We start from the raw sequence: 56,274 nt of genomic DNA, 5'->3' as shown, positions 1-56,274 counted from the left end.
GGCACTGTTCGTCAGAATCGCCAGGACAAATGGTTCCGCCGCCGCGCCTCACGCACCATCAATCAATTAATTCAGCGCGTCACCGGCAAAGCGATGGGCGACTACGGCTGTATGTTACGCGCCTATCGTCGTCATATCGTTGATGCAATGCTTAATTGCCATGAACGCAGCACCTTTATCCCTATCCTCGCGAATACCTTTGCACGCCGTACCATTGAGCTTCCAGTTGCGCATGCAGAGCGAGAGCATGGTGATTCAAAGTACAGCTTTATGAAGCTGATTAACCTGATGTATGACCTGGTTACTTGCCTGACCACCACACCGTTGCGCCTGTTAAGCATTGTAGGCAGCCTGATTGCCCTGTCCGGTTTTGCTTTCTCGCTGGTGCTGATTGTGTTGCGTTTGTTATTTGGGGCTGACTGGGCCGGCGACGGGGTTTTTATGCTGTTTGCAGTGCTGTTTATTTTTATCGGCGCTCAGTTTATCGGTATGGGCTTACTCGGCGAATACATTGGCCGAATCTATAACGATGTACGCGCCCGTCCACGCTACTTCATTCAACGTGTTGTCCACCCGCACCAAAAAGCTTCTTCTGTACAGGAAATTGAACAATGAAAACGATCGTCTTTGCCTATCATGACATGGGCTGTGTAGGTATTAACGCACTGTTAGCCGCTGGCTTTGAAATCACAGCTATTTACACTCACGCCGATACAGTGGCCGAGAATCATTTTTTTGGTTCAGTGGCGCGTTTAGCTGCCGAGCAAGGCATACCTGTATATGCACCGGAAGATGCAAACCACCCGCTGTGGGTAGATCGCATTAAGCAGATGAATCCAGATTATATTTTCTCATTCTATTATCGCAATCTGCTGAGCGACGAAATTCTTAATAGCGCGCGATTTGGTGCTTTTAATCTGCACGGCTCACTGCTACCGAAATATCGTGGACGCGCACCACTCAACTGGGCGTTGGTGAATGGAGAAACCGAGACCGGCGTGACGCTGCATCGCATGATAAAACGTGCCGACGCAGGCGAGATTGTCTCGCAGATGCGTGTTGCAATTGATCAGCAGGACAATGCATTAACGTTACACCGCAAAATGCTGCGGTGCGCAGAAACGCTGCTTAATGACAGTTTACCTGCAATGAAACGCGGTGAGATTTCCACCACACCACAGGATGAAAGCCAGGCTTCAGTAGTAGGACGTCGTACGCCTGAAGATGGCCGCATCGAATGGGAGCAATCAGCGCAGTCAATTAATAATCTGGTGCGTGCTGTCACCGACCCATGGCCGGGTGCATTCGCTTTCGTAGGTTCAGTAAAATTTGTTGTTTGGCAGGCGCGCGTGCACAGCAATCCGCAACAGGCCAAACCGGGCACCGTTCTGTCCGTTGATCCTTTTATCATCGCATGCGGTGAAGGAGCCCTCGAAATCGTCACGGGCCAGATCGAAAACGGCGTATATATGAATGGCAGTCAGCTGGCACAAAGCCTGGGCATGGTACCGGGTGTGCTGCTTTACTCAAAGCCGGTATCAGCTGTGCAACGTCGTACCCGCGTGTTGATTCTTGGTGTGAATGGTTTCATTGGTAATCATCTTACCGAACGTCTGCTTCAGGATGACAATTTTGAAGTCTATGGTCTTGATATCGGTTCTGATGCTATTAGCCGTTTCCTTGATCAACCACGCTTCCACTTCGTTGAGGGCGATATCAGCATTCACTCTGAATGGCTCGAATATCACATCAAGAAATGCGATGTGATATTACCGCTGGTAGCAATTGCAACGCCGATTGAATATACCCGTAATCCATTGCGCGTGTTTGAGCTGGATTTTGAAGAAAACCTCAAAATCATACGTAACTGTGTGAAATATAAAAAACGTATTATTTTTCCATCAACTTCTGAAGTGTACGGCATGTGCACCGACAAACATTTTGATGAAGACCACTCTAATCTCGTGGTCGGCCCGATTAATAAACAGCGCTGGATCTATTCCGTGTCTAAACAGCTTCTGGACCGCGTGATCTGGGCTTACGGTGAAAAAGAAGGCTTACGTTTCACGCTGTTCCGTCCGTTCAACTGGATGGGACCGCGTCTTGATTCCCTGGATGCCGCACGTATCGGTAGCTCGCGCGCCATTACCCAGCTCATTCTCAACCTGGTGGAAGGTACGCCGATCAAGTTGATTGATGGAGGCGCGCAGAAACGTTGCTTTACTGATATCCAGGACGGTATTGAAGCGCTGTTCCGCATTATTGAGAACAAACATAATAACTGCGACGGTCAAATCGTTAATATTGGTAACCCTGAAAACGAAGCCAGTATTAAAGAACTGGCTGAACGCCTGCTTGCGAGCTTTGAGCGCCATCCGTTGCGAGATCGCTTTCCGCCTTTTGCTGGCTTCAGTGAAGTAGAGAGCAGTAGTTATTATGGCAAAGGCTATCAGGACGTAGAACATCGCAAGCCGTCCATTAAAAATGCCTTCCGCCTGCTAAATTGGGTGCCGACAGTGAAGATGGATACCACCATCGATAATACGCTGGATTTTTTCCTGCGCACCGTTGAGCAGCAGGATAAATCATGAAGAAAATTGGGTTGCGCGTAGATGTGGATACGTGGCGTGGAACCAGACATGGAGTAGCGGCGTTACTGGAGCAGTTTAGTCAGCATCAGATACAAGCCAGTTTCTTTTTTAGTGTCGGGCCCGACAACATGGGGCGTCATTTATGGCGTCTCATGAAGCCGCGCTTCTTATGGAAAATGCTGCGCTCACGCGCGGCATCACTCTATGGCTGGGATATTTTACTGGCAGGCACCGCCTGGCCCGGACGAAGAATCGGTAAGGGCCTTAGCGATATCATCAGAGCTACGGCAATAGAGCATGAAGTCGGGCTACACGCCTGGGATCATTTCGCCTGGCAGACCTGGGCGGGCGTCTGGTCAGAAAAAAAAATGTTGGAACAGATTGCACTGGGTAAAGAGGCTCTGGAACATCTTCTTGGGGAAGAGATTACTTGCTCAGCAGTGGCAGGATGGCGAGCAGATGAGCGTGTACTGGCAGCAAAAGAACAATTTAACTTCCGGTATAACAGTGATTGTCGCGGCACTGGACCGTTTTTACCACGGCTACCAGATGGCCGCCAGGGTACGGTACAGATTCCTGTCACGTTGCCGACCTGGGATGAAGTTGTAGGGCAGACTGTGAGCGCGGCCGGATTCAACGACTTTATCCTTGAAAAAATGCAGGCCGCAAACGGCTTACCGGTATACACCATCCATGCCGAAGTTGAAGGAATTATCGGCCTGCCTGCGTTCGCCGATTTATTAACGCGGGCAGAAAAGCTAGGCATTTGCTTCTGTCCATTAAGCGAGTTACTGCCAAACGATTTAAGCACCCTTCCTGAAGGAAACATCGTGCGCGGAAACATTCCGGGACGAGAGGGCTGGTTAGGCTGCCAGAGCTAATTTTAATAAGGAATTTTGGATGCGTATAGGTACCAGAACTACGCTTTTTTTTGCGCTTTTTGCGCTTTTTGCGCTTTATTATCTCATTCCCATTGAACTTCGTGCCTTGTGGCAGCCTGACGAAATTCGTTATGCGGAAATTAGTCGTGAAATGATTAGCAGTGGAAACTGGGCGGTTCCGCATTTTTTCGAGCTGCGTTATTTTGAAAAACCCATTCTGGGCTACTGGGTTAATAACATCGGTCAGTTGCTATTTGGTCATACTAACTTTGGCGTGCGTGCAGGATCGATCTTCTGCACTTTGTTAAGCGCTGCCCTGATCTACTGGCTTGGCAGAGAGATATTTGCCAGTCGGAGAATCGCGCTAACCGGCAGCGTGATTTTTCTGACTTCGTTGCTGGTATATGGCATCGGCACTTATGCGGTCCTTGATCCTATCCTGCTGCTGTGGCTGGTGCTGGCCATGTGCAGCTATTGGTTTGCAGCGCAGGCCATCAGTGTGCAGCAACGTTTATGTGGTTACCTGCTGCTTGGAGCAGCATGTGGCCTGGGTTTTATGACCAAAGGTTTCCTGGCGCTTGTAGTGCCGGTGCTGGCAATTATGCCCTGGGCAATCTGGCAGCGCCGATTTGGCGAACTACTGCGCTGGGGGCCCTTCACAATCGCGGTGGCAATCCTCTTGAGCGCGCCCTGGGCAATGGCGATTAACCGTCAGGAAGGGGATTTCTGGCACTATTTTTTCTGGGTAGAGCATATCCAGCGTTTTGCTGATCAGGATGCGCAGCACAAAGCGCCTTTTTGGTATTATTTCCCTGTATTGCTGGCCGGTTGCTTGCCATGGCTGGCACTGTTGCCAGGCGCACTGAAGTGCGCCTGGGACAAACGTGATCAGCAGGCGGGCGCAGTCTATCTGCTGAGCTGGGTACTGCTGCCATTGCTCTTTTTCAGCATCGCTAAAGGTAAATTACCAACCTATATTTTACCGTGTTTCGCACCGCTGGCCTTGCTGATGTCGCATTATGCACACAGCGGTAGTACAGAGGTAATAAAAGCTTTCAAAGCGAATGGCTGGATTAATATTCTTTTTGGTGTGGTTGCTAGTGTTGTATTGCTGATAGTTATTGCCCCCTGGGGACTGGTGCATCGAAAAATATACGCCAGTGGCGAAACGTTACGCGTAATATGCGGCGTTTTGGCATTTGGCTTCTGGGCCGTATCAGGCTGGCTTAGCCTCAGGCCGGGTAAATATCGTTGGCAATTGGCGGCACTTTGTCCACTCATGTTGGCGCTTTTAATCGGTTTTGCCATTCCCCAAAAAATCCGCGATTCGAAGCAACCACAGAGCTTTATCAGCGCAATACACGATCAACTCGCGCAAAGCCGTTATCTGTTAGCCGATAATCCTGGGATAGGCAGTGCTATAGCATGGGAATTACAACGTAGCGACATCACTTTTTATGATAATAAAGGGGAGATAAGGTATGGCCTTAGCTACCCCGATGCACAACAGCGCTATATCCCCAAAGAGGCACTTACTGACTGGTTGCGTACTCATCGTCGTCACGGGCCGGTTGCTCTGGTAATGATGCTTAATGCAAGTGAAGATGGTCTGAATGTGGATCTACCGACACCAGATAATATCTATCAGCAGGGGCGTCTGGTCTATTATGGATATAACTCGTTACCATGAATTTTATACTTATTTTTCTGGTTAGCTTCCTGAGCTGCGCTGCTCAGTTATGCCAAAAACAGGCAGCGCACATCGGTATAAAGCGCGATAAGAAAAGGTTCATGCTGTGGCTGGTATCAAGCATTCTCCTGCTCGGCATTGCAATGTTACTATGGCTGGCGGTACTGCGCGTGGTGCCAGTCAGCATCGCTTATCCGATGCTAAGCCTGAACTTTGTGCTGGTGGCTATTGCCGCGCGGTTAATCTGGCGCGAAACCTATACGTTACTGCAATGGATGGGCACATTTGCTATCGTCGTGGGCGTAGCGATGATGGGAAGTCATTTATGAAAGGGATTGTTCTTGCGCTTTTCAGTGTGCTGCTGGTTTCACTGGCACAACTGCTATTTCGCGCAGCGATGCAGGATATTCCATCTCTGATTGAGCTGCTAAATTTAGATACGCTGTCGCATCTTAAGCCGTTGCTATTGCTGTTCATCGGGCTGAGCGCTTATGCAATGTCAATGCTTTCCTGGATGATGGCGATGCGCTATCTACCACTTAATCGGCTCTATCCGTTACTCAGCCTGAGTTACATTCTGGTCTGGCTGGCAGCAATATTATTGCCATCATTTAACGAGCCCTTTCGGTGGAGCAGCTTTACTGGCGTATTGCTGATAGCTATTGGATTATTATGTGTATCACTACCCACAAAAAAATCAAGATAGCTATTGTGTCAGACATATTAAAGAAAGCGATTCACTTCGTGAAATCGTATTAACGATTAACAAAAATAAGGAAAAGGGCATCATTCAGATGCCCAGGAAAATTACACTCAGTTTTTCTTTGCATTACGCATAGAATAAATTTCAGGTTTGAACTCTTCAATATCATATTTAAGTGTAAGCAAACGCATGTGATTCAGTAATGGTACTGCATCATCCAGGTCATAAAGTGGTTTATTAGCAAGTATTTCAAACTCTACATTGGCATAATCAAAGAAAAATCCAGTCAGGGAAAACCCATTATTTAAATAAAACTTTTGCCGGGCAAGTCTTTGATCATAATTAGTAGCCTGAGGATCCTCACGTTCAATATCCAAAATTATTTTTTTATCAGGGTATTGCGACGCAATGAATTGAAGTAATTTGCCACCGTAGCCTTTTGAACGTTGTGACTTCCGTATTGCAATAAAGGCCAGATAAGCGTTCACCTCATTAAAGATTACCATATAAAATCCAATAAAATCACTCCCATCATAAACTGCAGACAAGCTAATGCCCTCTTCCTGAGCCATTAAAATCAACTTATCAAAAGGAACACGCTCATCGACAGGAAATGCCTCTTCATTAATCTCTCTAACAATACTTAAATCAGGGAAGTTATCATCGATTTTAACCGCGTAAATACTCATTTTTCACCTTTTAATATTTAGTTAATAAAAAATTACTCATAACACATTATTTTGTACGAATGCTAATTATAATAGTATGTGGAAGAAACAGATAAAATAACTTATAAGATTTTTTACATTGTGCAGAATGCATGATCATATTTGTAATTTTCGTTAATTACAAACAGAGCACTACTGACATATCTTTACTTGCGCTCAGGTTTTAACAAACTGGCATTTTGTGGTTTACACTGCCATGTAACCTGTATGGCAGTGTACCAAAGCAAAATTTAATTAATGCCATTTTAGCCACATTACATCATTAGCTGTATAAAACACTCTAAACTAATTTTAGTTGGGCAAGTTCTGTTTTGATGTAAGAGTAAAAAACTGGTGCTGCCACAACCCCCGCTATGCCCCATACAGTTTCCAGGACAACCATAGCAAGGATGATTTCCCACACGTTAACTTTTGAAGACTTTCCCAGGAAATTAGCATTAAAAAGGTATTCCAGCTTATGAATAATGATAAGAAAAAGAATACTTAACAGAGCCGCTTTCAATGATATTGATAAAGCAATAAAGGTAATAATGGTATTGGATATCAGGTTGCCAACTACCGGGAGCAAGCCCAAAAAGAAGGTGGCCAGAATAATGGTTTTTTTATAGGGGAGAGCAATGTCTACAACAGGTAAAACAAGGAAAAGAAATATGGTTGTAAAAAAAGTATTTAACAGGGAAATCTTGATCTGAGCATGGAAAAAATTCTTAAACGCCAGGTAAAAATTACTTACTCGATTTGATAGCTGTTGAGTTAAAGGTGCCTGGAAATACGGGGGTGAATCATGCTGCAAAAAAATCATTAAAGCGATAATTAAACCTATCACCACTGTTGCAGCAAGATGCAATGCATTTTTTCCTACCAGTGCAAAAGTAGAAATATGATACTTTATTAATTTAATTGCAGCATATTTAAACTCATCAAATGACTCAGGGATATCCATATCAGAGAAAAGATGAAATGTACTCCCGGCGCTTTTCAAAATTTCTGAAAAAGAGTTGATAAGTTCACTGCTGGATGGAAATCCCGATGAAAAAAAGTTTACCCCTTTAGTCAAAAGGTAAAAAAAACCAATACCTAACAGACAAAGTACAATTAAAACCGCCAGAAGCTTAGCCAGTGATTCAGGCAAAAATTTCTTTAGCTTTTTAGAACTATAGCTAAGCAGGCTGTAGATAAAAAAACTAAAAAAAACGCCAGCGAGCAGATGAAAATGCATTATAAACATCAGAGTTGCTGCTGACATAGCAAAACTTGCCAGTGTACAGGCTTGATTTTGAGGAAGAGACAATATCATTTTCATGTTTTAGGGGTTTTAAAAATTAACCTTATATATTCATATAAATCAGGAACAATACTCAGTAGTTCAATATGTTTGCAATATCTATCAAGGTCAAGCCAGTAAAAAATATTTAACGTAATTTCATATGTCTAATGTGCAGGTTGAGTGCACGGGCGTGCTCTCATACATAAATTAAACAAGCTGTTTTCGCAGGATTCCCCTTATAATCAATGATCTAACCACGGCTAACGTAAAAAACACTCATGATTATCTATCTTAAAAAACAGGCACCAATATTGTACTTGCAATAGAGTTTTATGCTGAATTTTATTATGATTAAGCTACCACAAAGTGCCGGTTATTATTGAGTATCCTGAAACACTCACCCAGTGCGTCTCTATTTTATCCAGAATGTTATGGTACCGTGTCGATTTTATTAATGACCGTCTGTAACGCTTCATAAAAAACTCGCTTTTTCCTGAAACATTAGCCGTCGGTTTAATAGCCTTGATAAATCAGCTAATCGCAGAGCTGCCTGCTCGTCGCCCCTCGAGCACAATGACTATATATTTGGCCTGCCGGCAGACGGAGGCAGCTCTGCTTTATCTCCTGACAAGGTTGTTATTTCCTCACTGGACGAAGAACTGGACGAAGATGAGATACGATAAAGATCAACAGGATAACGCCGACACTCATAATGACCCAGGCGGTAGCCAAAGAATCAGTATGATCCTGCACCACTCCCGCGATCAAAGGCATCAGAGCGGCCAGCAGATAGCCGCCGCCCTGCACGAAGGCCAGTAGACGTCCCGCTTCCGACGGAGTAGCGGCGTGGTCCAGCGTAACTGTTAACGAAAGTGGAAACAGTGCGCCAATACCTGCGCCAAGAAGTAACGTTGAAAGAATCGGCGTAGTGCCAGGCGCAACGATCAAACTGACCAGCCCGGCTAACAGTAACAGCAGAACCATAATCAGCAGCCCGCGCCGATCCGGGAAACGGTGGACAACCGCCGTTACCATAAAACCTGCCACAACTTCCGTCAGCGTTAATCCTGCCAGGATATAACCGCTGCTGCGGGCGCTCCAGCCAGCCTGAATATAAAGAGGCGGCAGCCAGGCCAGCACCAGCGTATAGGCACCGGTTCCGATGCCAAAAAAGAACATTAACAGCCATGCGCGTCCTGTCAGACGAACGTGATAGCCTTGCATCATCGGTAGCGCGGCGGAACGTCTGGTCTGCAGCGTCCAAACGCCCAGCGCCAGCAGCACCGGCAAGCCGGCAGCGGCAAAAGTGTTTGCCGTACCGATCGCGCTGGACATTGGCGCTGCGGTGGCTGCGGCGACGGCGGCACCGGCCATAATGCCGGTTGAAAATAACGACATTAACGTAGCGGAATACCTGGCATAATTCTGCTTAATCAGCGCAGGCAGTAATGACTGGACGATGCCGATGCCGCTGCCAGCCAGTAAGGCGGTGGCGATTAGCCATGATGAGGAGAGACTGAACTTTCTCAACAGGCAGGCCAATGCCAGCAGTGCCAGCCCGGCGGCGACGCCGCGCACGCTACCGGTTCGTCGTAACAGCTCGGGGCCGCCAAGCGCAGCCAGCCCCATCATGATAACGGGCAAAGTGGTGAGTAAACTAAACTGGATGCCCGATAGCCCGGATGCGCTATTTAGCTGGGAAAAAAGCGGCCCAACGGCGGAGAGGACAGGTCGCAGATTCAGCCCGACAAGAAAAGCGGTCAGAGCAAATATAACGGGAAGTGATAATGATTTTTTCATAGCGGGCCTCTCTACAGGGCTTAAGGGAAGGTGCCAACCCGGCAGAAAGCGCACCGGATATTTATCTTAACGTTAAGATAGATACCCAGATAATAAAAGCCGCGCCGCATTCATCGACAAATACTCTTTACTATCAGCAGGTGAGAAATGCAGGACCATATTGATTTTGTAATCAGGCAGTGGGAAGAAACAATGCCGGAGCTGGATACCTCTTCGATGAAGATTTTTGGCCGTATGCTCCGTCTGTTAAAGCATCTCAGCAAGGCTCGGGCCAACGCGCTGGAATCGTTCGGCTTCCGTGAAGGCGAATTTGACGTGCTGGCCACGCTCAGGCGAGCCGGGGAACCTTACCGCCTTACACCAACGCAGCTGTATAAATCATTGCTGGTGACCTCTGGTGCCATGACTAACCGGCTGAGCAGGCTGGAACAGGAGGGATTAATCGAGCGCATCGCCGATCCAGCCGATGGCAGAAGCATGCTGGTGGGCCTTACCCGGCATGGCGCAGACCAGATTGAGCAGGCGCTTTATGTACATACCGCCACGCAGCAGACGCTGCTTGCAACGCTAAACCCTGAGCAGCAAAAAGCACTGGAAACGCTGCTGCGGAAACTGCTGGTGGCATGTCCGGATGAGCAAAGCGATGTCGGACGGTAAAGAAGACACCAGCAGCAAGCGATGATCAGCGTAAACAGTGCCTGTTTTTATGACCGTTGAGGAAACAGCGATCTGTTTTTTACAGGTTATTCTGAAGGCGAAAACCGCTTTATCGTGCCATTGTTAACTATACTTTTAGATTGATAACCTTTATTTGGTGAGGGAAAGATGAAAAAAACAATCATGGCACTATCTGCACTGCTGCTGGCTTCTCCGGTTTTTGCGGCAACCACCCACGCTACGGATGACACCGTTGCTACCGCGCATGAAGGCGCGCATACCGCAAAAGAAAAGCTGCATCAGACGCAGCATCAGGGCGAAGAGATGAAGCTGAAGTCAGAGCATGCGGCAGAAGGGAAAAGCGATAACCTGAGCAGCAAAGCCAGCGAAGGTACGCAGAAAGCATGGGATAAAACCAAAGAAGGCACCGAAAAAGGCTGGAACGCTACCAAAGAAGGCACCGAGAAAGGCTGGAATAAGACCAAAGAAGGCGCCAGCGATCTGAAAAACAAAGTCAGCGAATAACGCCCTAATCCCTGTTAATAAAAGGCCGCCTTTGCGGCCTTTTGATTTTTAGGCTGCTGTCGATAAGTGTTTGCCAACAGCGATAACGCCGCGATGCTTTAACCCGTCTGCGCGTCAGGCTTACTTATGCAGCGCCAGCCCTTTTATCGCTTTATCTACCGCCTTTTTAGGGCCGCGTAGCGCCAGGCCAACCAGATCCAGGTTATCCGCATCCTCCGCCAGAAAAACCTCGCGGTTAGCATGATCATGCCCGGTGGAAAACATCGCATGTACATAGGGGATCAGCGTTAGCTCTTTTTCCAGCCCTTTACGATGGGCACTCTGCAGGCCGTTAAGATCGGCTTCAAAAATCAGCATCGGCTGGCCCAGCATATTGCCGTAGCGATTGCCGTGCGCATCAATATAGGGTTCACCCATCATCTCCGGCGCGGCAGACGCCACGCCGCTGGCAAGGAATGCCACCACGTTCAGGCGCTGCCATATCGCCAGATCGTGACGAACAATAAGTGCGACTTTGGTATCAAACATCAATCAGGCTCTCCGGTGATTAGCAACAGAAGCCATCATCAGAGAAGTGGTGCCCGCGCGTATAGAACGTTTGGGCTATGCAATGGCTTTTCGGTAAAGAATCGGCGTGGTGCCCGCGCATATAGAACGTTTGTGCACTGATGCTGATACTGGGCTGGAGTGATGCGGTAGGCGCGCCGGAACCAGCGGCCAAAGTGGCGTTGATCGGCAAAGCCTACCTGAGCTGCCACCTCTGCCGGATTGAATCCCTGCGTTAACAGCATGCGGGCGGTACCTAGCCGCACCAGATAAGCATGGGGTGACTGACCAAATGCCTTCTGAAACTGGCGCGTAGCCGTCATGCACCGCGCCCGGCTCAATCAGGATCACCCGACCGGGACGGCTGGTATGCAGCGTACGATGACAGTTAAAGCGCTGCAGTCCCGTTTGCGTCACGCCCACCAGCATCTCATCATGATCGTGCGGATCATAAGCATGACCATAGAAATGCGCATGTACGCTTTCGATGCTGGTTTCAGGCTCCCGCTGCAAATTTATCCAGTCGCTGTTTACGGATTTTGGCATTTTTCATTCCGCCAGGAGGATTAAATCGTCTGGCTGAGTGCCAGGCCCGATATTCACCTTATCCATTTTTCGCCAGCAGGAAATCTTTGTCAGGAAATTCAGCGGTGCCGCTGGCAGCAGGGAAAAAGCCAATCGGTTAATAAAAAATACCGGCAGGCTACTATGCAGCCTGCCGGTATTTTATTTAGTCTCTATCCTCGCGATTCTCGCTACGCGCTCTTCGGAGCACCAGGCGGTTCTGCGGAATTTTAACCATTTTTGCGTCAGTGTTGCCGGCGTCTTTTCGACGGAGCCCCGTCACTGACCGCGGGATGTGTCTGAATGCTTTTCTTGCCTCCCGGTAAGACATGACTTTTTCTTCATCAGTCTCGCTTTTGGCAAGCTGCTGTAATTTATCCATGATGGCGTGATTACTTAAAGCACTCTGGCTGTCCAGAATCGACATCACCGCTTCGCCAAGGGCTACATGCACATTCTTAAAATCGTCTTTATCCAAACTCTCTCCTGTGCTGATGTTAAAGGAAACCGGTTATTCAGGCGATACGGAATAACCGGGTGCGCTTTTCAGACGCCAGCTGTTCCTTACGGCAACAACTACGTCAGAATCAGGAGAGTTTTACTGCAGCTATACATAGCGTGAAAACAGATTATTGATACAAAAAAACAGACTGGAGAGCGCACTTAAGTCGGAACATTACTCTCGCCCCAGCACCAGAGCCAACAGCCCATGATAGTGCATTTCCATTTCCTTGCTGGATACGCCATCCAGTTTCGTTAGCAGCCTGGCGCAAATCGCTTTGCGATTAACACTCTGTCCCGCTCTTAAAATATCAGCGACGATCTGTCCCAGCGTTTCCTGCTGAGTAGGGATATCCATATCTGCCATTTCAAAACGCGGAGCAAGTGCCTTGTTGATTTCAGGTGTCCATCGTTGCTGCGGCATCATTGGCGCCTCATGGTCAGATTATAAAATAAGCTAGCGTTGATGCAGGCTAAACTATACAAAAAAACAAAAGCTGTACAGGTATTTTTTGCTGAATGTATTACGGATCGTTCTTGATCCGAAACAGAAGAAGAGATACATGCGCATCTGCCCGGGAGGAAGGAATAGCAAAACGGCCTGTTTGCGCAGGCCATTGTTGCCTTAGTACTGGAACAGACTGAAGGTGCTGCTGTAATAACTGACCATCCAACCTACGTAGACCAACCACACCAACAACAATCCACCTAAGCCCATTTTCATTGTCATAATATTTCCTCACGCTTGCTAAGGTTTTTAACATCCTCTGCGCCATAATTTGGCAGAGTAAGAAAAGACTGAACTTGCGGCAGATCAATTAAACCTGTTTCATGATGAAAATGGATAAGCTGCGGCGATCAATTTTGCGTTACTCCCACTGTTTATCACGCATTTTCCTGAAAATTCACGGCCAGCCCGGTAAAGTAAACACTTAAAATCAATTGGTTATCTATTCCGGACTAATGATTATTACATCAATTCTGTTGACGCCCATGCCTTTACCGTTTCTATTCAGAAGGTAAGCCAGCTGCCTTGTCGCGGCGAAAGCTGCCCGTCGTTCGTTACCTGGTCGCGCCTGGCAAACGATCATGAGTCCGTTTTTGTTAAATAACCAAAATGAGGATTGTTATGAGCACTTTCAGAACCCAGGATGGCACCCGGATCTATTACAAAGACTGGGGTACAGGTAAGCCGGTACTGTTCAGTCACGGTTGGCCGCTGGATGCGGATATGTGGGATAGCCAGCTCAATTTTCTTGCCGAACGCGGCTATCGCGTTATTGCCTTTGACCGTCGGGGCTTTGGCCGCTCGGATCAACCGTGGCAGGGCTACGATTACGATACCTTTGCCTCTGATATTAACGATTTAATTACCAGCCTCGATCTGCAAGAGGTAACGCTGGTTGGTTTCTCAATGGGCGGCGGCGATGTGGCGCGTTATATCAGCCGTTACGGCACTTCACGCGTAGCGGGACTGGTGCTTCTGGGCGCGGTTACGCCAATTTTTGGGAAAGCGGAGGATTATCCGCAGGGCGTTGATCTAAGTCTTTTCAGCGAAATTCGTGGCGCATTGCTTAAAGATCGTGCCCAGTTCATTAGCGAGTTCTCCCCAACTTTCTATGGTATTAATGCCGGACAAACGGTTTCAGACGGCGTGCTGACACAGACATTGAATATTGCGCTGCTGGCATCGCTGAAAGGCACGCTGGACTGCGTAACCGCCTTCTCAGAAACGGATTTCCGGCCAGATATGGCGAAAATTGATGTGCCAACACTGGTGATCCACGGCAGCAACGATCAGGTGGTGCCGTTTGAAACCACCGGTAAAGTAGCGGCAGAAATGATCGCGAATGCCGAACTGAAAGTCTATGAGAATGGGCCGCATGGCTTTGCTGTGACGCATCAGGATCAGCTGAACAACGATCTGCTGGCGTTCCTGCAGGCGCACTAAGCGGAAAAAGAGGATGCGTGGCATCCTCTTTAAATAAAAAACCTGTTTGTATCCGAAATAGAGGCTGATGGTAGCCGGGTAAAAAAGTCTTTCCTGACAGACCGGCTTTTTTAAAAACGTACCTTCCCGGCGCAGGGCTGAGAGATCTGTTGGTAACAGCGCACGTTTTTATACCGGTTCTATTTCTGCAAGGGAGCGATAGATCTTTAAGCCCCGTTGTTCTGCTACTTCAATATCTTTATCCGCCCCCTTTGACTCTCCTTCAATACGATATATCGCATCGCATTGTGCAATTAAGCGGTGAGCTACCGGATAAAGCATTGATTCACTAATTTCATCACCCAGATATTCTGAACCCGCCGCTTTGGCTAAAGGAAGCGCAAGCCACTCGCCAATAACAGGAACATGCCCACGTTGATAAACCTGCAACGCTGCCGCTTCCAGCCGATGAAGATTCCTGGCGATCAGGGTTTCATCGCCCTGCGTGCCGCTACGGTACGGTCCGGCAATAAGGATTAATTCTGCAGCCATATTCACCTCACATGATGCCCTTCAGGGCAAGATACTGGAGTAACATAATGGTTTTGGCATCTGTTATTTCACCGTTATCAATTGCTTTCATTGCCTGCTGAAAATTCATTTCGATCACTTCAATATCTTCGCCCTCCTCTTTAATGCCGCCGCCTGCGCCGGAAAGCTGCCCGGCGTTATACTCGGCGATAAAGAAATAAAGTTTTTCCGTGACCGACCCTGGACTCATAAAGGCTTCAAATACCTTTTGCACCTGTTCAACTTTATAACCGGTCTCTTCTTCCGCTTCGGCTTTAATACGCTTTTCAGGATCGAGATTATCCAGTAATCCTGCTGGCGCTTCCAGCAACAGGCCGGGATGATCGTTAACGTAAACGGGAAAACGAAACTGACGCGTCAAAATAACGGTTTGCCTGCTGCGGTTATAAAGCAGGATCACCGCTCCGTTGCCCCGGTCGTAAACCTCACGGCTTTGCCGCTGCCACTCGCCGTCACGGCGCTGTAGCTCAAAGGTATATTTTTTCAGTAAATACCAGTCATCCGATAAGATTTTGCTGTCAAGAATGCGCACTTCTGCATGTTTAGCTGGCATAATTGCTCCTCCGTCGGTAATATCGGCATATTAGCGTGCACAAACATGCATTTTCAAGTTAATTCGTGCAACCAGGAAAAAGGCCAGATGCTCACGTCGCAACGTAAACAACTTATCCTGCAAAAACTCGCCGCTGAGGGACAGGTGCTCTCTAAAGATCTTAGCGAAGCCTTCAATGTGTCAGAGGACACCATCCGCCGTGATTTACGCGAGCTTTCTGCCGAAGGCCTGCTACAGCGGGTTCACGGCGGGGCACTGCCCGCCTCCGCCGCAACCGTAACCTTTGCCGAACGTAAAAATCTGCGGCTGGATGCGAAGCGTATTATTGCGAAAAGGGGAGCGGAGCTGATTGAGCCGGGGCAGGTCGTGATGATTGACGGCGGTACCACCACCGCCGAGCTGATTACTTTTTTACCGCACAGCCTGCAAATTACCGTGGTTACCCATAGCCCCAGCATTGCGCTTGGCCTGGCGGATCATCCGCTCATTGATGTCATTATGATCGGCGGGCGGCTGTTTAAACATTCGCTGGTTGCCGTAGGCGCGGCAGCCATTGAAAATGTCGCTAACGTGCGCGCGGATATTTTCTTTATGGGCGTAACCGGCATTCATGCCGATGCCGGACTGAGTACCGGCGACTATGAAGAGTCATGCATCAAGCGCGCGTTTTCACAGAAGGCGGCGGAAACCATCGTGCTGGCCTCGCCGGAAAAATTGAACAGTGCTTCCGCCTGGGTTATCGGCGATATTTCACTGATTAATACCATGGTGGTGGAAGAGAATACCGCAGAGCATTTGCTGTCGCCCTTTATCGCGAAAGGCGTTACGGTAATCAAAGCCTGACCGAACGCGCCGGAATGCCTGATACTCATGCTGGCGTGCCAGCTTTTCGCCTGCTAAAAATAAAAAAGTAAAATTTATGTAGACGACCGGTCTAATTAGGTCTAAGGTTAATTCATGAACAAAACCACAGCACAAAAAAATGCAGGAACCCGACAGAATATTCTTGATGCCGGCTACCGTATTATGGCCGCAAAAGGTTTTTCTGCCGTAGGATTGAATGAAATCCTGACGGCGGCTTCTGTCCCGAAAGGCTCTTTCTATAACTATTTCAGTTCAAAAGAAGCTTTTGGTGAAGCGTTGCTTGACTACTATTTTGAAGACTACTTGTCGGAGATGAGCGTGCTTTTTTCCCGACAGGACCTTACGGCAGCGCAACGGTTAATGGAATATTTTCATCAGTGGCGCAATAACCAGTCATTTGAAGATTGTCAGGGAAAGTGTCTGGCGGTCAAGCTTGGTGCCGAGGTTGCCGATTTATCGGAAGCGATGCGCGAATCGCTCAGGCGCGGTACTGCTGCCATTACGCAGCATCTGGCGGGAGCGATAAAAGCAGGTCTTGCTGACGGTTCGCTTGATACAAAAGGCGATCCTGCAGAGCTGGCCCAAAGCCTCTATCAACTCTGGCTCGGGAGCAGCGTCATGGTAAAAATTATGCGTGATGTACAGCCGTTTGATGCAGCCCTGTCAGCCACGCAGAAATTGCTTCACCCTGCCCTTTAACCCGGGCAGGCAGATAAAAAGCGCCTTCGTGGCGTTTTTTCAGGTCAGTTTTTAAGACGACCGGTCTACTTAACACACGTTAGCTTATCCATCCTAAATCAGGAGATACACCATGAAAGTATTAATCGTACTGACTTCACATGACCAACTGGGCAATACCGGACGTAAAACAGGTTTCTGGCTGGAAGAGCTGGCGGCGCCTTACTACGCCTTTAAAGAGGCCGGTGCCGATATCACTCTGGCCTCACCAAAAGGTGGTAACCCGCCGCTGGATCCAAAAAGCAACGAGCCTATGTTTCAGACGGAACTCACCCGCCGCTTTGAAGCCGATGCAGACGCTACCGCCCAACTGGCCGGGACGATCCGTCTTGACAGCGTATCGCAAGCGGATTACGACACCGTTTTTTATCCGGGAGGCCACGGCCCGCTGTGGGATCTGGCGGAGGATGCTCATTCAATCGCTCTGATTGAATCATTTATCGCCGCAAACAAGCCGGTTGCCCTTGTCTGTCATGCGCCAGGCGTGCTGCGTCATGTGAAAACGCCTGCCGGCAGGCCGCTGGTGGAAGGGAAAAAAGTCACAGGATTTACCAATAGTGAGGAAGAGGCGGTAGGGCTGACGAATGTTGTTCCTTTCCTGGTTGAAGATGAGCTGATCGCTAAAGGCGGTATTTACTCTAAAGGTGAAGACTGGAGCTCTTATGTGGTCAGCGATGGCCTGCTGATTACCGGCCAGAATCCAACATCCTCAGCAGAGACGGCTGCCCTGCTTATCGGGCAGTTTACTCGCTAACCGACAATATCGTTGCTGTGACAGCTTTCTGCATTTTTTCCTCCTTGTTGAAGTTGAGGCGTCCTCCCTGTTCATAAGAGAGAGCCACCTGCCCTTTCACCCCAGGGCAGGAACTACGCGGCCCTAAGCCAGGATTGCCGCAGCGGTCAGAGCAGATTTTATGACGTGCTGATAAACATGCGGGCAGCTGAATGCCCACTCTGCAGCACAGCCTGATCAACAGGCCAGTGCTGTCACCACCATTTTTCAAAAATCAGGCGATTAAGGAAGAAGATTATGATGAAGAAAACCTATGCTGCTCTGGCATTAAGTGTTGTTCTCTCTGTCTCCGCGCAGAACGCTTTGGCTGAGCAGGTAAAAAATGTGGTTCTGGTGCATGGCGCTTTTGCTGATGGCTCTAGCTGGGGGCCGGTGGCCACCATTCTTGATAACGCTGGCTATAAGGTTTCCATCGTGCAGGAACCGCAAACCTCTCTGGCTGATGATGTGGCTGCAACCCGGCGCATTCTGGCTCAGCAGCACGGTAAAACGCTGCTGGTGGGACACAGCTATGGAGGAATGACCATCAGCGATGCGGGAAATGATCCTGCGGTTGCAGGCCTGGTTTATGTAGCCGCCTTCGAGCCGGATACAGGAGAGACGCTGCTGAGCCTGGCCGGTAAAATTCCGCCAGCCAGTAAGTCCGTCGCTGAAACAGCGGATCACTTTCTCTATCTGAAACCGGAAAATTTTCAGGCAGATTTTGCCGCTGACTTACCTAAAAAACAGACCGACATGATGGCGCGATCTCAGGTTATGCCTGCAGCGGCGGCCTTCAGCGCCCCGGCAGGCTCGCCGGCCTGGCGAACCAAACCAAGCTGGGCGGTTGTTGCTACCGAGGATCGGGCCATTAATCCTGAACTGGAGCGTTATATGGCTAAACGGGCTCACAGTACCCTTGTTGAAATAAAGGGCAGCCATGCCATCTATGCATCACAGCCGGAGAAGGTGGCAGCCCTGATTAAGGAGGCGGCACAAAGTTTATCGCATTAACCAGTGTCTGGCCTCTGGCCTGTCCCGGTCGCTTTCCTGGTGAAAGCGCCGGGTGGCGTTTGAAAAAGTAACGGTATTGCTGCAACGTTTGATAATAACCCTCCATCGCGCTAATGAGCCGCCCTGCCCTATCAAAAAATAGTTGCCATATCGTACTGTTAATTTATTAAATGTGGGTTATTCCAGGCGAGTAGTTCCGCCTGACCACCTTAACGTCAGTAAATACAGGGTGAATAATCAATGAAACGTTTAATATCTTTATCGATTTCGCTGATGACGTTACTGCTCACTGCCCATGCCGCCTACGCTGACAGAAATGCTTTATGGAATAAGGTGAATGAGCATTGCGTACCGGGCTATCTTAATAACGATACTTACCAGCCATGTAGCCTGGTGGACATGAATGAAAAAATTGTCATCTACAAGGTGGATAGTGATAAATATCAATACCTTCTGTTGCCAACTGATAAGATTAGTGGCATTGAGGATGTTAAATTACAACAGGATAACCAGCAAAATTACCTTTATGACGCATGGCAGGCCAGAACCTTCTTAACAGAGCGTCTTGGTCAACCTGTTCAGGAACGTTTTATTTCTTTAGCCATAAACCCCAGCAACGCCCGCAGCCAGGACCAGCTTCACATTCATATATCTTGTTTATCCAACGCGGCAAATGAGATCCTTTCAAATATAGCGCCGGGTAAAATAAACAGCGACTGGTCTGATAAAAAGTTAACTATCCCGCCTTATTCTTACTATTACAGAAAAGTAACCCTGAATGAGCTGAGCAGTAAAAATCTTTTTAAATCGATAGCAGACAAAGTGGCGCAGGAAAAAGGAAGCCTGGCGTATACGGGAGCGGCGCTGGTAAACCGGGGACCGGGGGATTTCATCCTGTTAGCTGGCGCAGGAACCCAGACGACTGGGGTCTCAGCGGAAGAGATTCAGGATCATGGATGCCAGCTTGCAGGCAAGTAACCGTGGGGCGAGGTTAGCATAACGCTCAGCAGTTGCGGCGCTAAACAGCATTAACGCCGAAATGCCGCTTTAAGCCCGCTGCGCCTTTGGCAGTGATATGTACGCAGCGGCTGCCAACATCCTTTTCTATCCAGCGCTGCTGTTCAAACCAGCTGAGCAAGGCAGCGCCCAGCGCCCCGCCGAGATGGTAACGGCGTTCGCTCCAGTCCAGGCAGGCACAGCTGAATTTTCGGCGCAAACCAGAGGGCGGCATCGCCACTCCCAATGTTGTCAGCTCTCTATTCCCTGTCCCGGTGAGTCTGTTGCCATCTACCGTGAGCCAGCCGCGCTCGGTTAGCCCCTGGTACAGGTTAACCGCCACCTCACCGGCCAGATGGTCATAACAGGTTCGGGCACGGCGCAGATAATCGGGCGTGGTAATACGCGGCGCGGCCTGGCCGCTCCAGGAGATTTCCATCAACCTTTCTAACAGATCGGCCACGGCCACGCTGCTTAAACGGTAATAGCGATGCCTTCCCTGTGCCAGGCAAACCACAAACCGTTGCGCGGTGAGTTTCGCCAGATGAGCGCTGGCCGTTGAGGGGGAGATATCCGCCGCGGCGCTCAGTTCCGTTGCCGTCCAGGCGCGTCCATCCATCAATACGCATAGCATACGGGCGCGCGACTTATCTGCCATAATGGCCGCCGTTGCTGCCAACAGATCTTCCGGCTGACAGAGATCCTGCGTGTCCGCACTCTTTTCGCTGCGTAATGCCATATTGTTTTCACCTTTTACCGTGACGCGAGCTGATACATTAATTTCAGAGGATCCGAACCACCATCTCAAGCCCCAACGCCAGCAGGCAAATCAAAAAATAGCGTTTAAACACTGCCGGAGAAATAAAGCGACGCAAACGCTGCCCGGCAAACAACCCGATCAGCGCCGGGATCACCGCTAATCCTGATATGCCCAGAGAGGCAGAGGGCAATGCCCCATGCCACCATAGCCCGGCGGCCAGAGCCAGCGTCGAACTGGTGAAAGAGATCCCCAGCGCCTGCACCAGCTCATCTTTTTCCAGCCCCAGCGCCTGTAGCCAGGGCACGGCGGGCATAACAAAAACGCCGGTAGCACCGGTCAACAGACCGGTCATGATGCCCACCGGCAGCGAAAAAAGAGATTCACCGCGCGGCGAAACGGTAAGGCTGCGCCCGGTCAGCGTCCAGAGCGCATAAACCATCAGCGCCACGCCTAATGCCAGTTGCGTATAATCACTCTGCCCTTTAGCCAGCCATCCGCAACTCAACAGTGTGGCGCTAACGATCGCTAACTGCATTGGCCACAGTCGCCGGATAAGCGCGCCGCAATGACCGCCGCCGCTTAGCTGGAAAATATTGGTGACAAATGAAGGTAACAGCAGCATCGCGGCGGCAGTGGCCGGAGAAAGCAACGATCCCAGCACGCCCATCGCTACCGTCGGCAGGCCCATACCGGTTACGCCCTTAACCAGACCAGCTAACAGAAAGGTTGTACCAGCCAGCAGCAGCGTGGCGAAATCAAGCTCCATTATGTGGTTCCTTCTCCGGCTGTGGCGCCTGCCCGCGCTCGTTTTTACCATAATCACGCATTACAGCCGCAACCCGCAGTCGGTAATGGCTGAAAATATCAACGCGCCCCGCCTGCTGCGCCGCCCGGTGTTCTTCCTGACGCCGCCAGGCGAGAATCGCCTCTTCATCCCGCCACCAGGAGAGAGATAAGATCCTCTCTGGCCGGGTCAGGCTTTGAAAACGTTCGATAGCGATGAATCCATCGATATGCATGAGCAGCGGCTTAAGATCGGCTGCCAGATCAAGATAGCGCTGTCTTTGGGATGGATAAGGTTCGGCTTCAAAAATCACGGCAAACATGGTCGGCTCCTTCTGATTGAAAACGCCAGCTTGCCGCAGGCGCGGAGCGAATGCTTCGCCGGATAACGAAGTATGCACGTTGAGCTGCCGCCAGCGTAGAGAGATGCAACACAGAAGGGATAAATAGCCGCTCCTGAGCCAGAATCGGCCTGGCTCAGGAGCGGCAGAAAAGCGATAGCTCCTGTACGGAGCCATCAGTCTGGGTTAGAAGTTATAGTTGGCTGTAACGGAGAAGTTACGCGGCGCGCCGTAAACCTGATACTGGCTTACGCTGGTATCGTAGGATTTATCAAACAGGTTATTCAGGTTCGCCTGCACCGAGAACTGTTTGGTGAACTGGTAGCGACCAAACAGATCCACCAGCGCATAGCTGCCCTGCTCTGCCCGCCAGTTACCGTTGCCCTGCGGCGCGGCAACATCCTGCCAGACATGCGTCTGCCAGTTAACGCCGCCGCCCAGCGTTAGCTCTCTTAAGGCTGGCACATTGTAAGCGGCAAACAGCTTCAGGCTGGTGCGCGGCAGCATCGGATTCACGGCTTTGCCGTCGCCATCTTCCGCCACGTAGCGCGTTGCGCCGAAAGTCATTTGCAGGTTATCGGTGACCGCGCCGTTAATCTCAAACTCAATACCTTTGCTGACCGTGCCCTGCGCGGCGTAATAAGCCTGCTCGTTGGCGGTGTTCGGGATTATCTGATTGGTAGTCTGCGCGACGTTATCCTGCTCAATGCGGAACAGCGCCAGCGAGGTGGTCAGACGGCTGTTCAGCCAGTCCGCTTTGATCCCGGTTTCATAGTTTTTGCCGGTGACCGGATTCAGATAGCTGCCGTTAATATCGCGATTGGTCTGCGGATTAAAGATCGAGGTATAGCTGGCGTAAGCGGACCAGGTATCATTGATGTCATACACCAGGCCTGCATATGGCGTAACGCGATTCTTCGCCAGCTCCTGGGTCAGCGTGCTGGTGCTCCACTTGGTATAGCGCGCGCCCACAATCAGGTTCAGCGGATCGGCCAGCGAAATGCGCGTCGCCAGATAGGCTGACTTCTGATGCACCGTATCAGCCTGCGCCAGGCTTAGCGCACCCCAGTTAGTTTCAGAGAAACCGCTGTTCCAGTTGTTGTAATCGCCGACTTCCTCCGGTGAGAGGTTATCGTAGGCATTGTAATAGCGGTTGTTTTGACGGCTGTAGCTTATGCCCGTCATCAGCTCATGCTGACGGCCAAACAGCTGATAAGGGCCGCTGGTAAAAGCGTCAAGCGCATGCACTTTGCGCGTACCGGTGTTATAGCCGGTGCCGCCGACAAGATCGTCATAGCCAGGAGAACTCGCGTAAGGGCTGACCAAACGTCCGCTGTTTTTATCAACGAAGCCATCAAGATAGAGCATCTTGCTGTCGAGTTTGGTTTCCGCATGGGTGCCGTTCAGGGTGAACTGCCAGCCGTTGTCGAAGCGCTGTTTCAGCGTGGCGAATACGCGTCGGGATTCGGTATTACGATAGGCCCAGTCAGGCGCGGTATTGTCGCTGCGATCGTAGCTGACCAGGCTGCCATCGCTATACCAGCGCGGTAAGCCACCCCAGGTTGGGCGGTCGGCATTATCTTCCTGGTAATCGTAACCCACCGATAAGGTGGTGGAATCGGTAAGATCCGCATCCACCACGCCATAAATGAATTTTCTGTTGTTGCTGTAGTTATCGATATAACTGTTTCTGTCCTGATAACCGGCCACCACGCGTCCACGTACGTTGCCTGATTCGGTTAACGGCGCAGAGAGATCAACCACGTAGCGCTGTTTGTCCCAGCTGCCGTAGCTGGCGGAGACATTGCCGACAAACTCGCGGCTGTCGGCATGCTTACGGATCATATTCACCGACGCTGACGGGTTGCCGGTGCCGCTCATCAGGCCGGTCGCGCCGCGTACTACTTCGATACGGTCATACATAGCGGTATCGGAAGAGGCGTCGTTCAGGTTCCAGCGCTCTTCAAACACGGTTGGAATGTCATCAACCAGGTAGTTATCAATCATAAACCCGCGTGAATAGAAAGTTTTGCGATCGAGATCGGCTACTTTCTCCGATACGCCGGTGGTGCTTTTTAATACGTCGCCCAGCGACTGCATCTGCTGATCCTGCATGCGCTGTTTGCTGACAATGCTAACCGATTGCGGAATATCACGCGCGGTTAAGGTCATTTTGGTGCCCGCCTGGGTGACCGGCACGCTGTAATCGTTTTGCGTTGGGTTATCTTCGCTTTCGGCAGCGGCATCCACCACCAGCGTCTCTTCCTGCACAGCCGCATACGCCGCGTGGCCGTGCAGCGCGATAGCGATCAACGCGGCCAGAGAAGTGATAGTCCGTTTGGCTTTCATGTTTCCGCTAAGGCGGATTTCCCCGTTATTAACTGAAATCAGACGCATTTTTTACCTTCGAGAGTTTTTATTTTTCCGTTTGCCCGACCGTATGCGCTTTCTCAATCTGAATAAGGCCTACGCTAAGGCAGTTTTCCCTGAGCCAGTAAATGTCTGGCGCAATATCAATCCCTGTCGGCTTAGCGGATCCAATGGATACGTAAAAAATCATTTCACCGCCAACAATGAGAATGAGAAATTTAATCATTTTCATTACGGATGTAAATGCGTATTACAGAATTGTCTGGAGAGAAGCGGATGAGTGACAGCAAAAGGTAAAGAGGCGGATTTAGTGAGGGGAAAACGTTGTTCCCCGATCATCACCGGGGAAACCTTAAGAAACTGGGCTGGAGCCGCTTTTTACCGGGCGTCTGAAGCCGGACGCTGGCGTGCGGTTAAGCCGCGCAGGAAATAACGCAGAAACTGATCGCCGCATTCGCGGTAGTTTTTGTGATCCGGCGCCCGCATCATGGCGGTAATTTCCGGCATAGAGATACGGAATTGCTGAGAAGTGAGAATGTCCAGAATATCGTCAGTTTTCAACGCGAAGGCGATGCGCAGCTTTTTAAGAATAATGTTGTTATTTATGCGGCGATCAACTTTCAGCGGCGTCATACTCTCATCTTTGCCGCGCTTATGATAAATCAGGCCGTTCAGGAAGCCGCTCATCAGCACGTCGGGACACACAACAAAGCCCTCTTCTTCCTCTTTCAGCATATAGCTGGCCATCTGCTCAACGGGAATCGCCATATCGGCCAGCGCCAGGATCGCGACCATGTCATTATTGTTGAGCTTTAGCATGTAGCGCAGGCTACGCAGTACGTCATTATTTATCATCGCGATGATTCCTTACCCTTGCGGCATTTAAAGCGGGCAGTATAGCGATCTCTGCGCTGATGACGAGTAAAACTACACGCTTTTGCTCTCAAAGAACGTGGGTAACAGCAGGGATTGGTGCAGGATGGCAGGGTAAAACAGCCGCCCTGCGGATACAGGCGCGGCCAGGGAAAAGGATTAGTTTTCCAGCTTGTAGTTCAGGGTGATTTCGGCGTTCAGCACCTGTGAAACCGGGCAGCCCGCTTTGGCCTTATTGATGATTTCATCAAAGGCGGCGTTATCAATTCCTGGTAGCTTAATATGGCTGTCGAGAGCAATTTTGGTGATAGCAAAGCCTTCGCCCTGCTTATCCAGCGAAACATCCGCCGTGGTATCAATACTCTGCGGCGTATGGCCTGCCTGACCCAGCATCATAGAGAGCGCCATTGAGAAGCACGCGGCATGCGCTGCGCCAATCAGCTCTTCCGGGTTAGTGCCCGGTTGATCTTCAAAGCGGGTATTAAAACCGTACGGTTGCTGGCTCAGCGCGCCGCTTTCAGTAGAGACTGTGCCTTTACCGCGTTTTAGATCGCCTTCCCAGTGTGCCTGACCCTTCTTATGAATCGTCATTTTTCCTCCGGTTTTACTGAAATGTACTATCAGTATAGTTAACCCGCTGCGTATCGCCTGTTGGCGGCGGCGCTATTGCCTTGTCATGCAGGGCTAACCCACGTGCAGCGGGCCTGACGGGCGGCAGAAAAAATGTAACTAACAAAGAATGAGGGAGGGACAACATGTTTCAGAAAGATGATTTCGTCCAGGCCAAAACCGGCGGCCCCAAAATGCAGGTAATGCGCGTCGAAGGCGAAATGCTCTGGTGCGCCCGCCTTGACGATGCGGATAAAAAAGAGATCGAGATACCAGCCAGTTCAGTTAATCCTTATCATGAAGATGGCGACTTTGGCGTGTGCTGACTATCCGGCAGCCTGAATGATAACGGGCTGCCTTCTTAGCGCCGTGCCGCGACGTTAAAATAAAAAAACTTTTTTACCAGGATGTGGGTATGAGCGTGAAATTACGTCCGCTTGAGCGGGAGGATCTGCACTTTGTACATCAGCTGGATAACAACGCCAGCGTGATGCGTTACTGGTTCGAGGAGCCGTACGAGGCGTTTGTTGAGCTGTCCGATCTCTATAACAAACATATTCACGATCAGAGCGAGCGCCGCTTTGTGGTGGAAAACGGCGGCGAAAAAGTGGGACTGGTTGAGCTGGTAGAGATCAATCATGTGCATCGGCGCGCCGAGTTCCAGATCATTATCGATCCCCTGCACCAGGGCAAAGGGCTGGCGAGTCAGGCGGCGAAGCTGGCAATGGACTACGGCTTTTCTGTGCTGAACCTGTATAAACTCTACCTGATTGTTGATCAGGAGAATGAAAAGGCGATCCATATTTACAGCAAGCTGGGCTTTGAGATCGAAGGCGTACTGCGGCACGAATTTTTTATTAATGGTGAATACCGTAACACTATTCGCATGTGTATTTTCCAGCATCAGTATCTGGAGAGGCATAAAACCCATCCCGGTGCGATGGTAAAACCCACCGCCCAGTAAAAGATAAGCAGCGTGCGGGTTAAACCTGCACGCTGCAACCGTTAGCGATTTATCAGCCGGCGCGTGCGCCGACCGGGTTGATCACCGGCTGGATCTGGTCGGGGACGATGTTATACATGCCGCCGTAAAAAGGATCCACCAGCAGCCAGCCAGGGAAGCCACCCAACGGAATATTACCCAGGATATACCACAGGTTCGCCTTCTCTCTTAACGGCAGCGTTAGCGGAACGTAACCGGGACGCTCCATCATCACCAGATAGCTCTTCTTACCGAAATAGCGGCCGTTAGACTTCTCCAGCACCACGGTTTTTGGGGTCACCCCCTCCGCCACCGCACGTCCGGTTTCATCCTGTACGACAAAGGTTGCACCCTGCGGAATCGAATCGATTCGCACACTTTGCGTTTCCGAGCCGACAATAGTGGCGCAGCCGCTGAGCAGCGTTGCCGCCGCCAGCGCCAGTAACAGGCGTTTCATACGCTTTCCTGAATTTTACGGTTTGGTACTAGTTTAATCGGCAACGCGTCACTTTTCCTTAGTGCCCGAATTCCTTTCCAGGCACCAGAAGGGGAAAAAAGCGTTATTGATGGAGGCAGCCACGCGCCAGCGCGGCGATATCCTGCGGCGTGGTACGGCAGCAGCCGCCGATAATCTGCGCGCCTGCGTGCAGCCATTCACTCATCTTATCCTGCAACGAACAGCCCGCAGGGGCGCTGTGCCAGCTTTTGCTGACCGCATCGTACTGCTCGCCGGAATTGGGATAAACCAGTAGCGGCTTCGACGTTAAACGGCGCAGCGTAACGAGCGCTGGCGTCACCTTTTCCAGTGCGATGCAGTTAATGCCCAGCGCCACCGCCTGCGGACAATCATTGAGTAATGCTGACACCGCCGTTAACGGCGTACCGTCGGACAGATGTTCACTGTCGCGCAGGGTAAACGAGAACCAGGCAGGCATGGTGGGGAATTCCGCCAGCAGCGTCACCAGCGCCTCAAGCTCGGCATAAGAAGGCAGCGTTTCACAGGCCAGCAGGTCGATGCCGGAACCGGCCAACGCCTCGACGCGCGGGCGATGAAACGCCATCATCTCTTCTTGCGGCAACGCATAGTCGCCGCGATATTCCGCGCCGTTGGCGAGAAAAGCGCCGTAAGGCCCTACCGATCCCGCCACCAGCAGCGGTGCCGCCTGCGGTTGCTGCGCCAGGTAGTCGTTGCGCGCACGCAAAGCCAGCTCAGCGCTGCGGATAATCAGCTCGCGTGACTGTAGCTCGCTCAGGCCGCGGGCGGCAAAGCCCTGCGGCGTCGCCTGATAGCTGGCGGTGATGGCGCACTGCGCCCCGGCGGCAAAATAGTCGTAGTGCACCTGATAAATCAACTGTGGATCTTCCATTAGCACTTTGGCTGACCACAGCGCATCGGCCAGCTGGCATCCACGCGCCTCCAGCTCCGTTGCCAGCGCGCCATCCAGAATCAGCGTATCGCGACGCTGGAGAAGATCGGCAATGGGATCAAATAGCATGTTCCGTTTCCTTAGCGCTTTCCCGCTTGTTACGTTTTGTTAGCCAGTAAGCACCATAGCAGATCGCCACAAAAGGCAAACCACACCATAGCGCGATGCGCTGTTCCGGATCGAAAGCCAGCCCGACACAGGCCAGCAGACAGAGCGCAAAACCCAGAATCGGCGTCAGCGGAAACCAGGGCGCGCGAAATTGCAGCCCGGAGAGCGGTCGCCCTTCGCGCAGGTATTGACGCCGGAAAGCGTAATGGGATGCGCAGATGCTGAGCCAGACCGCTACCACGGCAAAGCCGGAGATAGCGGAAAGCGCCACATAAACGGTATCGGCCGCCACCACGCTGGAGAACAGCGCCAGCAGACCGCCCAGCATACTGGCGCTAATCGCTACCAGCGGAATACCCCGCCGCGTCAGGCGCGAAAAACAGCGCGGCAGCGTGCCTTCATTAGACAATGACCACAGCATGCGCCCTGAGGCATAGAGGCCGGAATTAGCCGCCGAGAGGATGGCCGTCAGGATAACAAAGTTAAAAATATCCGCCGCCCAGGGGAGACCAATCTTTTCAAACACCAGAACAAACGGGCTTTTCACGATGCCCGCCTGTTCCATCGGGATCAGCGCCGCCAGAATCAGTACGGTACCGATAAAGAAAATAATCAGCCGCGCAACGGTAGTGCGAATCGCCAGCGGCAGCACTTTTTGCGGATTTTCCGTTTCACCGGCGGCAATGCCAATCAGCTCGGTGCCGGAGAAGGCGAAGTTAACCGCTACCATGGTCATCAGGATCGGCAACGCGCCGTGCGGCAGCCAGCCGGAGGCGGTGAGATTATGGAAAAACGGCGCGGGCGTGCCATCTTTTAGCGGGATCAGGCCAAATACCGCGCCGCCGCCAAGAACAATAAATGCCAGAATGGTGATCACTTTGATCAGCGAGAACCAGAACTCCCCTTCAGCGAAGAAGCGGGTAGAAATGACATTCAGCAGAAAGATCGCCAGACAAAAAACCAGGCACCAGAGCCAGACCGGCGTTTGTGGAAACCAGTACTGCATACAGAAGCCGGCCGCCGTCAGGCTGGAACCCAGCGCGACGGTCCAGGTCAGCCAGTAGAGCCAGGCGACGGTATAACCGGTAGCAGGACTCAGGTAGCGGGAAGCATACACGTGGAAAGCACCGGTTTCCGGCATCGCCACCGACAACTCGCCCAGCGACTGCATCACCAGCCAGACCACCAGCGCACCGATCAGGTACGCCAGTAGCGTTCCTGCCGCACCGGTAGTGGAAATGATATAGCCGGTATTGAAAAACAGACCGGTGCCAATCACACCGCCCAGGGAAAGCATCACCAAATGGCGCGCTTTCATACTGCGTTTAAATTGTCCGCCTTGCGGCTGTTCTGACTGCATGGTTTCTTATCCGTATGGACGTCTAAACTTCTAAATGTGGCAAAGTTTATACCTGTCCATGCAGCAGAATGCAACGTAGCAAACGCGATAGCTTAACGCCCTGTGGGAAAGACGTTAATCGAACATACTCTGTAAATAGCGTTCCAGCGCGGCGCGCGAGCTAAAACCGTGCGGAATGCCGTAGTGATCCTGAGTATCACCCACAAGGTACATCGGGAAGCGCGTGTAGTGATCGCAGGTCTTGATATCTGACGCCGGGTCCGCATAATTCAGGCTTTTTTCTTTCAGCGTCGGATGAATGACCAGTGCGGTTCGCCCCAGGCGCGCTTCGCGGTTGACGTAAACATAGTTTTCGCCACGGCGGTAGCCATAGGTTTTCGGCGTCACGGTATCCATTTCAAAGCCAGCTTTTTCCAGAACGCGTGCCACCTCATCTGGTCGTAAATACATGCTTGATCCTCTCAATCTTATAAAGCTTCGCAACCTTACATCAGCGCAGCAGCCAGGGACATTCAGAATTATCCAGAAAGTCCGCTGCCGGAGACCTTTAGCGCTGCGCTTACAGGGAATGGTCTACACTAAGTATTACGTTATTCAGCAAAGGGAGAGGAAAAATGTCTAAACAAACGGTAAAAAATGACGAATTAGACGTGCATCAGGACGTTTCTGTACTGGCGGATGCGCTGGACGATTTACTCAAATCCTACGGCAGCAAAACCAAAGAGGATATTGAGGAGGCGCGTAGCAAAGCAGAAGCGCTGCTGAAAGAGACCCGCGCTAAAATTCATGGGCGTAGCCGCGTACGTCAGGCTGCGCGCGACGCAGGCCAGCAGGTTGATACCTGGATTCATGATAAGCCCTGGCACGGCGCAGGCGTTGGTGCTGCTATCGGTATCTTTATCGGCGCGCTGCTGGCTTCTCGTCGCTAATCACCCCGCTCTGCATTCTCTCCCCGCCACGTGCGGGGATTTTTTTGTCTGAAAATTTTTTTCCAGCGCTGGCGCGCCCTGCGCCATGATTTGCCGTTAGGCCTGAAATCTCCATGGTTGAAAATCCAAAACGCTACATCTAGTATTCAAATCATCAAGAGCACACAACACCTTGTAATTACCACGTGGCAGGCGTGTCGTGTGGCGCATAATGTAGCACAGGGTTTCAGGACGCCTAAAGGAAATACGAATCATGCTCATTACCATTTACACTAAAAACAACTGTATGCAGTGCACCGCCACCAAAAACATGATGGATAAACTGGGATTGACCTGGCAGTTGATTAATCTGGACGACGAGCCTGACGCTATCGAGAACCTGAAGGCGTTGGGCTACCGTCAGCTACCGGTTGTGATGGTCGATGGTGAACACTGGAGCGGTTTCCGCCCCGATAAGTTGATGCGTCTGGCGCAGCCGCAGCGGGCGCTGGGGTGATCGCATGCTGGTCTACTTCTCCAGCCAGTCGGAAAACACCCACCGGTTCGTTACCCGGCTCGGCCTGCCGTCGCGCCGCATTCCGTTAGATAAAGCGCAACGCCTGCAGGTAGATCGGCCTTTTATTCTGGTGGTACCCAGCTACGGCGGTGGTAGCGTGCGCGGCGCGGTACCCGCTCAGGTTATTCAGTTTCTTAATGATGCAGCCAATCGTCGGCTGTTGCGCGGCGTGATTGCCGCAGGCAACCGCAACTTCGGCGCAGGCTTTTGCCTGGCCGGCGACATCATTGCGCAAAAATGTCAGGTTCCCTACCTTTACCGCTTCGAGCTAATGGGGACCCCTGACGATATCGCCAACGTTAAAGCGGGAGTGACCCAATTTTGGCAACAACAGACAGCCCACAGCTAGCGCCCGATTATCATGCGCTGAACGCCATGCTCAATCTTTATGATGAGCAGGGAAATATCCAGTTTGATAAAGATCGTGAGGCGGCGCGCCAGTTCTGGCTGCAGCAGGTGATCCCCAACAGCGTGTCTTTCGACTCGCTCACGGCGCGGCTGCAGTATCTGGTAGCGGAAGGCTACTACGAAGCGGACGTGTTGAACGCTTATCCCTTTGAATTTGTCTGCCAGCTGTTTGAGCGGGCGGCGGGTTGGGGTTTTTGCTTTGACACCTTTTTAGGCGCCTGGAAATTTTTTACCAGCTATGCGCTCAAGACGTTCGACGGCAAACGCTACCTCGAAGATTTTCCCGATCGCGTCTGTATGGTGGCGCTGACGCTGGCGCAGGGCGACAGCAAATTAGCCACGGCGCTGATGGAAGAGATGCTTTCCGGCCGCTTCCAGCCGGCAACGCCAACGTTTCTTAACTGCGGCAAGCAGCAGCGCGGCGAGCTGGTCTCCTGCTTTTTATTGCGTATCGAAGACAATATGGAGTCGATTGGTCGCGCGGTAAATTCCGCGCTGCAGCTGTCAAAACGCGGCGGCGGTGTGGCCTTCCTGCTCTCTAACCTGCGTGAAGCGGGCGCACCGATTAAGCGTATTGAAAATCAGTCTTCCGGCGTGATCCCGGTAATGAAAATGCTGGAAGACGCCTTTTCCTACGCCAATCAGCTGGGCGCGCGCCAGGGTGCAGGCGCAGTTTATCTGCATGCCCATCATCCCGATATTTTGCGCTTTCTTGATACCAAACGGGAAAATGCGGATGAGAAAATCCGTATCAAAACGTTGTCGCTCGGCGTGGTGATCCCGGATGTTACTTTCCGTCTGGCGAAAGAGAATCAGCCCATGGCCCTTTTCTCGCCGTATGACGTAGAGCGCCTGTATGGCCAGGCGTTTGCCGACATCAGCGTCAGCGAAAAATATGATGAGATGCTGGTGGACGAGCGTATCCGTAAAACCTTTATCGATGCGCGCGAGTTCTTCCAGACGCTGGCGGAGATCCAGTTCGAATCGGGTTATCCCTATCTGATGTTCGAGGATACGGTTAACCGCGCCAACCCGGTGCAGGGCCGCATCAATATGAGCAATCTCTGCTCGGAGATCCTGCAGGTGAATAGCTCTTCCAGCTACCATGACGATCTCAGCTATCGCCATATCGGGAAGGATATCTCCTGTAATCTCGGCTCATTGAATATTGCCCACGCGATGGATTCCGGCAATCTGGCGCGTACCGTTGAGATCGCGGTGCGCGGCCTGAGCGCCGTATCCGATATGAGCCATATTCACTCGGTGCCTTCAATAGAGCATGGCAACGCGCAATCACATGCCATTGGCCTTGGACAGATGAACCTGCACGGTTACCTGGCGCGGGAAGGGATCGCTTACGGTTCGCCGGAGGCGCTGGATTTTACCAACCTCTATTTTTACTGCATCACTTACCATGCGCTGCGCACGTCAAACCAGCTGGCGCGGGAGAGAAAGCAGCGCTTTGCCGGTTTTGAACAATCGCGCTACGCCAGCGGCGACTATTTTACCCGCTACATTGAGCAGGCCTGGCTACCGCGTACCGGGCGCATTGCCCGACTGTTTGCCGGGGCGGGCATCGCCCTGCCGACCCAGGCGGACTGGATAGCATTGCGGGAAGCGGTGATGCGCGACGGCCTCTACAACCAAAATCTGCAGGCGATCCCGCCAACCGGATCGATCTCTTATATCAATCACGCCACGTCGAGCATTCATCCTATCGTCTCGCGCATCGAAATTCGTAAGGAGGGCAAGACCGGACGCGTTTACTATCCGGCTCCCTTCCTGACCAATGAGAATTTCGCGCAATGGCAGGATGCGTATGAGATTGGCCCGGAGGCGATTATCGATACCTATGCGGAAGCGACCCGCCATGTCGATCAGGGGCTGTCGCTGACGCTGTTCTTCCGCGATAACGTCACCACGCGCGATATTAACCGCGCTCAGATCTACGCATGGAAGAAAGGGATCAAAACCCTTTATTACATTCGCCTGCGGCAGATGGCGCTGGAAGGCACTGAGGTGCAGGGTTGCGTTTCCTGCTCGCTATAAACTGAATTGATGGATCGAGTTATGCAAAACCTTAAGCGCATCCAGGCGATAAACTGGAACCGCATCGACGATGAGAAAGATTTGGAGGTCTGGAACCGCCTGACCACTAATTTCTGGCTGCCGGAGAAGGTGCCGCTTTCTAACGACTTACCGGCATGGAATAGCCTGAGCAAAACAGAGCAGCAGTTAACTATCCGCGTTTTTACCGGCCTGACGCTACTGGACACCTTGCAAAACAGCGTCGGCGCGCCTGCGCTGATGGTTGATGCGCTAACGCCGCACGAAGAGGCGGTGATGTCCAATATCAGCTTTATGGAAGCGGTACATGCGCGCTCTTACAGCTCGATTTTCTCTACGCTTTGTCCGGTTAACGAAGTGGATGCTGCCTATAGCTGGAGCGAAAGCTGCGGCCCGTTGCAGAATAAAGCCGATCTGATCCACCAGCACTACTGCGCCGACGATCCGCTGAAAAAGAAAATCGCCAGCGTCTTTCTTGAGTCGTTTCTTTTCTATTCCGGTTTCTGGCTGCCGATGTACTGGTCAAGCCGTGGCAAGCTTACGAATACCGCCGACCTTATCCGCCTGATTATTCGTGATGAAGCGGTGCATGGTTACTATATAGGCTATAAATATCAGAAAGCACTGGAAAAAGCCGATCCGGTGCGTCGTGATGCGCTGCAGAAGTTTGCCGTTGAGCTGCTGATGGCGCTGTATGACAACGAGATGGCGTACACCGAGGCATTATATGGCGAAACGCCGTGGCTGGAGGAGGTCAAAGCCTTCCTGCACTATAACGCCAATAAGGCGCTAATGAATTTGGGTTATGAGGCGCTGTTCCCGGCAGAAATGACCCAGGTTAACCCGGCGATTTTAAGCGCGCTGTCACCAAATGCTGATGAGAATCACGATTTCTTTTCCGGCTCCGGCTCCTCATATGTAATGGGCAAAGCGGTGGATACCGAAGATGAAGACTGGGACTTTTAAATAACGTTTGGGCGCACCTCCGCGCCCTTTTCCTCTCTAACGCGTCAGCCATTAAAATAACGGTTATTTCTCTGCGAACTTTCGCTATAAATAATGGCTTTTTTCCATTTCTGCGCCTGTAATTTATCACCGGCATCCAGCAGAAAATAATGGCAAAACCGCGCATCCCTGCTCACTTATTTCATCTTTTTTTAGCCTGCAATTATTTCCCCGTAGCCCCTGACCCTTCTGACCTGACGCGAGATCCGCATCTCAAAGCATGACACTCAGCGCCGCGCAAAGGGTTGCCTGAGATTCTAAGTATGTTAGGGTATAGGCCGCTTTAATTTCACCAGGACAAGTATTAGCGAAAATAATTAACCAACCAGGATATTCAAATTGCATGGCAGTTAAATTAGAAGCAAAGAATCTTTATAAAGTATTCGGCGAGAATCCCGATCGTGCTTTTAAATATATTGATAAGGGCATCAGTAAAGAAGCGTTACTGGAAAAAACCGGACTCTCTTTAGGCGTTAAGAATGCCAGTCTGGCCATTGAAGAAGGCGAGATATTTGTCATCATGGGGCTTTCCGGTTCAGGAAAATCCACTATGGTTCGCCTTCTCAATCGTCTGATAGAGCCGACACGCGGCCAGGTAATCATTGACGGAGTCGATATTGCCAAAATATCTGACAGTGAGCTGCGTGAAGTACGACGAAATAAAATCAGTATGGTATTTCAGTCATTCGCCCTGATGCCGCATATGAATGTGCTGAATAACACCGCCTTTGGTATGGAATTAGCGGGCGTTCCACAGCAGGAGCGTCAGGAAAAAGCGCTGGAAGCGCTGCGTCAGGTCGGTCTGGAAAATTATGCGCATGCCTGGCCCGATGAATTATCTGGCGGTATGCGACAGCGCGTTGGATTAGCACGCGCGCTGGCGATTAATCCTGATATTTTATTAATGGACGAGGCTTTTTCCGCGCTCGATCCCTTAATTCGTACGGAAATGCAGGATGAGCTGGTAAAACTGCAGGCGAAACATCAGCGCACCATTATTTTTATTTCCCATGATCTTGATGAAGCGATGCGCATTGGCGATCGCATTGCCATTATGCAGGGCGGTGAAGTGGTGCAGGTCGGAACGCCGGATGAAATTTTAAATAATCCCGCTAATGACTATGTGCGCACCTTTTTCCGTGGCGTTGATATTAGCCATGTGTTTAGCGCCAAAGATATTGCCCGTCGCGGCGCCAGCGCGCTGATCCGCAAATCTCCCGGCTTTGGTCCACGCTCGGCAATCAAGCTGCTGCAGGATGAAGATCGGGAATATGGCTACGTGCTGGAAAAACAAAAGTTTGTTGGCGTGGTTTCCACCGATTCGCTGAAGGCGGCGCTGGCGGCTGGAGCAGGCATTGACGCCGCGATCCTTGCTGCGCCCGCCGCTGTGCCTGGCGATATGTCCCTGAATGAGCTGCTGTCGCATGTGGCGCAGGCGCCGTGCGCCGTGCCGATTATCGGCGACGAAGATCAGTATATCGGGGTTATTTCCAAAGGCACGCTGTTACAGGCATTAGATCGCGAGGGGAGCCAGCAATGAGTCAGCCAAACAACAATCCGTGGGAAAATGCATCATCACAGCCAGCGGCAACCGATACAGCCAGCGATCCCTGGGGCGGCACGCCTGCTGATAACGGCGCAGTCCAGCCCAGCGGCGGCGCGTCTGTTGACAACGGCGCAGCCCAGCCCAGCAGCGGCGACGCCTGGGGTTCGCCTTCCGGAGCGGCTGAAGGCCACGACGCCGTTGTCAGCAACAGCGACTGGCTGAACAGCGCGCCCGCGCCGCAGGCGGAACACTTCAATATACTGGATCCTTTTCATCACACGCTGATCCCGCTTGATAGCTGGGTTACGCATGGGATCGACTGGATCGTCAGCCATTTCCGACCGCTGTTTCAGGGGATCCGCATTCCGGTAGATTATATCCTGAGCGCTTTTCAGCAACTGCTGCTGGGCATGCCTGCGCCGGTTGCAATCGTGCTGTTTGCGCTTATCGCCTGGCAGCTCTCCAGCGTCAGCATGGGCATCGCAACCCTGATTTCCCTGGTGTTGATTGGTGCTATCGGTGCCTGGTCGCAGGCGATGGTTACGCTGGCGTTGGTCTTAACCGCCCTGCTGTTCTGTATTGTTATTGGCCTGCCGCTGGGGATCTGGCTGGCGCGCAGCGAACGCGCCGGACGTATTATTCGCCCGCTGCTGGATGCCATGCAAACTACGCCCGCCTTCGTCTATCTGGTACCGATTGTGATGCTGTTTGGTATCGGCAATGTGCCGGGCGTGGTGGTGACCATTATCTTTGCCCTGCCGCCGATTGTACGTCTGACCGTTCTTGGCATTAAACAGGTACCGGCGGATCTGATCGAGGCGGCAGAGTCGTTTGGCGCGAACCCACGGCAAATGCTGTTTAAGGTTCAGCTGCCGCTGGCGATGCCAACCATCATGGCTGGCGTGAATCAGACGCTGATGCTGGCGCTGTCGATGGTGGTTATCGCTTCGATGATAGCGGTCGGCGGCCTGGGGCAAATGGTGTTACGCGGTATTGGCCGTCTTGATATGGGGCTGGCCACCGTAGGCGGCGTCGGTATTGTTATTCTCGCTATTATCCTCGATCGCCTGACGCAATCCTTTGGCCGCAACAGCCGAAGCCGTGGCAACCAACGCTGGTACGCCACCGGTCCGCTGGGTTTACTGACCCGCCTGATCAAGTAACGCGCTGACGGCGTCGCTGTACGCCGTCACGTTACTGCCTGATAACAATTAATAAGGAATCACTATGCGCAAAATAGCCCTTCTGGCCACCGCTTTGACCTCGCTGGCTACCCTGCCGACTTTCGCTGCCGATTTACCGGGTAAAGGGATCACCGTTAAACCGATCCAAAGCACTATTTCTGAAGAGAGCTTTCAAACGCTGCTGGTTAGTCGCGCGCTGGAAAAGCTGGGTTACCGCGTTGAGAAGCCGAGCGAAGTAGATTACAACGTGGGTTATACCTCGATCGCATCCGGCGACGCCACCTTTACCGCCGTCAACTGGCAACCGCTGCATGATGATATGTATCGCGCCGCTGGCGGCGATAAGGTGTTTTATCGTCAGGGAACCTACGTTACCGGTGCCGCACAGGGCTACCTGATCGATAAGAAAACCGCCGAGAAGTATCATATTACCCGCATCGATCAGCTAAAAGATGAGAAGCTGGCGCGGCTGTTTGATACCAACGGTGACGGCAAAGCGGATATGACCGGCTGTGCGCCTGGCTGGGGTTGCGAGGCGGTGATCCTGCATCAGAACCAGGCCTTTGACCTGAGCAAGACTGTTGAGCCCAATATGGGAAATTATGCTGCGATGATGGCTGATACCCTCGCCCGCTATAAGCAAGGCAAACCGATCCTTTATTATACCTGGACCCCTTACTGGATCAGCGATGTTCTGGTACCGGGACGCGACGTAGTTTGGCTGCAGGTGCCCTTCTCTTCCATGCCGGGCGCGCAGAAAGAGGTGAACACCCAATTGCCGAACGGCGCTAACTACGGTTTCCCGGTTAACACCATGCATATTGTCGCCAATAAAGCCTGGGCCGTGAAAAACCCGGCGGCGGCGCAACTGTTTGCTGAGATGAAACTGCCGATTGCCGATATCAACGCACAAAACTCGCGTATGCATCAGGGGCAGTCTTCTGAACAGGCGATTAACGCGCATGTTGATGGCTGGATTAAAGCGCATCAGGCGCAGTTCGATCGCTGGATAGACAGTGCAAAAGCTGCAGCAAAATAAGAGCACATGAGGATACCGGTGCGATCCGCTAGCGTGATTGTTTCGGCTTCCGGCACTGGCCACTAATCAGCGGCCTGACGGGCAACAAATGTTGCCCGTTTTTTATTTATCCTTTCATTTCATCGGTTAAAGGTTACGATAACGCTGTTTAACGTAAACAAAACTGGTATGTCCTGTTAAACACAACCAACAATGAAATAGTTTTTTGGGTTACTATTAGCGACGACGATTTATCAACCATGCTTATTGCTTATGAATTCAACATCCCAGGGGCTTAGTCCAACGCTGGTGGCCCTGATGTCTATCGCCACGGGGCTGGCGGTGGCCAGTAACTATTACGCGCAGCCTCTGCTGGATACTATTGCCCGCAGCTTTAGTCTGTCGGTTAATCAGGCCGGTTTCATTATCACCACTGCTCAGCTCGGCTATGCCGCCGGTCTGTTGTTACTGGTGCCGCTTGGCGATCGACTGGAACGACGCGGACTGATTGTTGGCATGAGCCTGTTGGCGGCGGGCGGCATGGTGATTACCGCGCTCTCTGATAATCTCGGCATGATGCTGCTTGGTACTGCGCTGACCGGCCTGTTTTCGGTTGTTGCTCAGTTGCTGGTGCCACTGGCCGCCACGCTCGCCGCGCCGGAAAAGCGAGGCAAAGTGGTGGGTACCGTCATGAGCGGCCTGCTGCTAGGGATTCTGCTGGCACGTACCGTTGCCGGTGCGCTGGCACAACTGGGCGGCTGGCGCGCCGTATTCTGGGTCGCCAGCCTGCTCATGGTATTGATGGCGCTGGCGCTGTGGCGCGGGTTGCCACGCTATCGTCAAACGGTAGAGCTTAGCTATCCCCAGCTGCTTGGTTCTATTTTCCGTCTCTATGCTCAGTCACGCGTTATCCGCACGCGCGCCATTATTGGTTGTCTCTCCTTCGCCAACTTCAGCGTGCTCTGGACCTCGATGGCCTTTTTACTTGCTGCTCCGCCCTATGGCTATTCGGAAGGCGAAATCGGCCTGCTGGGCCTGGCAGGCGCGGCGGGGGCGCTGGCTGCGCGTCAGGCTGGTTCACTGGCGGATCAGGGCAAAGCGCGCCTGACCACCACGCTGGGGCTGCTGATAATGCTGGGATCATGGGGCCTGACCGCCCTGGGCGCGCATTCACTGCTGGCCCTGATTGCCGGCATTATCCTGCTGGATCTGGCGGTACAGGGCGTTCATATCACTAACCAGAGCGTCATCTATCGGCGCATGCCCGAAGCGCGCAACCGGCTCACGGCTGGCTACATGACCAGCTATTTTATCGGCGGTGCCGCCGGTTCGCTTATCTCTGCCAGCGCTTATCATTTTGCTGGCTGGTACGGTGTCTGTATCGCCGGGTTGTTATTAACTTTGCTTAATCTGTTGAGCTGGTGGCAAGGCTACCGCTACGAAGATCACAATAATTAACCATTAAAGTGTAAAGAGCCATTTTTTTCAGTGCCGGCAGGCTATAAAGCCGTAACCCACTCTGGTATGGTTAGCGGTAAATTTATTCATGTTAGTTATTTTTTCGTAAGAAATTATTCAGCCCAGGGAAAGAATATCGCTGTCAGATGGCATTAAGCCTACGCAAAACTGGCGCCTGACATGCGCTTGTTACATTAGCAACAAGCATGTTTATTCGTTAAAAGCGGTGCGTTTAAGGTTTATTTTGCCCGGCTGGTTCGACAGATTCTGTACGATCTGCTGAACCAGCCATGCTGCCCAACCTTCGGCTTATGGAGTGAGCCGAAACTTTAGATGATGACGTTGCGATCGTATGAGCCATCGCTACTGGTAAAGATGTTCATGTCTGTTTCGTCATCACCACTACTCTACCAGTTGCAACTAATGAGGTTCCTTTAAGATGGAAAGTTCGTTTACTCCCATTGAACAGATGCTGAATATTCGTGCTACACGTCATAAAGATTTTCCGCTCCAGGAAATCGTACTGACGCGTCTGTGTATGCACATGCAGAGCAAGTTGCTGGATAATCGCAACAAGATGCTGAAAGCTCAGGGGATTAACGAGACACTGTTTATGGCATTGATTACGCTGGATGCGCAGGAAACCCAGAGCATTCAGCCTTCTGAACTGAGCGCCGCGCTGGGTTCTTCCCGTACCAATGCCACGCGCATCGCCGATGAGCTGGAAAAACGCGGCTGGATTGAACGCCGTGAAAGCGATAACGATCGCCGCTGCCTGCACCTGCATCTCACAGAAAAAGGCAACGCTTTCCTGCGTCAGGTTCTTCCTCCGCAGCATCAGAGCCTGCAATATCTGTGGTCCTCACTGAGCAGCAGTGAAAAAGCGCAGCTGGAAAGCCTGACGCGTAAGTTATTGAACCGTCTTGACCAGATGGATGAAGAGGAAGTTATTTCTTCCCTCTCCCACCAATAGCAATTCCTGCGACACAATCACTCTCAGAAACCGTTATTTTGATCCCCTTTTATCCATGCCAGCGCTAACGCTGGCATTTTAGGCTCGGGTCCCTGCACACATGGAAAGGCGCACCCCGAAATACGTGTATACGTGGAAAATGTGGAGAGAAGCATGAGTGCGAATGCGGAAACGCAACAACCGCAACAGCCAGCCAATAAAAAGAAAAAGCGTAAAGGCGCGTTGATTTTTCTGGCTGTTTTGTTTGTTCTGGTTGGCGTTGCTTATTTGATTTACTGGGCCCTGGTACTGCGCCATTTTGAAGAGACCGATGATGCCTATGTGGCAGGCAATCAGGTGCAGATCATGGCTCAGGTCGCTGGCAGCGTGAACAAAATTGGCTTTGATAACACCGACTTTGTAAAGAAAGGCGATGTGCTGGTAACGCTGGATAAAACCGATGCCGAACAGGCGTTTGAAAAAGCACAGACCGCTCTGGCCACCAGCGTGCGCCAAACGCATCAGCAGATGATCAACAGTAAACAGTATCAGGCAACTATCGAGCTGCAAAAAACCGCGCTGGCGCAGGCCGAAGCGGATCTAAAACGCCGCGAGCCGCTGGGTGCCTCTAACCTGATTGGTCGCGAAGAGCTGCAACATGCGCGCGATGCGGTCGCTACCGCAAAAGCGCAACTGGATGTGGCGGTACAGCAATATAATGCAAACCAGGCCGCGATTCTGAATACCTCGCTGGAAAACCAGCCGGCGGTGAAGCAGAACGCCGCCGCGCTGCGTGATGCCTGGCTGGCCTTACAACGCACCGAAATCCGCAGCCCTATCGATGGTTATGTCTCTCGCCGCAGCGTGCAGGTTGGCGCACAAATCTCCACCTCTACACCACTGATGGCCGTTGTGCCGGCTACCGGGATTTGGGTTGATGCCAACTTCAAAGAAACGCAGCTGGCAGGCGTGCGCATTGGTCAGCCTGCTACGGTGGTCAGCGATATTTATGGCGACGACGTGGTCTATCACGGCAAAGTGGTGGGCCTGGATATGGGCACCGGCAGCGCCTTCTCGCTGCTGCCTGCGCAGAACGCCACCGGTAACTGGATTAAAGTGGTTCAGCGTTTACCGGTACGCATTGAACTGGATGCCAAAGAAGTGGCCGAGCATCCGCTGCGCATTGGTCTTTCCACGCTGGTGAAAGTGGATACCTCCAGTAAAGAAGGCAGCATGCTGGCTTCCCAGGTGCGTCAGACGCCCGCTTATCAGAGCGATGCGCTGGCGATCGATCTGGCGCCGGTGAATCAGTTAATCAGCGAGATTATTCGCGCCAATGCGGGCGAATAATCCGGGAGGCAGTTATGGCGCAAAAGCCGCTTGAAGGCGCTCCGCTGGTTCTGATGACCATCGCGCTGTCGCTGGCGACCTTTATGCAGGTGCTGGATTCCACCATCGCCAACGTTGCCATTCCAACCATCGCCGGTAACCTCGGCGCGTCGAACTCCCAGGGAACCTGGGTTATTACTTCGTTTGGCGTGGCGAATGCGATCTCCATTCCGATTACCGGCTGGCTGGCGAAACGCATCGGCGAGGTAAAACTGTTTCTCTGGTCAACCGTGGCCTTTGCCGCCGCCTCCTTTCTGTGCGGAGTGGCGGATAGCCTGACGATGCTGATCCTGTTCCGCGTGCTTCAGGGGCTGGTTGCCGGCCCGCTGATCCCACTGTCGCAGAGTTTGCTGCTAAGCAACTATCCGCCCGCTAAGCGCAGTATCGCTCTGTCATTGTGGGCAATGACAGTGGTGGTGGCGCCGATCTGCGGTCCCATCCTTGGCGGCTGGATCAGCGATAACTACCACTGGGGATGGATCTTCTTTATTAACGTGCCCATCGGCATTGTGGTCACGATCCTGACGCTGCAAACCCTGCGCCACCGTGAAACCAAAACTGAAATTCGGCCAATCGATACGGTGGGCCTGGTTTTGCTGGTGGTGGGTATCGGTGCGCTGCAAATCATGCTGGATCGCGGACGTGAACTGGACTGGTTTAGCTCTACTGAAATTATCGTGCTTACGGTAGTGGCGGTGGTGGCGCTGGCGGTACTGTTTGTCTGGGAGATGACTGACGATCATCCTGTGGTGGATCTGACGCTGTTTAAATCGCGTAACTTCACCATTGGCTGTTTGTCGATAAGCCTGGCCTATATGCTCTATTTTGGCTCTATCGTGCTGCTGCCGCAGCTGCTGCAGGAAGTGTATGGCTATACGGCAACCTGGGCCGGGCTGGCTTCTGCGCCGGTGGGCATCTTCCCGGTGCTGCTGTCGCCGATTATCGGCCGCTTTGCCCATAAGATCGATATGCGCCGCCTGGTTGCCTTCAGCTTTATTATGTATGCCGTCTGTTTTTACTGGCGCGCCTACACTTTCGAGCCGGGAATGGATTTCGGCGCAGCTGCCTGGCCGCAGTTTATCCAGGGGCTGGCGGTAGCCTGCTTCTTTATGCCGCTGACCACCATTACGCTATCGGGACTGCCGCCGGAACGTCTGGCTGCCGCATCCAGCCTGTCGAACTTTTTGCGTACCCTGGCCGGTTCGATTGGTACGTCGATTACCACCACTATGTGGACCAATCGCGAATCGATGCATCACAGCTATCTCGCCGAGTCGGTTAATCCTTATAACCCTAATGCGCAGGAAACCTATCGCCAGCTGGAACAGCTGGGCATGACGCAGCAGCAGGCCTCTGGCTATATCGCTCAGCAGATCACTAATCAGGGGCTGATTATCTCTGCTAACGAGATATTCTGGGCCTCTGCCGGGATCTTCCTGATTCTGCTGGCGCTGATTTGGTTTGCCCGTCCGCCTTTCACCTCTGGCGGCGGCGGTGGTGGCGCGCACTGATATTCAGCCATAAAAAATGGGCTTAATGCTGGTGAGTTAAGATTAACAATGGTTCAAGGCTGCTATCTCACCTGAGATAGCAGCCTTTTTTATTGGAACCTGGAATGCGTTCGTCTGCTGCTTTGAGCGAGGAGCGAACCTGTTTTGGTCAGTTGAATAATTATCTGTCTTTAACTATCGCCATGACGAAACCATCCCATCCCTTTTCACCGACGGTCTGGATTGCTGTAGCTTCAAGTCGCTCGTCTTCTGAAATCATCTGAACAAATTCTCTCAGCCCCCGTACATTAGGATCCTCACTATCGGATTCAATCACACTACCGCCGCGTACTGAATTATCCCCGACGATAACCGTATTTTGTTGGGACAGTTTTATTGCCCATTCCAGATAGCGTGGATTATTCACTTTATCAGCATCGATAAAAATAAGGTCAAAGGGGGCTTTAAGCGTGGGTAAGACATCAAGTGCAGCACCGGTATAAAGCTCAACGCGCTCAGTTAATCCTGCATTGTTTATATTCTGGCGGGCAACCTCTGCATGATGCTTATTGAATTCAATGGTCGTTAGGCTTCCATGTTGGGGTAAAGCTTTGGCCATCCAAATCGTGCTGTAACCTCCAAGGGTTCCTATTTCAAGAACGCGGACAGCGCGTATCATTTGAATGAAGAGCGCCAGCATTTTTCCCTGTAAAGCAGACACATCGTGCGAAGGTAATCCTTGCTCTGCGTTATTAATAAGAGTGTATTTTAAATCTGCTCCTTCAGGGGCGAGCTTTTCAGCAAACCAGGTATCAACCTGTGCCCATTTATCAGAGTCCCGGGAAGGATAATCAGGGGTTCGCATACGAAATTTTTTCTCCTTTGGTGGCCTTATAAGGAGTATGGATGCTGTTTGTTACAGCCCATGGTACGTTAACTTTCATATGAGCGAAAAGCGGGCCTGGTCTGTCTGTTCAGGGCCGTAATGCGGCCCTCGGTTGTTTGTGTGGTTTGTTACATAACGTATTAAAGTGGAGGGTAAAGCTCCACCTGCCGCGAGTCAGTTTGTCGGCAAGTTTCATATATACTCGCCATGTGCTTTTTGTAAAATTTTAAGGATGAAGGGTGAGAATGTTATGAAAGTAAGCGAGGCAGATCTATTGAAGTCGGGTTTTAGCAACGCTGATCTTCTAAAAATTAAAACCAATACCCAGAGTTATGGTGGCTCACTAGCTGAAGCCATACAAGATCTGGCTAACCGCTTCATTCTAGCCAGTAGCGTTGTATTGTGCTGTTTAGCCATTTGGGGTTTGCTTATTATTTTCGGCTCAGATGAAAGCGTATTTGCAGGCTCAATAGGTCTACTTTGTGGTATTGCGGTTGTCGTATTCATACAACCGCCTATATTCGCCTACAAATCATGGCGCTATCGCAGATTAATAACTAATTCTGAACTGAGTCAGTAACTGACATAAGGTCAAATATGACCTTAGCGTTAACATCGTAACCCACAATTTTCATTGTGAGCTTTGGATGGCTCATAGTACTTATTTTCCGGTAATAATCGGCGTGCAGGTATCGAAATAAACGCCAGTGTGTAAATCTTCTTCGCCGGCACAGGGCTGCTGTTACAGCCCTAATACATTCAGAGCTCAATTGACTCAAATATTCACGCAGGCATAACTACGGCCATTGATAATTCTCATAACAGCCGCACCGCTGCAAATTCTGACGCCGTGGTTGAGGCCCGGCTTGATACAGGTATTCAGAATGCGTAAGTATTCGAAACGGAACTGAAACGCTATTGTCCTAACTGGGTCGTATAGTTACTTTCCACCCAGCGATAACCGCTACCCTCACGTTTTACGTGACCAAGTCCCGGAAACGAAATATGTGCGGCAGCTACCCAATAACCCTGTTCCGCAGCCTGTTTGAGTATCCGTTCCCGCGTTTTAATTGCCTGCTGGCGGTTTACGTCAAAATGGATTGCAACGTGCGGATCTGACATCTGTACCGCCCTGGCGTGGATAATATCTCCCCATAACACCAGTGTCTGACCTTCACTTTCCACACGATACAGCACACTTCCTGGCGTATGACCAGCAGCGGACTCAGCACGTATTCCGTTTACCAGTGTTGCAGGGGCCAGAAATGTTTTTAACCGGCCGGCATTGATAACCGGGCGAAGGGTTCGTTCACTTTCAGCAAAAGTGTGTGCCTCACCCGCCTCAACCTGATTTACGTTAGAGGGGTTAAGCCAGAAGTCTACATCTCGTTTATCCACATACACGTCAGCATTTGGGAACGCGAGCTTGCCCGAGCGTGACACGCCAGCGGAGTGATCTGCGTGAATATGAGTAAGCAAGACGGCATTTATGGATTCAGATGGATAACCTGCTGCTGCAAGGTTTGCCAGCAGATGCCCTCCCCTGTTTCCGAACAGCTCTCCTGCACCTGTATCCACTAAAATGCGCTTTTTGCCATCGTCTATTACATAGGCGTTAATCGACGTCTCTGCGTGCGGCGTCATTGCATCTCTGGCCATCGCCTGACGTAATTTTTCCGGTGAAATGTTAGTCAGCAATGTATTCAACGGTATCGTTACCGTGCCGTCAGATACGGCGGTAATGCGCAGTTTTCCCAGTTTCATACGATAGTAACCGGGAGCCTGTTCATCCAGTGTACTGGTCTGTTCGGCAGCCAGGAGCTGGCTGGAAAAGATAAGTGTCGCGATCAGCGTCAGTATAATTTTCATTGAAGTCCCCACTAAAATGTCATTTGAACGTGATCGGCAGTATCCTCAGCAAGTCACTATCATTCAAATTGATTAATATAATGTTCACTATCAGAGAAAATGATTTTCATCGTATCGATCTAAATTTGCTGACGGTGCTGTTCGTGCTGCAGCGGGAAGGCAGCGTGTCACGTACAGCTGAAAAACTGCATCTCGGGCAGCCGGCGGTCAGTAATGCACTGGCCAGATTGCGTGAAATGTTTGACGATCCTCTGTTTGTTCGCACCGCAGGAGGGATGATCCCCACGCCGCGTGCCGAAGCGCTTATTGCTGCACTCGGACCATTAATGGAACAGATGCAGCATATTCTGTTTCACCCCCCCTCATTTACGCCTGCGAATGCAACCCATGTTTTTCGTCTTGGTATGAGCGACTGGGTTGAGCGTTGGCTGATGCCAGAATTGCAGGCATGTGTAATACGTGAGGCGCCGGGAATAACTCTGCAGGTGAAGGCCAGCGATCCTTTCCGTGACAGTGAGCACGTTCTCCAAAGGGAGATAGATCTGGCTATTTCGGTTGGTCAGAGCGCTGCCGCCACGTTAAGGCGTGAAAATATCCGCTCACTCAACTTTTGTACGCTCTGGCACCCTGAACAGCTTTCGCTGGAAGCGCCGCTGACAGTGGGAAATTATGTAGAACATGATCACGTACTGGTTTCGTATCGCGGATCAACGTGGAGCGCTGTGGATGAGCAATTAGCATTGCAGGGAAAATCACGCAGGGTTCGTTACGTTACGCCGCACTTTTCCTCTTTACCCCCTCTTTTGAAACGCATACCCGCGTTGGCGACCGTGCCCTCTGGGCTGGCTGCCGATTGGGTTTCTCATTACGGATTACGTTGTAGCCCCGTTCCGGTAGAGACGCCGGAGATTACGCTCTCGCTGCTGTGGCATAAATGTTCCGATAACGATATGCCACTGAAGTGGCTGCGGACTGTATTAGAGCGAGTAATAAAAGCGCTACCTTTCGGGCCTGAGTGACGGCACAGGCAACGGTTTTAAGCATCACGGTGCCAGGCCTGGCAAGAAAGCGGTTGATGATTCAGGGTAAAAGCCGCTTAGAGAAACGGGAAGATTACGAAACAGAGCGTACCAGTGAACAACGTTAATATGCTGAAAAAATGCATAAAAAAATCCGGAAACAGAAATGTCTCCGGATTCATATACAGCCCCGGGATCGTTCAACCGATCCTTAACTGCCTGGCATTACGGGCCTAATGTCCGTTTTTTTGATTACCTGCCCGCGTGCGGCTTAGTGGTTCTGACGCCACCACTCCGCCAGCAGAATGCCGGTCGCAACCGACACGTTCAGGCTTTCTACTTTGCCGGTACCGTCAATCGACACGCTCAGATCACCCTGCTGCAGCGCAGACTCAGTCAGGCCATCGCTCTCCTGCCCCAGCACCAGCACCATTTTCGCCGGCAGTTTTGCCTGCGTTAACGGCGTGCTGCCTTTGTGGCTGGAGGTGGTGACAATGGTGTAACCCGCATTGCGGAATGCTTCCAGACCCGCAACAAAGCTCTTCGCGCTCAATGCCTGTACATGCTCGGCGCCGCCTTCAGCGGTACGTACCGCCGCGCCCGACTCCAGCACTGCCGCATCATCCACCAGCAAACCTTTCACGCCAAAATGCGCGCTGCTGCGCATAATGCCGCCGATATTGTGCGGGTTGCCGACATTTTCCAGCGCCAGAACGCAATCCTGCTCACGATCCGTTGCCAGCCAGTCGCTGACCGGTGTGCCAACGCGTTTTTTAATCAGGAAGCAGACGCCACCATGATGCTCAGTCCCGGAGGCTTTCTCCAGTTCGGCTTCATCCACTACATGATAGGCTTTGCGGTTAGCTGCCAGCCAACGCAGCGCCTCGCGGAAACGCGGCGTAACGCTCTGAACGAACCAGGCACGCACGATGCATTCCGGACGGCTCAGAAACAGCGCCTGACAGGCGTTTTCACCGTAGACGCGGGTCTCTTCCAGACGCTGACGACGCAGCTGACCCGGATCGATAAAACTTTTGCCGCTGATGCCGCCATGATCGGGTTTAGCCTCTTCATTCGGCGCGCGAGAAACGGTGCGCCACGGCGACTCGCCACGCGGCAGCTCATCACGATCGCGCTCGCGGTCGCCACGGAACTTACCGTCGCGTCCGCCGCGTGCCGGGCTTTCAGACTGACGCGATGGACGACGGCTTCCTTCCTGACGGTCAGCGCCGGGCCTGCTGCCTTTGCCCGTACGGGGATTTTGTCCGCGTTTATCATTGTTATCATCACCGCGAACATACATCACTTTGACTTTGCCGCTTTTACCTTTGAATTCGTCGTTCATCTGTTCCTCCACCTGCTGAGCGCGAAGCGCGAAGATTACCTGAAGCACAGGTTGTATGCCATCAACTTCCGCTAAAAGTCGCCAACTATTATATTCATTGACTATTCCATGTTGTTGCCCGATAGCAGCCGACTGATAATTAAGCTTACGCATAAAATTAGCAGTTTAATGCGTTGTTAACGATTAAACCCTGAGGTGATAAATGAATACGGTATGTGCATCCTGTCAGGCAACGAACCGCGTTCCGGAAGAGCGCATTGCCGATGGGGCCAGGTGTGGTCGCTGCGGTAACGAGCTGTTTGATGGTGAAGTCATCAATGCCACCGCCAACACGCTGGATAAATATCTGCAGGACGACCTGCCGGTAGTGGTTGATTTCTGGGCGCCGTGGTGCGGTCCCTGCGTTAACTTCGCCCCCATTTATGAAGATGTGGCCAGCGAACGCAGCGGTAAGGTGCGCTTTTTAAAAGTAAATACCGAAGCCGAGCCCGCGCTCAGCGCCCGTTTCCGCATTCGCAGCATTCCTACCATTATGCTGTTCAAGCAGGGCGAACTGGCCGACATGCTGAACGGCGCGATGCCGAAAGCGCCATTTAATGAGTGGCTGGACGAAGCGCTGTAATAATAGCGGCTGGCCCTGTCAGCCGCGCTACGCTTCCTGCCCACTTCCCGCTACAATGGCGTTTTTGCCAGCTCAATGTAATGACCCATAACGCCGTTTTACGCCTGCGCGCCGAGCGCCTGGCGCGCGCTACCCGTCCTTTTCTCGCTCGTGGCAATCGTGTTCAACGCTGCCAGGGCTGCCTGTTGCCGCAAAAGCTCTGTCTGTGCAGTGAAATTGTCGTGCAGTCCGCACGCAGCCGTTTCTGCCTGGTCATGTTTGATACCGAGCCCATGAAGCCAAGCAATACTGGCCGTCTGATTGCCGATATTCTTCCTGATACACAGGCTTTCGGCTGGTCACGCACTGAACCTGATCCGGCATTGCTGGCTGCTGTAGCAAATAGTGACTATCAGCCGATGGTGGTGTTTCCCGAATCCTATGCCGATAGCGATCGCCTGGTGTTAAATAGTCCGCCGTTAAGCGGCAAGCCGCCGCTGTTTATTATGCTGGACGGCACCTGGACCGAGGCGCGGAAAATGTTTCGCAAAAGCCCCTGGCTGGATGCCTTGCCGGTGATGTCGTTACGCCTGACTACGCCTTCCGGCTATACGCTGCGTGAGGCCCACGGTGCGGGACAACACTGTACCGCCGAGGTGGCAGCTGAACTGCTGCGCCAGGCAGGCGATGAAGCTGCCGCTCAGGCGCTCAGCGCCCACTTTACGCTGTTTCGCCAGCGCTATCTGGCAGGAAAACCTCATCATCCGGTTCATCTCACGGCAGATGAAACAGAAAGCGTTTAGACTCAGCTTAACTATCGCCTGAGGGACAGGAAATGAGTCAACGTGGACTGGAAGCGCTGTTACGCCCTAAATCTATTGCCGTTATTGGCGCCTCAATAAAGCCCGGGCGGGCAGGTTATCTGATGATGCGTAACCTGCTGGCCGGCGGTTTTAGCGGCCCGGTTCTGCCCGTTACGCCGAAATATAAGGCAGTATCGGGTGTGCTCGCCTGGCCAGATGTTGCCAGTTTGCCCTTTGCGCCTGAGCTGGCGGTGATCTGTACCAATGCCAGCCGTAATCTTGCCCTGCTACAGCAGCTGGGTGAAAAAGGCTGCAAAGCCTGTATTATTCTTTCCGCCCCGGAAAGCCAGCAGCCGGAACTGAAAGCCTGCGCCAGCCGCTGGCAAATTCGTCTGCTTGGCCCCAACAGTCTTGGCCTGCTTGCCCCGTGGCAGGGACTGAATGCCAGTTTCTCCCCGGTTCCCATCTTAAAAGGCAAGCTGGCCTTTGTTTCCCAGTCGGCGGCCGTTTCCAATACCATTCTTGACTGGGCGCAGCAGCGTCAGCTCGGCTTCTCCTGGTTTATCGCCCTGGGGGATAGCCTGGATACTGATATTGACGATCTGCTCGACTTCCTGGCGCGTGACGGCAAAACCAGCGCAATTCTGCTTTATCTGGAGCATCTCAGCGATGCGCGCCGGTTTGTTTCCGCCGCCCGTAGCGCCTCGCGCAATAAACCCATTCTGGTGATTAAAAGTGGTCGTAGCCCGCAGGCGCAGGCGTTACTGAAAACGCATGCCGGGCTGGATGCCGCCTGGGACGCGGCTATTCAGCGAGCGGGTCTGCTGCGGGTGCAGGATACGCATGAGCTGTTCTCAGCGGTGGAAACCTTAAGTCATATGCGTCCGCTACGCGGCGAGCGGTTAATGATCGTGAGCAATGGTGCGGCACCCGCTGCGCTGGCGTTGGATGCGTTACAGCTGCGTAGCGGCAAACTGGCCCAGCTTGATAACGCGACGCAGGCAACGCTACGCGCTCAGCTTCCTGTGGAAATCGTCCCGGATAATCCGCTCGATTTGAAAGATGATGCCACGCCGGAACGCTATCTGCAGGCGGTTGCCGCCCTGCTTGACTGTCATGAGCTGGATGCGCTGATGATTATTCATGCTCCCAGCGCTGTCGCGCCCGCTACCGAAACCGCACTTCGGCTGATAGAGCTGATTAAACAGCACCCGCGCGGCAAAAGCCTGACGCTATTGACCAACTGGTGCGGCGAATACTCTTCACTGGAAGCGCGTCGGGCGTTCAGCGATGCGGCAATCCCCACCTATCGTACGCCCGAGGGTACGGTAACCGCCTTTATGCATATGGTGGAGTACCGTCGTAACCAAAAACAACTGCGTGAAACTCCTGCCCTGCCGATCACGCTGAAACAGGATACCGCTTACGCTCACCAGCTGATTCAGCAGGCGTTAGACGAAGGGGCCACGCAGCTGGATACCCATGAGGTGCAGGCTATTATGCAGGCTTATGGCCTGACTACGCTGCCGACCTGGATCGCTGGCGACAGCGCTGAAGCCGTGCATATTGCCGGTCAAATCGGTTATCCCGTCGCGCTGAAGCTGCGGTCGCCGGATATCCCCCATAAATCTGATGTTCAGGGCGTTATGCTTTATCTGCGCACTCCAGGTGAGGTTCAGCAGGCGGCCAATGCCATTATCGATCGGGTGAAGCTGGCCTGGCCGCAGGCAAGGATCCATGGGTTGCTGGTACAGAGCATGGCAAATCGCGCCGGAGCTCAGGAGCTGCGGATCGTGGTTGAACAGGATCCGCTGTTCGGCCCGGTGATTATGCTGGGCGAAGGAGGCGTAGAGTGGCAGGCGGATCGGCACGCCTCTGTGGCGCTGCCGCCGCTTAATATGACCCTGGCGCGCTATCTGGTTATTCAGGCGATTAAGAGGGGTAAGATTCGCGGTCGCAGCGCACTGCGACCGCTGGATATCGCGGCGTTAAGCCAGGTACTGGTACAGGTTTCTAACCTGATCGTAGATTGCCCGGAGATCCAGCGGCTTGATATACATCCTCTCCTGGCCGCTGGTGATGAGTTTACCCTGCTGGATGTCACCCTGACGCTGGCCAGATTTAATGGCGTCAATGAATCGCGGCTCGCTATTCGCCCTTATCCGCATACCCTGGAGGAGTGGATCACCATGAAAAACGGTGAACGTTGTCTGCTCCGCCCCATTCTGCCGGAAGATGAGCCGTTATTGCAGCGCTTTATTGCTCAGGTAACCAAAGAAGATCTCTACTATCGCTACTTTAGCGAGATCAATGAGTTTACCCATGAGGATTTAGCCAATATGACGCAAATCGACTACGATCGAGAAATGGCTTTTGTTGCCGTGCGTGAACAGCAGGGTGAGAAGGCAATTATCGGCGTTACCCGGGCCATTTCTGATGCGGACAATATCGATGCGGAGTTTTCTATCCTGGTACGCTCGGATTTAAAAGGCTTGGGGCTTGGCAGACGCCTGCTGGAAAAAATGCTGGCTTATACCCGTAGTCATGGCCTGTTGCAGTTAAATGGTATTACCATGCCCAATAACCAGGGCATGATTACCCTGGCGAAAAAGCTGGGATTCAGCGTAGATGTGCAGCTGGAGGATGGTATCGTTAGTCTGCATCTGCCTCTTACTCACGCTGGCGAGCAACATTAACTCGTGAAGATCGCCCTTTGCGCCGTGTTAATGTTAATATTGTCGGTTAGAACCATGATGTTATGGCAGAAGACCACTCAATGAATAGAGAAGAAGCGCACTGTGATGTTGTCCAAATTTAAGCGCAATAAACACCAACAACACCTTGCACAGCTGCCCAAACTGTCTCAGTCAGTTGCTGATGTAACCACGCTTTACTCGCCATCCGAGTTCCGCGCTACGCTGCTGGAAAAAATCGCCAGTGCAACGAAACGCATCTGCATTGTCGCGCTCTATCTGGAAAACGATGATGCCGGACGCGCCGTTCTGTCCGCGCTTTACGCTGCCAGACGCGCGCGCCCGGAACTGGATATCAGTGTCCTGGTTGACTGGCATCGGGCACAGCGTGGCCGTATCGGCGATGCTAAAGGCGTGACGAACGCCGACTGGTATTGCGATATGGCCAGCCAGCATCCGGATATCGCTATTCCGGTATATGGGATCCCGGTTAATACCCGGGAAGCGTTGGGCGTGCTGCATCTGAAAGGCTTTATCATTGACGATACGCTGCTCTACAGCGGTGCCAGCATCAATGACGTCTATCTGCACCAACATGACAAATATCGCTACGATCGCTATCAGCTGATTCGTAATCCGCAGTTAGCCAATACCATGTTTGAATGGATCGATCGCAACCTGAAAAATGCGGTCGCGGTCCATCGGCTCGATCGTCATGAGCGGCCCAAAAGCCCGGAAATCAAAAATGAAACCCGCCAGTTCCGCCAGGATCTGCGCGGTTTTGATTACATTTTTACCCCGAATGCCGGTAACGAAGAGCTGGCGGTAACGCCGCTGGTTGGGCTGGGAAAGCGTAGCCTGCTGAATAAAACCATCTATCATTTGATGCCCTGTACGGAACATAAGCTGACGCTCTGTACGCCTTATTTCAATCTGCCGGCGATTCTGGTGCGCAATATTATCTGGCTGTTGCGTCAGGGGAAAGAAGTGGAAATTATCGTTGGCGATAAAACGGCAAATGATTTTTATATTCCCGAAGATCAACCGTTTAAAATTATCGGCGCGCTGCCCTATTTGTATGAGATTAATCTGCGACGTTTCCTGAGCAGGCTGCAATACTACGTGAGTAATGGTCAGCTGACCGTGCGCCTGTGGAAAGATGGTGAAAACAGCTATCACCTCAAGGGAATGTGGGTGGACGAGGAGTGGATGCTGATTACCGGCAACAACCTTAACCCGCGCGCCTGGCGCCTGGATCTGGAAAATGCGGTGTTGATCCATGATCCTCTACAGCAGCTGGCGGAGCAGCGCGAGCGTGAGCTGTCGCTAATTCGCCAGCATACCAGCGTGGTCAAACATTTTCGCGATCTCGACAGTATTGCCGACTATCCGGTAAAGGTACGCAAGCTAATCAGACGGCTGCGCCGAATCAGAATTGACCGACTGATAAGCCGCATTCTGTAAACCACAGGATGTGATATCCCGCCTTAATGTCTCTTTCTGATTCAGGAGCGGCAATGAGAATAGCAATGATCTTAATATGCTTATGCTGTACGGGATGTAGCCACATGGCGCAGGATCGCTGGACCGGTCAGGATAAAGTCCAGCATTTTATTGGTTCTGCGCTTCTCTCTGCCGCTGGCAACGAATATGGGCAGCAGCAAAACTGGTCGCAGCATCACAGCAACAGTTTCGGATTGATGTTTGCCTTTGGTCTTGGCGCAGCCAAAGAATTTTATGACAGCCGCCCGGAAGGAAGCGGCTGGAGCTGGAAGGACATGAGCTGGGATATTGCCGGCGCAGCGGCCGGCTTTGCGCTGTGGAATACGGGTCAGTAATTTAGAGTTTCATGCCCTGCCCTTTACGGTGTAGCATCAGCGATACCAGCAACGCCAGCGCGCCCATCACCGAAACATACCAAAAAAACCAGGTCTCGTTTCCCGCAGCCTTGAGCGACAGCGCGACATATTCCGCCGAGCCGCCAAAAATAGCATTCGCCACCGCATATGAAAGACCAACGCCCAGCGCGCGTACTTCCGGTGGAAACATCTCGGCTTTAACTATGCCACTGATAGAGGTATAAAAGCTGGTAATCAGAAGCGCCAGCATAACCAATATAAATATCAGCCAGCTGCTTTTGCTATTCTGAAGCAGCGTCAGGATCGGCACCGTGCACAGCGTCGCACCGGCACCAAACATCAACATGGAGTTACGACGCCCGATTCGGTCGGATAACGCGCCCATCAGCGGCTGAATAAGCATAAAAATAAACAGCGCAAGGGTCATCAATGCACTGGCGCTTTTGGCATCCATACCGGCGGTATTGACCAAATATTTTTGCATATAGGTGGTGAAGGTATAGAAACTCAGGGATCCGCCAGCGGTAAAACCCAGCACCATTAAAAAAGCGCGCCGATGTTTCCATAAACCTCGTAGCCGACCGGCATCCTGATGCTGTCGTGTTTTATCGCTGGTTGTTTCGTTTAGCGAACGCCGCAGAAAGAGCGCAACGATCGCCAGCACCGCCCCCAGCGCAAAAGGAATACGCCATCCCCAGCTACGCAGCGCTTCCGGTTCCAGCACATGCTGTAATACCACCACGGTAAGCAGTGCCAGCAGTTGGCCACCGATCAGGGTAACATACTGAAAGGATGCGTAATAACCTTTGCGCCCTTCTATCGCGACCTCGCTCATATAGGTCGCGCTGGTGCCATATTCTCCGCCTACCGATAATCCCTGAAACAGACGTGCCAGCAGCAGCAGTATCGGCGCCCAGACTCCTAAGGTGGCGTAGCCAGGTAAACAGGCGATAACCAGGGAGCCGAAACACATCATGCAGACAGAGATCAGCATGGAGGTTTTACGTCCATGACGATCGCCAATCCAGCCAAAAAGCCATCCACCAATCGGACGCATTAAAAAACCCGCAGCGAAAACGCCGGCAGTTTGTACCAGTTGCGTGGTAGGGTTTCCCGTTGGGAAAAAAATATGCGCGAAATAGAGGGAGCAAAAAGAGTAAACGTAGAAATCAAACCATTCGACAAGATTGCCTGACGATGCACCGATGATTGCGCGAATACGGGCTTTGTGGGATCCCGCTGCCAGCTCTTCGGTTTGCTTACTGGTGGTTATAACATCAGCCATATTGTGCCTCACTGTGATTCCTTGCTGCCTAAAAGGCTAAAAAAACAGTAAAGCATTAAAGGGCGATGTTAATAAAATGTTTTGTTTTCAAGGATCGGTTTTGTGAAGTAGCAGATATTATTGCTTCCCGGCAAGCTGAAATAGTAAAGGAAACGGATAGTTTTCGGAACTATAGTGATGAAAAGCAGCGTAAAGTCGCAGAGTGGCGGTAAACTGCAGATACGAAAAAGCCTCAGCTTTCGCTGAGGCTCCGTCGTTATCTGATGCCTGGCAGTTCCCTACTCTCGCATGGGGAGGCCCCACACTACCATCGGCGCTGCGGCGTTTCACTTCTGAGTTCGGCATGGGGTCAGGTGGGACCACCGCGCTCTCGCCGCCAGGCAAATTC

The 56,274-nt window shown here is 51.9% G+C and carries 57 protein-coding genes, 1 rRNA gene and 1 pseudogene (1 of these 59 only partly in view); 35 read left to right on the top strand and 24 right to left on the bottom strand.

The window, feature by feature from the left end:
- The 6 genes in view from arnC to arnF are tightly spaced (at most 19 nt apart) and all read left to right on the top strand, a layout consistent with a single transcriptional unit that may run on beyond the window.
- Positions 1-615 carry the 3' portion of an undecaprenyl-phosphate 4-deoxy-4-formamido-L-arabinose transferase gene (arnC, locus tag ACQE32_RS00295; RefSeq protein ID WP_426971563.1) on the top strand. 372 nt of this gene lie to the left of the window's left edge, so the window shows 615 of its 987 coding nt (coding positions 373-987); its start codon lies beyond the left edge, outside the window; its stop codon occupies positions 613-615.
- The gene (gene arnA, locus ACQE32_RS00290; RefSeq protein ID WP_427021171.1) at positions 612-2,591 is read left to right on the top strand and encodes a bifunctional UDP-4-amino-4-deoxy-L-arabinose formyltransferase/UDP-glucuronic acid oxidase ArnA; all 1,980 of its coding nucleotides are present in this window, start codon (positions 612-614) and stop codon (positions 2,589-2,591) included. Before arnC ends, arnA begins: the two co-directional genes overlap by 4 nt.
- Complete coding sequence (arnD, locus tag ACQE32_RS00285) at positions 2,588-3,472, top strand: 4-deoxy-4-formamido-L-arabinose-phosphoundecaprenol deformylase (RefSeq protein ID WP_426971559.1); 885 nt, start codon at positions 2,588-2,590, stop codon at positions 3,470-3,472. The genes arnA and arnD overlap by 4 nt, the downstream gene beginning before the upstream one ends.
- Positions 3,473-3,491: 19 nt before the next feature.
- Positions 3,492-5,162, top strand: coding sequence for a lipid IV(A) 4-amino-4-deoxy-L-arabinosyltransferase (gene arnT, locus ACQE32_RS00280; RefSeq protein WP_426980631.1), 1,671 nt, complete (start codon positions 3,492-3,494; stop codon positions 5,160-5,162).
- On the top strand, positions 5,159-5,491 hold the full coding sequence (gene arnE / locus ACQE32_RS00275) for a 4-amino-4-deoxy-L-arabinose-phosphoundecaprenol flippase subunit ArnE (protein WP_426980630.1): 333 nt from the start codon (positions 5,159-5,161) through the stop codon (positions 5,489-5,491). The genes arnT and arnE overlap by 4 nt, the downstream gene beginning before the upstream one ends.
- Positions 5,488-5,868: a 4-amino-4-deoxy-L-arabinose-phosphoundecaprenol flippase subunit ArnF gene (gene arnF / locus ACQE32_RS00270; RefSeq protein WP_426971554.1), complete on the top strand. Its 381-nt coding sequence runs from the start codon at positions 5,488-5,490 to the stop codon at positions 5,866-5,868. The genes arnE and arnF overlap by 4 nt, the downstream gene beginning before the upstream one ends.
- Before the next feature lie 107 nt (positions 5,869-5,975).
- Here the strand turns inward: arnF and ACQE32_RS00265 are convergent, their stop codons facing one another.
- The 3 genes from ACQE32_RS00265 to ACQE32_RS00255 form a co-directional block, all read right to left on the bottom strand.
- Positions 5,976-6,554 (bottom strand): GNAT family N-acetyltransferase, encoded by a 579-nt coding sequence (locus ACQE32_RS00265; protein WP_427021170.1) that lies wholly within the window; start codon positions 6,552-6,554, stop codon positions 5,976-5,978.
- Positions 6,555-6,873: 319 nt separating this feature from the next.
- A complete protein-coding gene (locus tag ACQE32_RS00260) occupies positions 6,874-7,884 on the bottom strand; it encodes an AI-2E family transporter (RefSeq protein WP_427021169.1) in 1,011 nt (336 codons plus the stop codon).
- 612 nt (positions 7,885-8,496) lie between these two features.
- Complete coding sequence (locus tag ACQE32_RS00255) at positions 8,497-9,660, bottom strand: MFS transporter (RefSeq protein WP_426971551.1); 1,164 nt, start codon at positions 9,658-9,660, stop codon at positions 8,497-8,499.
- A gap of 147 nt (positions 9,661-9,807) precedes the next feature.
- Here ACQE32_RS00255 and ACQE32_RS00250 point away from each other — a divergent pair, with 147 nt between their 5' ends.
- Together ACQE32_RS00250 and ACQE32_RS00245 are read left to right on the top strand one after the other, a co-directional pair.
- Positions 9,808-10,317 (top strand): MarR family winged helix-turn-helix transcriptional regulator, encoded by a 510-nt coding sequence (locus ACQE32_RS00250; RefSeq protein WP_426971550.1) that lies wholly within the window; start codon positions 9,808-9,810, stop codon positions 10,315-10,317.
- A 168-nt stretch (positions 10,318-10,485) separates the two neighbouring features.
- On the top strand, positions 10,486-10,842 hold the full coding sequence (locus ACQE32_RS00245) for a hypothetical protein (RefSeq protein ID WP_426971548.1): 357 nt from the start codon (positions 10,486-10,488) through the stop codon (positions 10,840-10,842).
- Positions 10,843-10,962: 120 nt separating this feature from the next.
- On the opposite strand, the gene ACQE32_RS00240 is transcribed toward ACQE32_RS00245, so the two are convergent.
- The 4 genes and pseudogenes from ACQE32_RS00240 to ycgZ form a co-directional block, all read right to left on the bottom strand.
- Positions 10,963-11,370, bottom strand: a complete 408-nt coding sequence (locus ACQE32_RS00240; protein ID WP_426971547.1) for a DUF2000 family protein — start codon at positions 11,368-11,370, stop codon at positions 10,963-10,965.
- A gap of 119 nt (positions 11,371-11,489) precedes the next feature.
- Positions 11,490-11,934 (bottom strand): annotated as a pseudogene (locus tag ACQE32_RS00235) (AraC family transcriptional regulator); the annotation flags it as partial.
- A 184-nt stretch (positions 11,935-12,118) separates the two neighbouring features.
- On the bottom strand, positions 12,119-12,430 hold the full coding sequence (locus ACQE32_RS00230; RefSeq protein WP_426980625.1) for a hypothetical protein: 312 nt from the start codon (positions 12,428-12,430) through the stop codon (positions 12,119-12,121).
- Positions 12,431-12,628: 198 nt separating this feature from the next.
- Positions 12,629-12,880: a regulatory protein YcgZ gene (gene ycgZ / locus ACQE32_RS00225; RefSeq protein WP_426980624.1), complete on the bottom strand. Its 252-nt coding sequence runs from the start codon at positions 12,878-12,880 to the stop codon at positions 12,629-12,631.
- A gap of 702 nt (positions 12,881-13,582) precedes the next feature.
- On the opposite strand from ycgZ, the gene ACQE32_RS00220 reads away from it, so the two are divergent.
- Positions 13,583-14,404: an alpha/beta fold hydrolase gene (locus tag ACQE32_RS00220; protein ID WP_426980623.1), complete on the top strand. Its 822-nt coding sequence runs from the start codon at positions 13,583-13,585 to the stop codon at positions 14,402-14,404.
- Between the two features lie 168 nt (positions 14,405-14,572).
- On the opposite strand, the gene ACQE32_RS00215 is transcribed toward ACQE32_RS00220, so the two are convergent.
- On the bottom strand, positions 14,573-14,935 hold the full coding sequence (locus ACQE32_RS00215) for an NUDIX hydrolase (RefSeq protein WP_426971540.1): 363 nt from the start codon (positions 14,933-14,935) through the stop codon (positions 14,573-14,575).
- Between the two features lie 7 nt (positions 14,936-14,942).
- Positions 14,943-15,527 (bottom strand): NUDIX domain-containing protein, encoded by a 585-nt coding sequence (locus ACQE32_RS00210; RefSeq protein WP_426980621.1) that lies wholly within the window; start codon positions 15,525-15,527, stop codon positions 14,943-14,945.
- Between the two features lie 87 nt (positions 15,528-15,614).
- Here ACQE32_RS00210 and ACQE32_RS00205 point away from each other — a divergent pair, with 87 nt between their 5' ends.
- The 5 genes from ACQE32_RS00205 to ACQE32_RS00185 all read left to right on the top strand — a co-directional run bounded on the left by ACQE32_RS00205 (position 15,615) and on the right by ACQE32_RS00185 (position 19,893).
- Complete coding sequence (locus ACQE32_RS00205; RefSeq protein WP_427021168.1) at positions 15,615-16,370, top strand: DeoR/GlpR family DNA-binding transcription regulator; 756 nt, start codon at positions 15,615-15,617, stop codon at positions 16,368-16,370.
- Between the two features lie 114 nt (positions 16,371-16,484).
- Positions 16,485-17,090, top strand: coding sequence for a TetR/AcrR family transcriptional regulator (locus ACQE32_RS00200; RefSeq protein WP_426971537.1), 606 nt, complete (start codon positions 16,485-16,487; stop codon positions 17,088-17,090).
- 112 nt (positions 17,091-17,202) lie between these two features.
- The gene (locus ACQE32_RS00195) at positions 17,203-17,883 is read left to right on the top strand and encodes a type 1 glutamine amidotransferase domain-containing protein (protein WP_427021167.1); all 681 of its coding nucleotides are present in this window, start codon (positions 17,203-17,205) and stop codon (positions 17,881-17,883) included.
- A 276-nt stretch (positions 17,884-18,159) separates the two neighbouring features.
- Complete coding sequence (locus ACQE32_RS00190; RefSeq protein ID WP_427021166.1) at positions 18,160-18,915, top strand: alpha/beta hydrolase; 756 nt, start codon at positions 18,160-18,162, stop codon at positions 18,913-18,915.
- A gap of 240 nt (positions 18,916-19,155) precedes the next feature.
- Positions 19,156-19,893, top strand: a complete 738-nt coding sequence (locus tag ACQE32_RS00185) for a CDP-diacylglycerol diphosphatase (protein WP_426971536.1) — start codon at positions 19,156-19,158, stop codon at positions 19,891-19,893.
- 40 nt (positions 19,894-19,933) lie between these two features.
- On the opposite strand, the gene ACQE32_RS00180 is transcribed toward ACQE32_RS00185, so the two are convergent.
- The 6 genes from ACQE32_RS00180 to ACQE32_RS00155 all read right to left on the bottom strand — a co-directional run bounded on the left by ACQE32_RS00180 (position 19,934) and on the right by ACQE32_RS00155 (position 25,629).
- A complete protein-coding gene (locus ACQE32_RS00180; RefSeq protein WP_426971535.1) occupies positions 19,934-20,650 on the bottom strand; it encodes an ArsR/SmtB family transcription factor in 717 nt (238 codons plus the stop codon).
- Positions 20,651-20,693: 43 nt separating this feature from the next.
- Positions 20,694-21,437 (bottom strand): sulfite exporter TauE/SafE family protein, encoded by a 744-nt coding sequence (locus tag ACQE32_RS00175; protein WP_426971534.1) that lies wholly within the window; start codon positions 21,435-21,437, stop codon positions 20,694-20,696.
- Positions 21,427-21,777 (bottom strand): antibiotic biosynthesis monooxygenase family protein, encoded by a 351-nt coding sequence (locus ACQE32_RS00170; RefSeq protein ID WP_426971532.1) that lies wholly within the window; start codon positions 21,775-21,777, stop codon positions 21,427-21,429. Before ACQE32_RS00170 ends, ACQE32_RS00175 begins: the two co-directional genes overlap by 11 nt.
- Positions 21,778-21,981: 204 nt before the next feature.
- Entirely contained in the window at positions 21,982-24,144 is a 2,163-nt protein-coding gene (gene fhuE, locus ACQE32_RS00165) for a ferric-rhodotorulic acid/ferric-coprogen receptor FhuE (RefSeq protein ID WP_426973018.1), read from the bottom strand.
- Between the two features lie 399 nt (positions 24,145-24,543).
- Entirely contained in the window at positions 24,544-25,020 is a 477-nt protein-coding gene (locus ACQE32_RS00160) for a DUF1456 family protein (protein ID WP_426971531.1), read from the bottom strand.
- A 177-nt stretch (positions 25,021-25,197) separates the two neighbouring features.
- Complete coding sequence (locus ACQE32_RS00155; RefSeq protein WP_250650686.1) at positions 25,198-25,629, bottom strand: OsmC family protein; 432 nt, start codon at positions 25,627-25,629, stop codon at positions 25,198-25,200.
- A gap of 164 nt (positions 25,630-25,793) precedes the next feature.
- Between ACQE32_RS00155 and ACQE32_RS00150 the strand changes: the two genes are divergently transcribed.
- Entirely contained in the window at positions 25,794-25,973 is a 180-nt protein-coding gene (locus tag ACQE32_RS00150) for a DUF2158 domain-containing protein (RefSeq protein ID WP_426971530.1), read from the top strand.
- An 89-nt stretch (positions 25,974-26,062) separates the two neighbouring features.
- Positions 26,063-26,611, top strand: coding sequence for a spermidine N1-acetyltransferase (gene speG / locus ACQE32_RS00145; RefSeq protein ID WP_085070574.1), 549 nt, complete (start codon positions 26,063-26,065; stop codon positions 26,609-26,611).
- Positions 26,612-26,663: 52 nt separating this feature from the next.
- On the opposite strand, the gene ACQE32_RS00140 is transcribed toward speG, so the two are convergent.
- The 4 genes from ACQE32_RS00140 to ACQE32_RS00125 form a co-directional block, all read right to left on the bottom strand.
- Positions 26,664-27,086: a hypothetical protein gene (locus ACQE32_RS00140; RefSeq protein WP_426971529.1), complete on the bottom strand. Its 423-nt coding sequence runs from the start codon at positions 27,084-27,086 to the stop codon at positions 26,664-26,666.
- A 103-nt stretch (positions 27,087-27,189) separates the two neighbouring features.
- Positions 27,190-28,125 (bottom strand): homocysteine S-methyltransferase, encoded by a 936-nt coding sequence (gene mmuM / locus ACQE32_RS00135; protein ID WP_426971528.1) that lies wholly within the window; start codon positions 28,123-28,125, stop codon positions 27,190-27,192.
- Positions 28,115-29,524 (bottom strand): S-methylmethionine permease, encoded by a 1,410-nt coding sequence (mmuP, locus tag ACQE32_RS00130; protein WP_085070568.1) that lies wholly within the window; start codon positions 29,522-29,524, stop codon positions 28,115-28,117. The genes mmuM and mmuP overlap by 11 nt, the downstream gene beginning before the upstream one ends.
- A 114-nt stretch (positions 29,525-29,638) precedes the next feature.
- Entirely contained in the window at positions 29,639-29,974 is a 336-nt protein-coding gene (locus tag ACQE32_RS00125) for a DUF2002 family protein (RefSeq protein ID WP_085070567.1), read from the bottom strand.
- A 164-nt stretch (positions 29,975-30,138) separates the two neighbouring features.
- On the opposite strand from ACQE32_RS00125, the gene ACQE32_RS00120 reads away from it, so the two are divergent.
- From ACQE32_RS00120 to emrB, 12 genes are all read left to right on the top strand, one after another.
- Positions 30,139-30,453: a DUF883 family protein gene (locus ACQE32_RS00120; RefSeq protein ID WP_085070566.1), complete on the top strand. Its 315-nt coding sequence runs from the start codon at positions 30,139-30,141 to the stop codon at positions 30,451-30,453.
- A 253-nt stretch (positions 30,454-30,706) separates the two neighbouring features.
- Positions 30,707-30,949, top strand: a complete 243-nt coding sequence (gene nrdH / locus ACQE32_RS00115) for a glutaredoxin-like protein NrdH (protein ID WP_426971527.1) — start codon at positions 30,707-30,709, stop codon at positions 30,947-30,949.
- A gap of 4 nt (positions 30,950-30,953) precedes the next feature.
- The gene (gene nrdI / locus ACQE32_RS00110) at positions 30,954-31,358 is read left to right on the top strand and encodes a class Ib ribonucleoside-diphosphate reductase assembly flavoprotein NrdI (protein WP_426971525.1); all 405 of its coding nucleotides are present in this window, start codon (positions 30,954-30,956) and stop codon (positions 31,356-31,358) included.
- The gene (gene nrdE, locus ACQE32_RS00105) at positions 31,331-33,466 is read left to right on the top strand and encodes a class 1b ribonucleoside-diphosphate reductase subunit alpha (RefSeq protein ID WP_427021165.1); all 2,136 of its coding nucleotides are present in this window, start codon (positions 31,331-31,333) and stop codon (positions 33,464-33,466) included. The genes nrdI and nrdE overlap by 28 nt, the downstream gene beginning before the upstream one ends.
- 21 nt (positions 33,467-33,487) lie before the next feature.
- A complete protein-coding gene (nrdF, locus tag ACQE32_RS00100; RefSeq protein ID WP_427021164.1) occupies positions 33,488-34,450 on the top strand; it encodes a class 1b ribonucleoside-diphosphate reductase subunit beta in 963 nt (320 codons plus the stop codon).
- A gap of 382 nt (positions 34,451-34,832) precedes the next feature.
- A complete protein-coding gene (proV, locus tag ACQE32_RS00095; RefSeq protein WP_427021163.1) occupies positions 34,833-36,029 on the top strand; it encodes a glycine betaine/L-proline ABC transporter ATP-binding protein ProV in 1,197 nt (398 codons plus the stop codon).
- On the top strand, positions 36,026-37,198 hold the full coding sequence (gene proW / locus ACQE32_RS00090) for a glycine betaine/L-proline ABC transporter permease ProW (protein ID WP_426980611.1): 1,173 nt from the start codon (positions 36,026-36,028) through the stop codon (positions 37,196-37,198). The genes proV and proW overlap by 4 nt, the downstream gene beginning before the upstream one ends.
- A gap of 64 nt (positions 37,199-37,262) precedes the next feature.
- A complete protein-coding gene (gene proX / locus ACQE32_RS00085) occupies positions 37,263-38,258 on the top strand; it encodes a glycine betaine/L-proline ABC transporter substrate-binding protein ProX (RefSeq protein WP_427021162.1) in 996 nt (331 codons plus the stop codon).
- Positions 38,259-38,510: 252 nt separating this feature from the next.
- Entirely contained in the window at positions 38,511-39,695 is a 1,185-nt protein-coding gene (locus ACQE32_RS00080) for an MFS transporter (protein ID WP_426980610.1), read from the top strand.
- A gap of 439 nt (positions 39,696-40,134) precedes the next feature.
- Positions 40,135-40,668 (top strand): transcriptional repressor MprA, encoded by a 534-nt coding sequence (mprA, locus tag ACQE32_RS00075; protein ID WP_426980609.1) that lies wholly within the window; start codon positions 40,135-40,137, stop codon positions 40,666-40,668.
- A 153-nt stretch (positions 40,669-40,821) separates the two neighbouring features.
- Positions 40,822-41,997 (top strand): multidrug efflux MFS transporter periplasmic adaptor subunit EmrA, encoded by a 1,176-nt coding sequence (emrA, locus tag ACQE32_RS00070; RefSeq protein WP_426971517.1) that lies wholly within the window; start codon positions 40,822-40,824, stop codon positions 41,995-41,997.
- Between the two features lie 14 nt (positions 41,998-42,011).
- Positions 42,012-43,547, top strand: a complete 1,536-nt coding sequence (gene emrB, locus ACQE32_RS00065; protein WP_426971515.1) for a multidrug efflux MFS transporter permease subunit EmrB — start codon at positions 42,012-42,014, stop codon at positions 43,545-43,547.
- Between the two features lie 160 nt (positions 43,548-43,707).
- On the opposite strand, the gene ACQE32_RS00060 is transcribed toward emrB, so the two are convergent.
- Entirely contained in the window at positions 43,708-44,391 is a 684-nt protein-coding gene (locus tag ACQE32_RS00060; RefSeq protein WP_426971514.1) for an O-methyltransferase, read from the bottom strand.
- 271 nt (positions 44,392-44,662) lie between these two features.
- Between ACQE32_RS00060 and ACQE32_RS00055 the strand changes: the two genes are divergently transcribed.
- Positions 44,663-44,992: a hypothetical protein gene (locus ACQE32_RS00055; protein WP_427021161.1), complete on the top strand. Its 330-nt coding sequence runs from the start codon at positions 44,663-44,665 to the stop codon at positions 44,990-44,992.
- A 335-nt stretch (positions 44,993-45,327) separates the two neighbouring features.
- Here ACQE32_RS00055 and ACQE32_RS00050 read toward each other — a convergent pair whose 3' ends face one another.
- On the bottom strand, positions 45,328-46,281 hold the full coding sequence (locus tag ACQE32_RS00050; protein WP_427021160.1) for an MBL fold metallo-hydrolase: 954 nt from the start codon (positions 46,279-46,281) through the stop codon (positions 45,328-45,330).
- An 80-nt stretch (positions 46,282-46,361) separates the two neighbouring features.
- Here ACQE32_RS00050 and ACQE32_RS00045 point away from each other — a divergent pair, with 80 nt between their 5' ends.
- A complete protein-coding gene (locus ACQE32_RS00045) occupies positions 46,362-47,300 on the top strand; it encodes a LysR family transcriptional regulator (RefSeq protein WP_427021738.1) in 939 nt (312 codons plus the stop codon).
- A gap of 271 nt (positions 47,301-47,571) precedes the next feature.
- Here ACQE32_RS00045 and ACQE32_RS00040 read toward each other — a convergent pair whose 3' ends face one another.
- Positions 47,572-48,645, bottom strand: a complete 1,074-nt coding sequence (locus ACQE32_RS00040) for a tRNA/rRNA methyltransferase (RefSeq protein ID WP_250650707.1) — start codon at positions 48,643-48,645, stop codon at positions 47,572-47,574.
- Between the two features lie 202 nt (positions 48,646-48,847).
- Here ACQE32_RS00040 and trxC point away from each other — a divergent pair, with 202 nt between their 5' ends.
- The 5 genes from trxC (at position 48,848) to ACQE32_RS00015 (ending at position 54,580) form a co-directional block, all read left to right on the top strand.
- On the top strand, positions 48,848-49,267 hold the full coding sequence (gene trxC, locus ACQE32_RS00035; RefSeq protein ID WP_250650708.1) for a thioredoxin TrxC: 420 nt from the start codon (positions 48,848-48,850) through the stop codon (positions 49,265-49,267).
- Between the two features lie 80 nt (positions 49,268-49,347).
- Complete coding sequence (locus ACQE32_RS00030; protein ID WP_426971507.1) at positions 49,348-50,049, top strand: tRNA-uridine aminocarboxypropyltransferase; 702 nt, start codon at positions 49,348-49,350, stop codon at positions 50,047-50,049.
- A 32-nt stretch (positions 50,050-50,081) separates the two neighbouring features.
- Entirely contained in the window at positions 50,082-52,745 is a 2,664-nt protein-coding gene (locus ACQE32_RS00025; protein WP_427021159.1) for a bifunctional acetate--CoA ligase family protein/GNAT family N-acetyltransferase, read from the top strand.
- A gap of 105 nt (positions 52,746-52,850) precedes the next feature.
- The gene (pssA, locus tag ACQE32_RS00020) at positions 52,851-54,206 is read left to right on the top strand and encodes a CDP-diacylglycerol--serine O-phosphatidyltransferase (protein ID WP_426971505.1); all 1,356 of its coding nucleotides are present in this window, start codon (positions 52,851-52,853) and stop codon (positions 54,204-54,206) included.
- Between the two features lie 53 nt (positions 54,207-54,259).
- Positions 54,260-54,580: a YfiM family lipoprotein gene (locus tag ACQE32_RS00015; protein WP_426980600.1), complete on the top strand. Its 321-nt coding sequence runs from the start codon at positions 54,260-54,262 to the stop codon at positions 54,578-54,580.
- A gap of 1 nt (position 54,581) precedes the next feature.
- Here ACQE32_RS00015 and ACQE32_RS00010 read toward each other — a convergent pair whose 3' ends face one another.
- Both ACQE32_RS00010 and rrf read right to left on the bottom strand, forming a co-directional pair.
- Positions 54,582-55,886 carry an MFS family transporter gene (locus ACQE32_RS00010; RefSeq protein ID WP_426980599.1) on the bottom strand — a complete coding sequence of 435 codons (1,305 nt, stop codon included), beginning with the start codon at positions 55,884-55,886 and terminating at the stop codon, positions 54,582-54,584.
- 265 nt (positions 55,887-56,151) lie between these two features.
- Positions 56,152-56,267 (bottom strand): 5S ribosomal RNA (rrf, locus tag ACQE32_RS00005).
- Positions 56,268-56,274 lie beyond the last annotated feature (7 nt).

It is taken from the genome of Pantoea sp. FN0302, from assembly GCF_050113775.1.
Classification (GTDB): Bacteria; Pseudomonadota; Gammaproteobacteria; order Enterobacterales; family Enterobacteriaceae; genus Mixta; species Mixta alhagi.
This window is presented reverse-complemented; position numbering and strand designations above follow the sequence as displayed.

Bases quoted from the DNA above. Each gene is read 5' to 3' on its own strand.
- arnA (WP_427021171.1), top strand. From the start codon at position 612: ATGAAAACGATCGTCTTTGCCTATCATGACATGGGCTGTGTAGGTATT.
- arnD (WP_426971559.1), top strand. From the start codon at position 2,588: ATGAAGAAAATTGGGTTGCGCGTAGATGTGGATACGTGGCGTGGAACC.
- arnT (WP_426980631.1), top strand. From the start codon at position 3,492: ATGCGTATAGGTACCAGAACTACGCTTTTTTTTGCGCTTTTTGCGCTT.
- arnE (WP_426980630.1), top strand. From the start codon at position 5,159: ATGAATTTTATACTTATTTTTCTGGTTAGCTTCCTGAGCTGCGCTGCT.
- arnF (WP_426971554.1), top strand. From the start codon at position 5,488: ATGAAAGGGATTGTTCTTGCGCTTTTCAGTGTGCTGCTGGTTTCACTG.
- ACQE32_RS00265 (WP_427021170.1), bottom strand. From the start codon at position 6,554: ATGAGTATTTACGCGGTTAAAATCGATGATAACTTCCCTGATTTAAGT.
- ACQE32_RS00255 (WP_426971551.1), bottom strand. From the start codon at position 9,660: ATGAAAAAATCATTATCACTTCCCGTTATATTTGCTCTGACCGCTTTT.
- ACQE32_RS00250 (WP_426971550.1), top strand. From the start codon at position 9,808: ATGCAGGACCATATTGATTTTGTAATCAGGCAGTGGGAAGAAACAATG.
- ACQE32_RS00245 (WP_426971548.1), top strand. From the start codon at position 10,486: ATGAAAAAAACAATCATGGCACTATCTGCACTGCTGCTGGCTTCTCCG.
- ACQE32_RS00240 (WP_426971547.1), bottom strand. From the start codon at position 11,370: ATGTTTGATACCAAAGTCGCACTTATTGTTCGTCACGATCTGGCGATA.
- ycgZ (WP_426980624.1), bottom strand. From the start codon at position 12,880: ATGATGCCGCAGCAACGATGGACACCTGAAATCAACAAGGCACTTGCT.
- ACQE32_RS00220 (WP_426980623.1), top strand. From the start codon at position 13,583: ATGAGCACTTTCAGAACCCAGGATGGCACCCGGATCTATTACAAAGAC.
- ACQE32_RS00215 (WP_426971540.1), bottom strand. From the start codon at position 14,935: ATGGCTGCAGAATTAATCCTTATTGCCGGACCGTACCGTAGCGGCACG.
- ACQE32_RS00210 (WP_426980621.1), bottom strand. From the start codon at position 15,527: ATGCCAGCTAAACATGCAGAAGTGCGCATTCTTGACAGCAAAATCTTA.
- ACQE32_RS00205 (WP_427021168.1), top strand. From the start codon at position 15,615: ATGCTCACGTCGCAACGTAAACAACTTATCCTGCAAAAACTCGCCGCT.
- ACQE32_RS00200 (WP_426971537.1), top strand. From the start codon at position 16,485: ATGAACAAAACCACAGCACAAAAAAATGCAGGAACCCGACAGAATATT.
- ACQE32_RS00195 (WP_427021167.1), top strand. From the start codon at position 17,203: ATGAAAGTATTAATCGTACTGACTTCACATGACCAACTGGGCAATACC.
- ACQE32_RS00190 (WP_427021166.1), top strand. From the start codon at position 18,160: ATGATGAAGAAAACCTATGCTGCTCTGGCATTAAGTGTTGTTCTCTCT.
- ACQE32_RS00185 (WP_426971536.1), top strand. From the start codon at position 19,156: ATGAAACGTTTAATATCTTTATCGATTTCGCTGATGACGTTACTGCTC.
- ACQE32_RS00180 (WP_426971535.1), bottom strand. From the start codon at position 20,650: ATGGCATTACGCAGCGAAAAGAGTGCGGACACGCAGGATCTCTGTCAG.
- ACQE32_RS00175 (WP_426971534.1), bottom strand. From the start codon at position 21,437: ATGGAGCTTGATTTCGCCACGCTGCTGCTGGCTGGTACAACCTTTCTG.
- ACQE32_RS00170 (WP_426971532.1), bottom strand. From the start codon at position 21,777: ATGTTTGCCGTGATTTTTGAAGCCGAACCTTATCCATCCCAAAGACAG.
- fhuE (WP_426973018.1), bottom strand. From the start codon at position 24,144: ATGAAAGCCAAACGGACTATCACTTCTCTGGCCGCGTTGATCGCTATC.
- ACQE32_RS00160 (WP_426971531.1), bottom strand. From the start codon at position 25,020: ATGATAAATAATGACGTACTGCGTAGCCTGCGCTACATGCTAAAGCTC.
- ACQE32_RS00155 (WP_250650686.1), bottom strand. From the start codon at position 25,629: ATGACGATTCATAAGAAGGGTCAGGCACACTGGGAAGGCGATCTAAAA.
- ACQE32_RS00150 (WP_426971530.1), top strand. From the start codon at position 25,794: ATGTTTCAGAAAGATGATTTCGTCCAGGCCAAAACCGGCGGCCCCAAA.
- speG (WP_085070574.1), top strand. From the start codon at position 26,063: ATGAGCGTGAAATTACGTCCGCTTGAGCGGGAGGATCTGCACTTTGTA.
- ACQE32_RS00140 (WP_426971529.1), bottom strand. From the start codon at position 27,086: ATGAAACGCCTGTTACTGGCGCTGGCGGCGGCAACGCTGCTCAGCGGC.
- mmuM (WP_426971528.1), bottom strand. From the start codon at position 28,125: ATGCTATTTGATCCCATTGCCGATCTTCTCCAGCGTCGCGATACGCTG.
- mmuP (WP_085070568.1), bottom strand. From the start codon at position 29,524: ATGCAGTCAGAACAGCCGCAAGGCGGACAATTTAAACGCAGTATGAAA.
- ACQE32_RS00125 (WP_085070567.1), bottom strand. From the start codon at position 29,974: ATGTATTTACGACCAGATGAGGTGGCACGCGTTCTGGAAAAAGCTGGC.
- ACQE32_RS00120 (WP_085070566.1), top strand. From the start codon at position 30,139: ATGTCTAAACAAACGGTAAAAAATGACGAATTAGACGTGCATCAGGAC.
- nrdH (WP_426971527.1), top strand. From the start codon at position 30,707: ATGCTCATTACCATTTACACTAAAAACAACTGTATGCAGTGCACCGCC.
- nrdI (WP_426971525.1), top strand. From the start codon at position 30,954: ATGCTGGTCTACTTCTCCAGCCAGTCGGAAAACACCCACCGGTTCGTT.
- nrdF (WP_427021164.1), top strand. From the start codon at position 33,488: ATGCAAAACCTTAAGCGCATCCAGGCGATAAACTGGAACCGCATCGAC.
- proV (WP_427021163.1), top strand. From the start codon at position 34,833: ATGGCAGTTAAATTAGAAGCAAAGAATCTTTATAAAGTATTCGGCGAG.
- proW (WP_426980611.1), top strand. From the start codon at position 36,026: ATGAGTCAGCCAAACAACAATCCGTGGGAAAATGCATCATCACAGCCA.
- proX (WP_427021162.1), top strand. From the start codon at position 37,263: ATGCGCAAAATAGCCCTTCTGGCCACCGCTTTGACCTCGCTGGCTACC.
- ACQE32_RS00080 (WP_426980610.1), top strand. From the start codon at position 38,511: ATGAATTCAACATCCCAGGGGCTTAGTCCAACGCTGGTGGCCCTGATG.
- mprA (WP_426980609.1), top strand. From the start codon at position 40,135: ATGGAAAGTTCGTTTACTCCCATTGAACAGATGCTGAATATTCGTGCT.
- emrA (WP_426971517.1), top strand. From the start codon at position 40,822: ATGAGTGCGAATGCGGAAACGCAACAACCGCAACAGCCAGCCAATAAA.
- emrB (WP_426971515.1), top strand. From the start codon at position 42,012: ATGGCGCAAAAGCCGCTTGAAGGCGCTCCGCTGGTTCTGATGACCATC.
- ACQE32_RS00060 (WP_426971514.1), bottom strand. From the start codon at position 44,391: ATGCGAACCCCTGATTATCCTTCCCGGGACTCTGATAAATGGGCACAG.
- ACQE32_RS00055 (WP_427021161.1), top strand. From the start codon at position 44,663: ATGAAAGTAAGCGAGGCAGATCTATTGAAGTCGGGTTTTAGCAACGCT.
- ACQE32_RS00050 (WP_427021160.1), bottom strand. From the start codon at position 46,281: ATGAAAATTATACTGACGCTGATCGCGACACTTATCTTTTCCAGCCAG.
- ACQE32_RS00045 (WP_427021738.1), top strand. From the start codon at position 46,362: ATGTTCACTATCAGAGAAAATGATTTTCATCGTATCGATCTAAATTTG.
- ACQE32_RS00040 (WP_250650707.1), bottom strand. From the start codon at position 48,645: ATGAACGACGAATTCAAAGGTAAAAGCGGCAAAGTCAAAGTGATGTAT.
- trxC (WP_250650708.1), top strand. From the start codon at position 48,848: ATGAATACGGTATGTGCATCCTGTCAGGCAACGAACCGCGTTCCGGAA.
- ACQE32_RS00030 (WP_426971507.1), top strand. From the start codon at position 49,348: ATGACCCATAACGCCGTTTTACGCCTGCGCGCCGAGCGCCTGGCGCGC.
- ACQE32_RS00025 (WP_427021159.1), top strand. From the start codon at position 50,082: ATGAGTCAACGTGGACTGGAAGCGCTGTTACGCCCTAAATCTATTGCC.
- pssA (WP_426971505.1), top strand. From the start codon at position 52,851: ATGTTGTCCAAATTTAAGCGCAATAAACACCAACAACACCTTGCACAG.
- ACQE32_RS00015 (WP_426980600.1), top strand. From the start codon at position 54,260: ATGAGAATAGCAATGATCTTAATATGCTTATGCTGTACGGGATGTAGC.
- ACQE32_RS00010 (WP_426980599.1), bottom strand. From the start codon at position 55,886: ATGGCTGATGTTATAACCACCAGTAAGCAAACCGAAGAGCTGGCAGCG.